We start from the raw sequence: 55,156 nt of genomic DNA on the forward strand, positions 1-55,156 counted from the left end.
TACCGCCGCCAGCGCGCGGACCGAGGCCAGGGCCAGCAGCAGCCCGCGGGCCTCGAAGCCCGCGCCGATCATGGCCACGCGCAGCGGGCGCCGGGGCGCCGCCGTGTCGATGGCGACCGCGGCCGTGGCGGCGGTGCGGATGCCGGTGATCCGGTTGCCATCGATCAGGGCGGCCAGACCCATCGTGGTCTGGTCGAACAGCGAGATGAGGTAGCTGGCCCGGCGGTGCGTCATCGACGCCGAGATCAGCTTGCAGCCCAGGTGGCCACCCGAGGGCGACACGGCGGTGAGCGCGCGCAGCCACAGGCCGTCGCCGCGGGCCATGGACCGCGGCGGCACCATGGCCGGGCTGACGCCGCCGGCGTAGGCCTGGTGCAGCGCGCGGATGGCCGAGGGCCAGTCGGTCAGGCCGGCGACATCGGCGTCGGAAAGAAAAAGGGTCGGCGGCACGGCGATGGCCGCATCGGGGTGGGAAGCTCCCAAGGCATGTCTCCTGTGAATGGAGACGCATGCTAGGGATGGGTGGCCCTTCGAGCGAGCCTGTGGACGCGAAAGCAGCTATCCGGATTCCGGACGGCTGAGCGCCCGGGCCTTACGGCGTCAGCAAGGCCGGCGCCGTTTCCAGGATGAGCCGGGACACCTCGCGCAGGGCCTGCGTGGAGGGCCGGTGCAGCGTGGTGCCCAGCACCACCGAACGGGGCAGCACCGGGTCGACGATGAGCAGGGTGGCCAGCCGCTGGCGCTGTGGCTCGCTCAGCTGGCCCGCCGTGATGGCCAGGCCGCCGCCGTGCGCCACGATCTCGTGCTGGAGGTGGATGGAGTCGGCCTCCGCCGCGACCGTCAGCGCCGCACCATGCTGCCGCGCCAGCGTCTCCAGCCGCGCGCGCAGGGGGTGGGGAGGCGACGGCAGCACCAGGGGCAGGGTCAGCACGTCCCTGAAGGCGATGGACTGGCGCCCCGCGAGCGCGTGGCCCAGGGGCACCACCAGCAGCAGCGGCAGCGTGGTCAGCACCGGCTCGTCCGCGCGCGCGGTGTGGTCCTCGCGCAGCAGCAGCGCGAGATCCAGCCGGCCTTCGTTGAGCCACTCTTCCAGCTGCGCGCTGGAGCCTTCGGTGATGTGCAGCTGCACCTCCGGAAAGCGTTGTCGGGATTCGGCAAACAGCGGGCCGGCGAGCAGGGCCACGGTCGAGGGCAGCAGACCGAGGCGGACCTCGCCCATGGGAACGCCCCGGCTGGTGCGTATGTCGTCGGCCAGCTGTTCGCCCTCGCGGATCAGCGCCTTGACACGGGGGTAGATGCGCTCGCCCAGCTCCGTCAGCACGACGCCACGCCCGGTCCTGCGGAACAGCCGGCTACCGGACTCCGCCTCCAGCTGAGCGATGTGCCGGCTGACCACCGACTGGGGCAGGTCCAGCGCGGCCGAGGCGCGCGACAGGCTGCCCAGTTCAGCGACCTTTGCGAACAGGTGCCACTTGGAATCGAGGATGGTCTGCAACCGCCCTCCTTCAGCCAGACGCGAGCGCCTGCCGCACCAGCGCCTCCAGGTCCGCATCCGCCCGGAAGCCCGCCGCCTCGGCGTGCGGCGTGACCAGCGGCGGGAAGCGCCCGAACAGGGTTTCGATGCGCGCGTCGGGCGCCCAGCGCACCAGGTCGGCGGCGGGCACACCATGCACACGACCGACCGCCTGCACCAAGTCGGCCATGGCAAAGCGCAGGGTGGGCAGCGTCAGCACCCGGTGGCCCTCCGTGGCCGCCACGTCGAAACGGGCCGCGTGCAGCAACTGTTCGACCACACAGGGCAATGAGGACGCCCAGGTGGTGGCGTCCGGCCCGGTGGGGCAGGTGAAGGCCCGGCCCGCCGCCAGTTCGCGGATGAGGTCGCTGAGGAAGGCGGAGAGCTGGCCGGTGCGCGCGGGCGGACGGGCCAGCACGCCCGGGATGCGCACGGCCCGGCCATCGACCCAGCCGCGCCGGCTGAAATCCTCCACCCACAGCTCGCCGATGCGCTTCTGGGTGCCGTAGGTCATCTGCGGACGGCAGGGTGTGTCGTCGTCCACCACCGTGGGCATGTGGCCGAACACCGCGATGGAGCTGGCGAACACGAACACCGGCGCGCGATGGCCGGCGGCCACCTGCCGCTGCCCGTGCTCCAGCAGGGTCTGCGTGGCCTCCAGATTGACGCAGCGCGCCAGCGGGTAGTTCTGTTCGGCGGTGCCGCCGGGGATGCTGGCGAGGTGGAACAGCGCGTCGATGGGCGGCCCCTCTTCCAACACGCCGCGCAGCCAGCCGGCGTCGCCCATGTCGCCGGCGCAGTGCCGCACGCCCTCCGGCGGCTGGCCGTCGAATGCCAGGTCCAGCAGCGTGAGCCGGGTGACGGTCCGCTCGCCCAGCCGGCTGTCGGGCTGCAGGCGCTGCGCCAGGGCCCGCCCCAGAAACCCCGCTGCGCCGGTGATCAGCATATGCATCGCGGAGCTCCCTTCACCCCGCCACCACGCGCTGGTCGATCACGCCGAAGGGGCCGGGCCGGCCGTCCTCGAACAGCGCCTGCATGCGCACGCGGTCGCCGAACTTCATGAACCCGGTGCGGATCTCGCCCTGGTCGATCTTCTCGATCACACGGCGCTCCGCGATGCACGCACTGCCGGCCGAACGTGCCTTGTTGCTGACCGTGCCGGAGCCGACGATGCACCCGGCGGTCAGTCGGCGCGTGCGGGCGGCGTGGGCGACGAGCTGGCCGAAGTGGAAGTTCATCTCGCCGCCGTGCGGTTCGCCAAAGCGCTCGCCGTTCCACTGCACCTGCAGCCGCATCTGCACCCGGCCGTCGCGCCAGGCGCCGCCCAGCTCGTCGGGCGTGACCGCCACGGGCGCGAAGGCGGTGGACGGTTTGGCCTGCAGGAAGCCGAAGCCGGTCTTCATCTCGTGCGGGCCCAGCGCGCGCAGGCTCCAGTCGTTGATCTGCACCACCAGGCGCACGCAGGCCAGCGCCGCCTCGGGCGAGGCGCCCATGGGCACCGGCCCGGTGACCACGCCGAACTCGCCCTCGAAGTCGATGCCGTCGGCCTCGCTGGGCAGGGGCACGTCGTCGGTCGGTCCGAGGAAGTCGTCGCTCGCGCCCTGGTACATCACCGGCACGCTGTCGAAGTGGGGGATGGGCGACAAGTTGAAGGCCTCCTCCATCAGGCGGCCGTGGTTCAGGAAGGCCGAGCCGTCCAGCCACTGCGGGCTGCGCGGCAGCGGCGCCGTGCAGGTGCTCGGGTCGAAGTCGAAAGCGCCGGGCGCGGAGCCGGCGTTGAGCGATTCGTACAGGTCGGCCAGCGGCAGCGCCACGGCGTCCCAGCGTTGCAGGGCGTCGAGCAGGCTGCTCGCCACGGGGCCGGCGGGCACCGCGCGGGTCAGGTCACGGGAGACGAGCAGCAGGCGGCCGTCGCGCAGGGTTGCGAATTTCATCGGTCGTCCTTCAACACCATCAGGCCAGGGCCGCGGCAATGGCCGGGTCGTAGACGCCGTCGATCAGCACGAACAGCATGCGGCAGGGCTTGCCCGACCGGTTCGCCCAGGCGTGGTTGGTGCCACGCTGCACGACCACGCTGCCGGGCATGAGCAGCACCTCGCCCTCGTCGAGCACCAGGGTGATCTCGCCTTCGATGACGACACCGTAGTCCACGCTCTCGGTGCGGTGCATCAGCGGGTGCGGCGAATCGGCCTTCACGGTCGAGGCCTTCTCGTCGCCGATCTGTGCGAAGGCGCCCTTCATCTTGCCGGCCCCCTGCGACAGGAACTCCGCCGTGTCGGGCGGGATGTCGACGAAGCGCATGCGCGTGCCCTGCTTGGGCGGCGGCAGCATCAGCGGACCCAGCGTCGGGTCGGCGCCGTTGTCGACCGGGGCCGGGGTGGCGGCGGTGCTCCAGACCTCGTGGAACAGTGTGCCGGGGATGGCGGCGATCTCGACCACGTTGGGCAGCGGGCCGCTGCTGGTGACGACGGCCTTGCCGTCGGCGCTGTGGCCGGTGACGACGCGGTAAATGGGGGGAAAGCTCACGGCATGTCCTTTTCAATCAGTCTTCAAAAATCGCCACGGCCCGCGTCCAGCCGGCACTGGCGCCGCGGATCTTGTGCGGGAAACAGCTGATGGTGAAACCCGTGGCCGGAACGGCTTCGAGGTTGTGCAGTTTTTCCAGGTGGCAGTAACCGATGTCGCGACCGGCCTTGTGGCCCTCCCAGATCAGGGCCTTGTTGCCGGTCTCGGCGACCTTCTTCGCTGTGTGCGAGAAGGGCGCGTCCCAGCTCCAGGCGTCGGTGCCGGTCAGGCGCACGCCGCGTTCGAGCAGGTACATGGTGGCCTCATAGCCCATGCCGCAGCCGGCGCCCAGGTAGTCGTTGTGGCCGTAGCGGCTGCCGGCGCGGGTGTTGACCACCACGATGTCCAGCGGCTCCAGCGTGTGCCCGATGCGCTGCAGCTCGGCCTCGACATCGGCCGCGGTGGCCACATAGCCGTCGGGGAAGCGGCGGAAGTCCAGCTTCACGCCGGGCTGGAAGCACCACTCCAGCGGCACCTGGTCGATGGTGATCGAGGGCCGGCTGCCGCCGTTCTTCGCGTCCTGCGTGGAGTGGAAGTGCCAGGGCGCGTCCAGGTGGGTGCCGTTGTGCGTGGTCAGGGTCACCCACTCCGCGGCCGCGGCCTCGCCGTCGGGGTAGTCCTCGGGCTGTGTGCCGGGCAGCATGGCCATGAACTCGGGCAGGGTGTCGGCGTGTTTCTGGTACGTGATCTTCGGTGCCAGCGGGGGCGGGTCGGAGAGCACGTCGTTTTCCAGGTAGATGGAGAGGTCGACAAAGCGGCGCAGGGGTTTCATGCCGGTTCCTGGGCCAAGGAAGAAGGTGCATGCCCCGGCAGGCGGGACATGCACAAGACGGCCAGGCTGCCGATGAGCAGCGCCGCCAGACCCAGACTGCCGTAGCCGGCGGTCTTGACAAGGGTGCCCCCCAGCACCGGGCCGATGGCCGCGCCCACCATCAGCATGGCGGGCGTGGCGGCCATGGCGCGGCCGCTGGGTTCGAGCCGGGCCATCAGGCCGAAGGCGAAGGTGTGGGTGAAGATCATCACCGCGACAAAGACCGAGGCCGCGCCGGCGAAGGCGTAGAAGCCGGGTGCGTTCATGATGGTCGCCGCCAGCAGGGCCTGGATCACCGGTCCCACCAGCAGCACGCGGCGTGCGCTCCAGCGCTTCTCGAAAAAGGCCGCCAGCGCGGCCGGCAGCAGGTTGACGAAGCCCAGCACCACCAGCACGCCGGTGATGGCGTTCAGGCTGAAGCCCCGGTCGTTGCCAGCGCGCTCCAGGAAGCTGAAGATCATGGACTGCACCAGGGCCATGGCGCTGATGCCCAGGATGCCGAACCACACGGCGCGCGGAATGGTGGCCACCGGCGCGCCCTGGCGGTCTGCCGGTGCGAGCTCGGGCTCGGGGAAGCCGATGGCGCAGACCAGGGCCGCCAGCAGCATCACCGCACCGAAGATGGCAAACAGCAGGTAGCCACCCGCCGCGGCGATGGCCTTGGGCGAGGTGCCCAGGAACAGCACGGCAAACACGCCCAGGCCCACGCCCACCATGGCGAACTTCAGGTGTGGGTTGGCGCTGCGTGCGATGGTGCCGTGGGTGGCGCTCAGCGCCGCACCGGCCGCCAGGCCACCGGCCGCGTGCAGCACGGCCATGGTGGTGTAGTCCAGCGGCTGCGAGAGCAGGCCGAAGCAGGTGGCAGCGATCGCGTAACCGCCGGCGGCCACCCAGCGCCCCTTGACGCGCTGGAAGCGCGAGGCCAGGAACACGCTGGAGAGCACGGCGCCGATCAGGAACAGCGTGGCAAGGCCGCCGGCCTGCTGGGGGTCGAGCTTGTAGTATTGGATCAGGGTGCCGACCCAGACGGGCAGCGCCATGAGGTCGATCATGCCGGCGCAGTGCGCGACGATCAGGGCCACATGGCCGAAGGTGCTGGTGGAGCGTGTGCTCATGGCGGACTCCTTCTCAGATGGGTTGGGCCAGCGCCATCAGCGAGTCGCGCATGATCCGACTGTGTTCTTCCTTGTCGCCGCCAGCGACCTCGATCTCGCCCAGGCGGGCCGAGTTCTGCACCACCATGCGGCAGCGCTCCCAGCGCCGCTGCTCGAACGCGGCCAGGGCCTGGTCCACTGCAGTTGCACGCGCCAGTTCCTCGGCCAGCACCAGCGCGTCCTCGATGCCGATGCAGGCGCCCGAGGCCAGGTGCGGCGTGGTGGCGTGCACCGTGTCGCCGATCAGCACCACGCGGCCACTGAACCAGGGGCGCGGCATCAGCAGGCCTTCGAGCGGTCGGTAGATGATTTGCGAATCCGGACCGATCTGCTCGCGGATGGCCAACAGCGCGGGCGCGGAGAAGTCGGCCAGCAGGCCGCGCAGGTGGTCCACGAACGTGGCGGGGTCGACGTGCTGTTTGGTGGGGCACGGCTCGGTGACGAAGAGGTACATCTCGGTTTTCGAGACCGGGTTCACGCCGGGCTTGATGCGCGGCCCCATCCACATGACGCAGGTCTCGATTTCGGGTGGCCGCGGCAGCACGGCCCGCCAGACGGCCTGGCCGCTGTACTGGGGCTTGGGCGCCTGCGGGAACACCGCCTCGCGCACCGTGGAGTACAGGCCGTCGGCGCCGATGACCAGGTCGTAACGCTGGCGGCTGCCGTCGGTGAAGCTCACTTCCACGCCGTCGGCGTCCTGCTCGATGGCGGTGAAGGTGCAGCCCAGGCGCACGTTGGTGCCGCTGGCCCGCGTGGCCTCGGCCAGGATGCGGGCCAGCACCGGCCGCATGATGGCGCCGCCGCCCGGAATGTCGGTGCCGGCGATGCGCGGCGTGGGCAGCTCGGCCACCTTGGGGCCGTGGGGCAGACACAGCTGCACGCCGTCGGCGGCGCTGCCGTGTTCCAGGAAAGCGTCCAGCACGCCCAGGGAGCGCAAGGCACGCAGCGTGGCGCCGCCCAGGCTGATGCCGGCGCCGTAGCTGCGCCAGCCGGGATCGATCTCGACCAGGTCGACCTCGGCGCCCTGCTTGCGCAGTTCGATGGCGGCCGACATGCCGGAGAAGCCTCCGCCGATGATGAGGATGCGTGGTGCAACGAGGTTCATGTTTTGTCTCCTGGGGTCTTTGTGGGGATTTGCAGGTCGGGTGGCGGTGCGAGCATCAGATCACCCTGCGGGGTCAGGGTGAATGGCACCGGGGTCAGCCGGTCGCCAAGACAGGGGCCCTGCACGCACAGGCCACTGTCGAGTTCGAACAACGCGCCATGGGCGGCGCAGACGATGCGGTCGCCCGCGGCGTTCAGGTAGGCGTCGCGGCGCCATGGCAGCGGCGTGCCGTGGTGTGGGCAACGGTCGGCCCAGAGCTGCACCTGCGCGCCACGGCGCACCGCGAACACGGTGGCGCGACCCCGGCCCGCCGGGTCGAAGCCGCGCGCGCCGCCGTCGGGCAGATCGGCCAGCGCGCACAGGCGCACGGCGGACTCAGGCATAAGCGCCGTTCTCCTGCGTGTCCGGGCCCGGCGCCCACTTCTGGCGGTAGCCCAGCAGGAAGGCCTGCGAGGCTTCGGCACCGACCGCCATCTCGCGCGGCTGCCAGCTCGCGTCGTGCAGGTCCATGTCGGCGTCCATCTCCATGTGGCAGCCGAAGGGGCTGTTGAAGTACCAGAACCAGTTCGATCCCATCTGGTGCCGGCCCGGGCCCCAGAACGGCTGGTAGCCCTTTTCGACAAAGCGCGCGCCGTTCTGCATCACCTCGCTGGGGCCGGCGAAGTGGAAGGTGAAGTGCTCGCAGCCCTTCATGAACGCCGGTGCGCCGATGAAGAAATGGGTGTGGTGGTCCTGCGTGCCCTGCGGCTGCAGGAAGGGGCCGACACCGGTGAAGCGGTCGGTGCAGCGAAAGCCCAGGCGCTGCACATAGAAGGCCTCGGCCTTGACCGGGTCGGCGACGAAATAGACCACGTGCGAGAGCGAACGCGGCCGGATCTGCGGCGAGTGTGCGTTCACGCCCAGCTGGTTGACCCGCCGCAGAAAGGGCGAGCCGGGCGCGTTGGCGATCTCGCCGGCCTTTTCGAACGGCCGGCGCACGCTGAGCTGGAAGGCGATCACAAAGCCCTCGTCATCGACCGATTCGATCGATCCGTCGGGCAGGGCACGCACCTCGCGGTCGCGCCCCAGCTCGGCGGCGATGGCATCGAGGTCGGCGCGCGCGGCCACACCCATGACCGTCCTGCGCAAGCGGCAGCCGGCGTTGGGCGGCGCGGGCAGCGTCGGGTCGTTCTCGTCGGCGATCACGATGGCCGTGCCGTCGATGGCCTCGAAGCGGCCGCCACCCGCGTCGATGAGGCCGTAGTCCAGCAGGTACTGCGTGCAGCCGGCGATGTCGTCGACCGCGAAATGCAGTGCGTCCAGTCCGATGATGTTCATGTTGGTTTCCCTTGTGTGGTGTCTTGATGGGTCAGGCGGCCGTGCGGCCACCCAGGTTTTCGGCCAGCCAGTCGGCGATGTAGTGACCGGCGTTGATGCTGTTGTCGAAGCTCGCGTGCTGCACGCCGCCTTCGCGGTCGGTGAAGATCTTGAGTTCGCGCTTGGGGCTGTTGACGAGCTGCTCGTAGGTGCGGTGCGCCCACTTGAGCGGGATCTGCGAATCCTTTTCGCCGTGCGTGACGAGGAACGGCACCTTGATCTTCTCGACCACGCCGTCCAGGTGCACGTTTTCCGCGATGCGCATGAAGTCGTCGATGTCCTTGGCGCCCCAGACCCAGCACACGTGGGCCCAGTAGTGCGGCACCGGGAAGTCGCCCTCCTTCTCCAGCCGACGCTTCTGCACGTCGCGCCAGTCGTGGTTGGCGCCCCAGGCCACGCCGCAGGCAAAGCGCGGCTCCATGGCCACGCTGCGCGGACAGTAGTAGCCGCCCAGCGACACGCCCTCGCAGCCGATGCGCTTGGGGTCCACCTCGGGGTGCTGTTCCAGCCAGTCGACCACGCGGCTGGCCCAGTGTTCGGTGTCGTAGCGCGCGGTCAGGCCCTGCAGGCGCAGCGCTTCGCCGGTGCCGGGCTGGTCGAGCACCAGCGAGGACACGCCGCGCCTGGCCAGCCAGGCTGGCAGGCCCACGAGCATCTTCATCTCCTTGATCGAATCCAGGCCGTTGAGCTGCACGCACAGCGGTGCGCGCTCGCCGGGCTTGAGGCCATCGGCGGGGTAGTACAGGCCCGCGAGGTGTTTGCCCTCGTAGGGGATCTCCACGCGCTGCACGCGGTCGCCCGTCATTCGCGAGCCCTGGAGGAACAGCGCCAGCGCGCGCTGGTAGATCGCCAGGCGGCCCGGCGCGTTGTGCGCCTGCAGACGCTCGGCGGTGATCAGGTAGCCCGAAGCGCGGCGGTACTTTTCGCCGGCCGACAGCAGGCGGCCCTGGGCCTCGTCTTCGGTCGCCAGTTCACAGAGCCGGTCGGCCATGCTCACCCAGGTCTCGCGGAAGGCGACGGTGCCGGCGGCATCGGGCGCTTTGGCGGCCTCCTGCAGCGGGGCACACATCTGCTCGATCTCGCCCATGCGCGCGCCCATCTCGATGGCGAGATTGACCGAGAGGTTCCAGACGTAGTTGGTGGGGAAATACTTGTACATGGGATCAGTGGGCTGGGAGGTGGTTGGAGAGGGGAGCGGACGCGACGGCGCGCAGCGGCGCAGGCCGCAGCAGGAAGTGCGCGAGCGCGGGCAGCAGCACGAGGGCACCGAGCATGTTCCAGAGAAACATGAAGGCCAGCAGCAGGCCCATGTCGGCCTGGAACTTGATGGGGCTGGCGACCCAGGTGATGACACCGACGGCCAGCGTGACGCCGGTGAGCATCACCACCTTGCCGGTGAACAGCAGGGCGCGGTAGTAGGCGTCCGACAGGCTCTTGCCTTCGCGCAGCTGCGCCAGCGTGATGGACAGGATGTAGAGCGCGTAGTCCACGCCGATGCCCACGCCCAGCGCGATCACCGGCAGCGTGGCGACCTTCACGCCCATGCCCAGCGCCACCATCAGCGCCTCGGCCAGGAACGAGGTCACCACCAGCGGCAGCACCGCCACCACCACCGCGCGCCAGGAGCGGAAGGTGATGAAGCACAGCAGCACCACGGCGCCGTAGACCATCAGCAGCATGGTGCGCCAGGCGTCCTTGACCACGATGTTGGTCGCGGCCTCGATGCCGGCGCTGCCGGCGGCGAGCAGGAACTGCGTGTCGGCCGTGTTGTTGGCCTGTGCGAAGGCCTCGACGTGGTCCACCACGCGGCTGAGCGTGTCGGCCTTGTGGTCGCGCAGAAAGACGTAGACCGTGAGCAGGCCGCAGGCGTCGTTGTAGAGGCCGCGCGGCGCACCGGCCGTCACGGTGTTGAGCATGTCCTGGTTGGGCAGGAACTCGTACCAGCGCGGGTTGCCTTCGTTCAGGCCCGAGAGCACGCGGCGGTTGAGCAGCGCGAGCGTGTTGGTGTTCTCCACGCCGTCGATCTGGCGCAGCTCCCATTCGAGCGCGTCGATCTTGTTGAGCGTCTCGTAGGCCGAACACTGGCCCTCGGGCGTCTTGACCATCACGGCCAGCACGTCGCTGCCGGCGCCGTAGGCGGCGTTCATGAAGGCCACGTCGCGGTTGTAGCGGCTGTCCGCGCGCAGCTCGGGCGCGCCGGGGTCGAGGTCGCCGATCTTGAGCTGCGTGCTGGCGGCGAAACCGCCCAGGCCCATCAGCAGCCCGGCCACCACCGCCACCGCGGCCCAGGGGCGCTGGGTGAAGCGGTCGAGCAGGACCCACATCGGGTGCCTGGCGGCGCCGGAGGCGTCGGCCTGCTCGGCGCGCAGGCTGCGCGCGGCGGCGCTCGCGCTCACGCCGGTGTAGCTCAGCAGGATGGGCAGCAGGATCAGGTTGGTGAAGATCAGCACCGCGACGCCGATGGACGCGGCAATCGCCAGCTCGCGGATGACCTGGATGTCGATCACCAGCAGCACCGCGAAGCCCACCGCGTCGGCCAGCAGGGCCGTGAGCCCGGCCAGGAACAGGCGGCGGAAGGTGTAGCGCGCGGCCACCAGCTTGGGCAACCCGCGGCCCACGTCCTGCATGATGCCGTTCATCTTCTGCGCGCCGTGGCTCATGCCGATGGCGAAGACCAGGAAGGGCACGAGGATGGAGTACGGGTCCAGCGCGTAGCCCAGCAGCGGCAGCAGGCCCAGCTGCCAGACCACCGCGATCAGCGAGGCCAGCACCACCAGCAGCGTGGAGCGCACGCAGCGCGTGTACCAGAACACCATGGCCGTGGCGATGGCGACCGCGAGGGCGAAAAACACCAGCACCGCCTTCACGCCGTCGATCAGGTCGCCCACGATCTTGGCGAAGCCGGTGATGTGCACGCTCACGCCTTCGGCCTCGTACTTGGTGCGCAGCGCGTCGAGCTGGCCCGAGAGCTTCGCGTAGTCGATGGCCCGGCCCTCGGCGTCCCTGGCGAGCAGCGGCACAAAGATCACCGAGGACTTCGCGTCGCGCGCCACGGTCTGGCCGATCTCGCCCGAGCGCGCCACGTTGGCGGCGAGCTGCTGCAGCTTGGCCGATGAGCCGTCGAAGCCGTCGGGGATCACCGGACCACCTTCGAGTCCGTCTTCGGTCACTCCGACCCAGCGCGTGCTCGGGGTCCAGAGCGACTTCATGCGCGCGCGGTCCACGCCGGGCAACAGGAACACCTCATCGGAGAGGCGCCGCAGGGTGTCGAGGTACTTCGCGTCGTAAATCGAACCGTCCGGCTGGGCCACTGCGATGCGCACCGCGTTGCCCAGGCCGCTCAGCTCGTTCTGCTGCGCGAGGAAGTTCTGGATGTAGGGGTGGCTGGTGGGGATGGTCTTCTCGAAGCTGGCGTTGAGCTGCAGGCGAGTGGCCTGCCAGCCCAGCAGCAGGGTCACCAGCGCACACAGCAGCAGCACGATGGCGCGGTGGTTGAACAGCGCGCGCTCGATCAGCGAGCCCGAACGGGGGTCGAATGTCTGAGCGTTCATTGCAGCGCTCCTGCATCGACGGGCACCACACCGGCCACACCCAGCGTGAGCAGCGACCCGCCCTGCAGTGGCAGCAGGGCCGCGGGCATGGGCACCGGGGGCGTCTTCAGCGGCAGCAGCGCATCGCCTTGCAGGCGCAGCACCGCGCCGGCCTGGCTGGCGAGCAGCAACCCGCCCTTGGCGTCGACCGCCATGGCGGTGATGGTCGCCGGCACCGGTGAGGCCAGCTGCGTCCACTGCGCACCGCCATCGGTGGAGCGCCACACATTGCCTCGCAGCCCGGCCAGCACGGCCAGGCCGTCGGCGCGGATTTCGCCGGCGAACCAGCTGCCTTTGTAAGGGGAGTTCATGGTCTGAAAGCTCTGGCCACCGTCGGTGGAGCGGGCCAGCAGGCCCTGCTCACCGGCCAGCAGCAAGGTGTCGCCCGCGCGCCGCGCCACGTACCAGTGAAGGGCCCTGGGGTTGGGCAGGCGATCCATCCAGGGCGTCCAGGTCTCGCCGCCGTCGGCGCTGTAGAAAGCCAGCCCGTAGGCGCCCACTGCGAGCAGGCGCTTGGCGTCCCACTGCAGCACGTCGAGGAAGGGTTTGTCGGGTCCGTCGGCGAGCAGGCGCTCGGCGTCCTGCTGCGCGGCGGGCGTGGTGGCGCTGGCCTTGGCCAGTTCGGCCAGGCGCAGGCCGTCCAGGCGCAGGCGCCAGCTGGCGCCCGCGTCGTCGGTGGTCAGCACCGTGCCGCCGTGGCCCACGGCCACGCCGTGTTGATCATCGGCAAAACGCACCATGGTCAGCGTCACGCTCACCGGGCTCGGGGCCTGGCGCCAGCTGGCGCCGCGGTCGTCGCTCAGGGCCACGATGCCGCGCTCGCCCACCGCCACGAGGCGCGCACCGGCCTGGGCCGCCGCGAGCAGCACGGCGCGCTGTGGCGCCTTCACGGCGAGGGCGGGACGCAGCAGTGCATCGCCCACCGGCGAGCGGGCCAGCGCGGAGCCGGCACCGGTCGCCGCGCACACCACGGCCAGGAGAAGTGACAGACGCATGGTGCTGCCCGCTCAGCGCACGCCGTCGCCGGCCATGGCGTCGGGGGTGAAGAAGCTGTCCGGACGGCGCGGCACGATCTTGTAGTGCTGGTTGCGCTCGTTGACCACGCCGCTGGCGTACCACGCGCCCGAGATCAGGTCGTTGAAGCCCCACTGCTGCTGCGGCGTGGTCGCCGGCAGCTCGGGCATCACCACCGGGTGCGACCAGAGGGTCTTCCACAGCTGTCCCTTGGCGTCCCAGCGGTCGCCCAGCACGGCCACCCAGGTGTCCTCGTCCACGTAATAGCGGCTCTTGGGCGCCTGGTGCCGCTGGCCGGCCTTGAGCGTGGCCTCCACCACGTACACGCGGTGCAGTTCCCAGCGCACGTGGTCGGGGTTGAGGTGGTTGGCCAGCAGCACGTCGCTGTCCTTGGTCGGTGTGTGCAGGCGGTTGCTGTTGTAGGGGATCAGCATCTCCTGCTTGCCGACGATCTTCCAGTCGAAGCCGTCGCTGCGGCCGGCGAACACGTCGATCTCGTCGAAGCTGGCCACCCCCGCGCTCGCCGGGGTGGGCGTGTCGCAGCAGGCGTTGGGCAGCTTGCGCACGCGGCGCTGGCCGGTCAGGTAAACCCATGAGCCGGTCTTGTCCTGGTCCAGATTCAGGCGGCCGGTGATGGCCTCGCCCGCCCGCACCGGCGGGCCGCTGTTGACCAGGCGGACCATCCAGTACTCGCCGCCGAACTTGTCGGCCTGACCGTCGGCGTAATACGGCATCTGGAAGTCGCCGCGCGCTTCGACGGAGAGCACGCGCTGGCCGCTGGCCGTGCCCAGGTAGCCGCGGAAGTCGGCCTGCCAGGCCTCGCCGCGCCAGTGCAGTTCGTGGTTGGCCATGACCTCTTCACCGGTTTTGGGAAGGGGGAAGGGAATGCCGCCGAACGCGCCGGTGACGACGCCGCCCTCGATCTTCGCGCCGGTGGCGTTCTTGAACGTGTTGTCGTAGACCCATTGCGGCGCCGCCGCGGTGCGGTGGGTCTTGTAGACGTCGACGCGGAAGCTCTGCGGGTATTTCTTGAGCAGGGCCTGCGTGCCCTCGGTCAGCTTGCTGGCGTACTGGGCCATGTTGGCGGCCGTGATGCTGTAGAGCGGCTTCTCGCTGGCGAAGGGGTCGCCGCGGCGGCCGCCGTTCTTGAAGCCGGGAATCGCGGTGGTGTAGCCCCCGGTCCAGGCTGGGATGCTGCCGTCCTTGTTGCCGGCGCGCTCGGCGCCCAGGGGGGTCAGGTCGGTCTTGAGGCGCGCGGCCTCCTGGGCGGTCACGCCGGCCTGGGCCGTGCCCAGGGCGAGCAGCAGCGCCGCCGCCGTCCACAGTTGCGGTTGTTTCATGTTGGTCTCCTCGGTCAGAAAGTGGTGCGCAGCGACACGGTCAGGTAGTTCCGGTCTTTCAGCGCCTGCTTGAACACGGCGTTGTTGGCGGCGTCCAGCGTGGGCGCCGCCTTGCCCAGGAAGTGCACGTAGTTGATGGCCAGGTTCCAGGACCCGAGGTAGACGGCGTTGAGCCCCAGGCTCAGGTCGCCGCCGCCGTCCACGCCGAAGCCCGGGCCGACCGCCGAGGACTTGCCCTTGGTGTAGCCCAGGCCGATCGTGGGCGAGAGGTCCAGACCGGGCAGCACCTGGCGGTAGCTGGGCGAGAACACCATGCGCGTGCCCACGGCCGACTTGTCGGCGTTGGGGTTGAGCATCTGTTCGTTGCGTGTCACCTTCAGCCGCGTGTTCCACGCCACCTCGCCCACGAACGAGGCTTCGCGCGACAGGAAGGAAGGGCCGAGCGAGGCGATCCACGAGAGCTGCGCGTGCGCCGTCTCACCCACCGCGTAGCCGGGGTTGCTGTTGTTGTTCAGACCGGTGTTGACGCGGATGGTCGAGAGCGAGGCCTGGCCCGAGCTGGCCAGCGGCGTGTTCTGGCGCACCGAGACTTCGCCCGCCAGCCCCCATTCGCCGACCGACTTGGCGAAGCTGGCGCCGAAGGCGCGCACGCCCTCGTGGTACATCCAGCGGTAGCTGCTGGGCACCAGCGCGGGCGGCACGCCGTTGAGCACGGTGTTGATGTTGCTGGGCGTGGTGGCGTGGTAGCGGATGGCGTAGAGGCCGAAGTCGGTGTCGAGCGACGGCACGCGAAAACGCAGCTGCACGCCGCCCTGGCCGCTGTCCTTGGCGTCCAGGTCGGGCTGGCGCTCGAAGCTGGCCGTAGGTCCGGCCAGGATGCGCTCGGCGCCGGGGCCCAGCGAGTCGCTGCTCGAAAGGTAGGCACCCGCCGGCATCAGGCGGGTCTTCTCCCACTCGTAGGCCAGGTAGGCACCCAGCGACACATCGGGCGAGAGCTGCACCTGGCCGGAGAGCTTGCCGGTGGGCATGGCGACCTCCTTGAAGGTGGCGTTGGGCACCGACAGCAGCTTGATCAGGTCCAGCGGCGCCTGGCCGCCCGCGATGCCGTTGGCACCGAAGAACAGGCTCTCGCCCCAGAGCAGGGTGTGGCGGCCCAGGCGGGCCGAAGCCGGGCGGTCACCCAGGTCGAACTTGTCGTAGACGAAGGCATCGAGCAGCTCGGCCTTGCGGCCCATGAGGTCGCGGGTCTCGGGAGCGAACGCAGTACCCGGCCGGTGGTTGGCGGTGAAGCCGGTGTTGTCGGTCTTGCCGTTGTAGACGCTGTCGTACCAGGCCGCGCCACTGACGCGGGCGCCGTAGCCCGGGCCGGCCAGGTCCAGCTCGGTCAGCAGGTCCAGCCGGTTGGAGACCAGGCCCTTCCTGAAGTTGTTGTCGCCGTCGTCCTGGTTGACGGTCAGCGGCATCTGCGCGGACAGCGTGGGCGAGGCGCTCTTGAGGCGCTGCATCAGGCTGTACTTGACGGTGTTGTCCCAGCGCAGGGTCCAGTCGGGGTTCCCCGTGTCGATCTCGATCGCCTGGGCCGCAGGGGCGGCCAGCAGCGCGAGCAGCAGGGGCGTGAGGGTGCGGCGTCCGTGCGTCCGGCGCGGGGCAGCGGGTCGGGCATTCGCTCGATCGGGCATGGCTTGTCTCCTTGTTGTCGTGGGCTTTCGTTGGCCTGGAGCACTTGATCCAGATCAAACGAGCCGCGACTTTAGGGAGCCATCGATGCCCTGTGAAATGGATTGTTCCAATCCTTTCCATCCACTTTTGAAATATCAGGGCAAACCCTTGTGCCCTGCGCGCCCCGCCCGGCGCCCGGCCGGGGCTGATGCACACTTGCCGCCGACACCCCACCATGCGATTCAAGAAACTCGACCTCAACCTGCTCGTCGCACTCGACGCCCTGCTGACCGAAAAGAACGTCACACGGGCCGGTGAGCGCGTGTTCCTGAGCCAGTCCACGATGAGCAATGCGCTCTCCCGGCTGCGCCAGTACTTCGACGACGAGCTGCTGGTGCAGGTCGGTGGCCGCATGGAGCTGACGCCGCGCGCCGAACTGCTGCACGAGGCGGTGCGCGACGTGCTGGTGCGCATCGACACCACCGTCGCCGCGCGGCCCGCTTTCGACCCGACCGAGTCGGAGCGCGAGTTCACGCTGTTCGTGTCCGACTACTCGATGGAGGTGCTGATCCCCGGCATGCTGGCGCTGGCCCACCAGCGCGGCAGCCGGGTGCGCTTCAACCTCAAACAGCAGGTGGGCCTGCCCCACCGCAGCCTGGAGCGCGGCGAGGCCGACCTGCTGATCATTCCGTCGAATTTCTGTTCACCGGACCACCCACTGGACCCGCTGTTCGACGACCGCTTCGTGTGCGTGGTCTGGCAAGACAGCCCGCTTTCGAAAGGCACGCTGACAATGGAGCGCTACCTGCAGGCGCGCCATGTCGCGATGGTCCCGGCCGACGGCGGCTTGCCGGTGTTCGACACCTGGCTGGCCAACGACCACGGCCTGAGCCGCGAGATCGGCCTCACCACCTACAGCTTCAGCGCGATGCTGCACCTCGTGGTCGGCACCGACCTGATCGCCACCTCGCATGCGCGGCTCGCCCACCTGCTGCGGGGCACGCTGCCCATTGCGCTGCTGCCGGTGCCGCTGTCGATGAAGAAGCTGCAGCAGTCCATGCAGTGGCACAAGTACCGCAGCCGAGACCCGGGCCTGATCTGGCTGCGCGACCTGCTGCGCGAGGCTGCAGCCGGCATGGGCCCCTGCCCCGGCGAGCCGGGCTCACCGCTCACGCTGCTCCGCTAGGGCGCTCCGGCAGGCGGATGGCGGCGAAGCGCTGCTCCATCTCGCGCCGCATCGCCTTGCGCAGCTCCGCCCCTTCATGCCGGCGGCGCTCGTCGGGTGTGAACGGCCGCAGCGGCGGCACGACCGTGGGCTTGCGGTCCTCGTCCACCGCGACCATGGTGAAGAAGCAGCTGTTGACGTGGCGCTTGTCCTGGGTGCGGATGTTCTCGGCGATCACCTTGATGCCGACCTCCATGGACGAGGTGCCGGTGTGGTTGACCGAGGCCAGGAAGGTCACCAGCTCACCGACGTGGATCGGCTGGCGGAACATCACCTGGTCGACGCTGAGCGTGACCACGTAGGTGCCGGCGTAGCGGCTGGCGCAGGCGTAGGCCACCTGGTCGAGCAGCTTGAGGATGGTGCCGCCATGCACGTTGCCGGAGAAGTTGGCGGTGTCGGGCGTCATGAGCACGGTCATGCTCAGCTGGTGGGCGGGGAGTTCCATGGAAGTCTCTCGGGTGGCGATGGGGAATCGGGCGAAGCCGTGATCGTGCCAGTTCTGGCTGCCAGTTGGCTGGCAGGTCGACGCTCAGGTGGAAACCAGCCCATGCCAGAGCATCCACGCCGCGCCCCCCATCAGCACCAGCCCGACCCCGCGCATGGCGCCGACCTGCGCCCGGCCGCTGCCGCGCAGGGCCGCCTGGGCCCGGTCCGCTCCGAGCACGACCAGGCCGTAGACGGCCGCCTGCGTGACCGCGACGATGGCGCCCATCGCCACCGCCTGCGGCAGCACCGGGCCCAGTTCGGGCCGCGCGAACTGCGGGAACACCGCGACCATGAACAGATAGGCCTTCGGATTGAGCAGGCAGGTCAGCAGGCCCTGCCGGAAGGAGGCGGCGACCGGTCGTGACCGGCTGACGCCCACCTCGCCCAGCGCCGAAGCGCCCCGCACCAGCGACGCGCCGATCCAGCCCAGGTACAGCGCGCCCCCGACCAGCATCAGCGTGAACAGGCCGGGCACGGACTGCAGCACCAGCCCCACGCCCAGCGCGGCCATGACCGTGTGTGCCACACCGCCCGCCACGACCCCGGCCAGTGCCGCCGCGCCACCCTGCCGGCCATCGGCCAGCGTGCTGCCGAGCACGAACGCCATGTCCATGCCCGGCAGGGCAATGATGCCCAGCACCAGAACGAAGAACAGCCAGAGGTGGGACAGGTCGGAAAGGATCAGGTTTTCCATGGAGCAGCGTGGTGAGGGATGACGGGCACATGCTGCGCCTCTTACCATGACATCCTGTGTCATGTTTAGAGAACACCATCGCCCTGCACCATGCAAGCCAGCCGACTGCTTTCGATCCTCATGCTGCTGCAGTCGCACGGCCGCATGACCGCGCCCGCGCTGGCGCGCACGCTGGAGGTGTCCACCCGCACCATCCTGCGCGACATCGACCAGCTCTCGGCCGCCGGGGTGCCGGTGTGGGGTGAACCGGGACGGGCGGGCGGGTTCCAGCTGCGCGAGGGCTGGAGCACCACGCTCAACGGCCTCACCGAACCGGAGTCGCAGGCGCTGCTGCTGGCGGGGCTGCCGACCGCCGCCACCGATCTGGGTCTGGGTGCGGCAGCCACTTCTGCACGCTTGAAGATGGTCGCGTCCTTGCCGGCCGAATGGCGGCAGCAGGCCGAGCGCGTGGGCGCGCGGCTGCACATTGATCCGGTGGACTGGTACCGCAGCAGCGAGACGCCCGAGCACCTGCGGGGCCTGGCCGACGCGGTCTGGCATTCGCGCCGTGTCGCGGTGCGCTACGAAAGCTGGCGTGGCACGGGTGAGCGCGAGCTGGAGCCGCTGGGGCTCGTGATGAAAGCAGGCACCTGGTACCTGGCTGCGCGCACCTCTGGGCAGGATGCGGTCCGCACCTACCGTATTTCCGCGGTGCAGTCCCTGCGGCCGCTGCCCACCCGCTTCCGTCGGCCTCGCCAGTTCGATCTGGCGGCGCACTGGCAAGCCTCGATCGACCGCTTCGAAACCGGGCTGCGGCAGCTGCAGGCGGTGGTCAGCGTCTCACCACGGGCGCTGGGCTGGCTGCGCAACGAGCGCCACCCCTTTGTGCCTAGCGCGGTGCCGGCCGGGACCGCAGCACGACCGGGCTGGACCACGGTGCACCTGCCCGTCGAATCGATCGAGCAGGGTACACGGCGTCTGCTGTCCTATGGCGGCGAGGTCGAGGTGCTGGCACCAGCGGCCCTGCGGCAGCGGCTCCTCGACGAGCTGGCGTCCGTGCAGGGGCGGTACGGCCAAGCTCTCTGACGCGCACCGTCCTTTGTGTGCCTACAGTTTTCGCGCCAGCCGCCGATAGATCCCTCTGGGCCATTGCGCCCGGCCCAACCGGACCCACACCATGACTTCGCCCATCGGATCGTCCGCCTCCGCCATCGGCCTGAGCGGCCTGCGCGCCGCGCAGCTGCGGCTGGACGTGGGCGCGCACAACATCGCCAACGCCCAGACGCCGGGCTTCCAGCGCCAGCAGGTGGTGCAGACGGCCAACCCCGCATCGGGGGGCGTGACGGCGCGCGTCGAGCGCGACACGCTGGCCGCCGCAGAAGGTGGCGACCTGGGCCATCTCGCCGAAGACCTGGTCGGCGGCAAGATGGCGCTCTACAGCTTCGCCGCCAGCCTGCAGGTGGTGAAGACCGAGCAGGACATGCTCGGCACCCTGTTCGATCAACGCGCCTGACGCGCCCCGGCACCTCAGGCCAGGTGCTCCCGCACGTAAGCCTCCAGCTTGGCCAGGTGCTGCTTGCCGCCTTCGATGGCGCCGTATTTCTCGACCACTTCGTCGCGCTCGGCCTGCGTGGGAAACACCTGCCGGATCGTCACGCGCGTGCCGGTGTCCGTTGCGTCCAGCGTGACCGTGGTCTCGAACCAGACGCGCTGGTCGTCGCCGTGGTCGAACACCATGCGCGCGGGCGGCGTGATCTCCTTGAACCAGACGCGGTTGGGAAAACGGGTGCCGTCGGGCCCGACCATGGTGTAGCTCCACAGCCCGCCGACGCGGAAGTCCATCTCCACGTCCTCGTTGCGGAAACCGTCCGGCCCCCACCAGCGGTTGACGTGGTCGGGGTGGGTCATGGCGGTCCAGATGCGCTCGCGGGCGAAGGGCAGTTCGCGCGAGAGCAGCACGGTGCGCTGGTCGATCTCATTCATGTTCGGGTCCTTTCTTGGGTTCCATGGTGTGCAGGTAGTCCTCCAGCCGGTCCAGGCGGGCCTCCCAGACCTGGCGCTGTTCCTCGATCCAGTCCGACGCGGCCTTCAGCGGGGCGGCCTTGAGCCGGCAGGGCCGCCACTGCGCGTGGCGCCCGCGGTGGATGAGCTGCGCGCGCTCCAGCACCTTCAGGTGCTTGGTGACCGCCGGCAGCGACATGGCCAGCGGCTCGGCCAGCTGCCCCACCGTCGCCTCGCCCTGCCCCAGCCGCGCCAGCATGGCGCGCCGGGCCGGATGGGCCAGCGCGGTGAAGACGGCGTCGAGTTCGGCTTCGTATTTAACCATGTGGTTAAGTTAAGCCCTCGCGCAGGCGCTGTCAACCACCGCCTGTCCAGGAACGCCGGTCGCCACCCCCGGCGGGCCCCTGTCTCCGTGGTCAGGACGACCGGAGTTCGGCGCAGAGCCGCGCGCGCACCGCGGTCATGCCGCGGTAGGCCACCACGGCCTCGCTCATCGAGGCCAGCGCCTCGGCCAGTTCGGCCGCGCGGCCGGGCGCGACGGCCAGCACTTCCGCCAGCGGCGCGACCATCACGCGGATGAAGAACACGCCGCGCCGCAGCGCCGGCAGCGGCAGCGTGGTCTGGCGCTCGACGCGGAAGAACACCTGGTCGAGCAGGCGGCCCGTGGCGCCCGCTGCGTCGGCCGCCGCGAGCGCGTCCTCCCAGCGCGCCCGGCGCGTCTCGGGGTGCTGGGCCAGGTCGCCATTGGGCGTGAGCAGCCAGACGTGGCGCAGCATCGGCGCCTGCCGGAAGGCCATGTCGACGATGCCGCGCGCGCCCGCCTGCAGCAGCGCGTTGTCGGCCACCGGCGCATGGATGGCGCTGAAGTCCAGGCCCAGCTTCTCGGCCGGGTTCCAGTTCGAGGGGAAACACACCGAGAGGAAACGCGCCCGGAAGCCGTCGCCGGGCTCGTCGTGCAGGACCACGAAGTCCTCCTGCATGCCCTCGGCCAGGGCCCGGGCGTCCGGTGCGATGGCGACCCCGGTCTGGGCAGCGTAGGCCCCGGCGATGGCCTGCAGCACCGCCGGGTCGGCCTCTCCGAAGGAGGCGCGGTGCGGCCGCGCCTGGAGCACGGCCCGCTTGCCGTCTGCGTAGGCGGCGGCCAGTGCGTCGCGCACGAACAGCGCGGGCGGCGCGACTCCTGCCTCCGCTGGGGACAGCCGCGACAGGCCCGGCCGCATGCGGAATGGCGCTCCGACGGACCATGGCATGTCGGCGGCCGGGGTGAGCACGGTCGGGCTCATCGCACCGCCTCAGGGCACCACCGCCGCCAGCAGCTTCTGCACCAACGGGTGCTGCACCTTGCGCGCCGTGCCGATGGCATAGAAGTGCTCCTGCACGCCCTCGCAAGGTGCGAGCCACTGCAGGCCGTAGCCGCTGGAGAGCTTTTCGCGCATGCGCTCGGACGCTGGGAACACGCCCATGCCCGAGGAGCCGAAGGTGGCCAGCAGCGCGCTGTCCTCGAACTCGCCGACCACGTGCGGCAGCACGCCCTGCTGCTCGAACCACTGGTCGATGCGCATGCGCACCGAGGCATGGGCGCTGGGCAGCAGCACCGGCACCTCCGCCAGACAGCGCGGGAAGTCCTTGCGGGCCTGGGCCAGCCATTCCTTGGGCGCGTACCAGCCCAGCGGCGACGAGCCCATGGCGTGGCTGTAGAGCTTGAGGTTGGGGTTGGCCGGCGCGGGCCGGTCGGACAGCACCACATCCAGCCGGTGCAGCGCGAGGTCGGCCAGCAGGTCGTCGAAATCGTCCTCGTGGCAGACCAGGCGCAGCCGCGGCTCCTCCAGCGCGGGTGCCAGCAGTTCGCGCACCGCGAGCTTGGCCAGACCGTCCGAGATGCCCACCACCAGCCGCACCGAGGTCTGGCTGGTGGCGTCCCGCACCGCAGTGTGCAGGTGTTCGCCGAGGTGGAAGATCTGCTCGGCCACCTGCAGGGCGGCGTGGCCGGCGTCGGTGAGCGCCAGCCCGCGGCCGGCTGGCTTGAACAGCGCATGGCCCAGCGACTGTTCCAGCAGCCGCACCTGCGCGCTGATGGTCTGCACCGCCATGCCCAGCCGCGCCGCCGCGTGCGACATGCCGCCTTCCTTCGCCGTGACCCAGAAGTAGTAGAGGTGCTTGTAATTGAGTTCCTGGTTCATTCTTCGCCTTTTTGGGAAAAATTCTTCGCCATTGTCTGCTTTTCACATTGATCGTGAAACCCTATCTTCCAGCCTCCCTTTGTTCCCTTCCAGGAGAACCCTCATGGCGCAAGTCCGTCGCTTCCCTTCCCTGTCCACCGGCAGCCCGCTGTCGCTGGACCGTCCGCAGGCCGCGAAGGTCCTGCGCAACACCTACGCCCTGCTGTCGCTGACGATCCTGTTCGCGGCCGGCATCGCCGCGCTCGCGGTGGCCAACAGCTGGCCCGCCCCCGGGCTGGTGATCACGCTGGTGGGCTACTTCGGCCTGCTGTTCGCGGTGCACAAGTTGCAGAACAGCGGCTGGGCGCTGCCGGCCGTGTTCGCGCTGACCGGCTTCATGGGCTACACGCTGGGCCCGCTGCTGGCCCGCACACTGGAGCTGCCCGGCGGCGCCGGCACCATCGTGGCCGCACTGGCCGCCACGGGCGCGACCTTCGTCGCCCTCTCGGCCTATGTGCTGACCACGCGCCGCGACTTCAGCTTCATGGGCGGCTTCCTGTTCGCCGGCATGGTGATCGCCATCGTGCTGGCGCTGGTGGCCTACTTCTTCACCATGCCCGCGCTGGCGCTGGCCGTCTCGGCCATGGTGGCCCTGTTGTCGGTGGGCCTGATCCTGTTCGAGACCAGCCGCATCGTCAACGGCGGCGAGACCAACTATGTGCTGGCCACGGTCGGCCTGTTCGTCTCGGCCTTCAACCTGTTCACCAGCCTGCTGAGCCTGTTCGGCATCGGCGGCAACGACTGAGGCGGCCCCGCATGAAGACGCTCATCTGGAGCCTCACCGCGCTGCTGGCGGCCTTGTGGACCGGCTTCATCGCCCTCGTGCACCAGCTCACCGGCTGGCTGCTGTCGGCGGTGGACGCCGGGGCCCTGCAGGGCGCGGCGGGCACCGTCGGCGGACTGGCGCTGCCGCCCGTGCCCGCCTGGCTCGCGCCCTGGGTCGACACCACCTCGATCGCCGCGCTGCAATCGTTCGTGGTGTCGCTGGTGGAGTGGCTGGGCGCGGTGATGCCCTCCGGCGATGCCCTGATGGCCTGGGTCGGTCCGCTGCTGTGGATCGGCTGGGGCCTGGTGCTGGTGCCGATGCTGGCCATCGCCGGCCTGCTGCACTGGCTGGTCGGGCGCACCACGGCGCAGCAAGGCGCCGTGCGGCCTGTGAGCGCATGAACGCCAACCGGAGGGATATCCGGTGAACGACAGCATCGCGCAGCGGCTGCGCGGCGCGGCCACTGACGGCCCGCAGGCCCTTCGCCTGTCGCTGCGCGAACTGCTGCAGCTGCACGGCGAAGGATCGGGTGCGGTGCTGCTGATGCTGATGGCGCTGCTGAGCACGGCGCCCATCGCTGGGGCGGGCACGGTGCTCAGCCTGGGCATCTTCGCGCTGGCCGGCGCCTGGCTGCGCGGGCGGGACACCCTGCCCCTGCCCGAGCGGCTGGCGCGCCTGACCCTCAATGAAACCTGGACGCGCCGCTGCCTGCACGGGCTGGCCTGGACCTACGAACGCGCCGAGCGCTGGATGTGCCCGCGCTGGCAGGCACTGTGCCACGCGCGCGCCCGGTGCTGGTGGGCGCTGTGGATTGCGCTCATGGCGGCGCTGATCTTCCTGCCATTGCCGCTGGGCAATGTGCTGCCCGGCACCAGCCTGATGCTGCTCAGTCTGGGCTGGCTGTTCCGCGATGGCATCGCGCTGCTGCTGTCGGCGGCCACCGGTGCGGCGGGCGTGGGCTACGCTCTTTCCGTGGGCCACCTGGCGCTGGCGGCCTGGCAGCACCTGGGAAGCCAGATCGGTTTCTAGAGCCTCGAGAAAAACACGGCGCTCATCACCAGGCCGGTGACGATCACGCCGCGCCGCACCCAGGTCACGGGCAGCGCCTTGGACCAGCGCGCGCCGAAGTAGCCGCCCGCGGTGGCTGCCACCATCATCAGCAGGCCCTCTTTCCAGGCGATGGCCCCCGCGACCACGAAGGCGGCCACGGACAGCCACGAGAGCACCAGCGAGTTGAGGTTCTTGAGCGCGTTGACGGTGTTCAGCCGTGTCTCGCCGGCCACCGTGTACAGCGCCATCAGCAGGATGCCCAGCCCGCCGTTGAAGTAGCCACCGTAGATGGCCACCGCCAGCAGGCCCGGCTCGCGCCAGCGCGCCAGCCCATGGCCACCCGCGGAGGCCGCCTGGGCCCGGCGGGCGATGGCCGGACCGGCCGCGAACAACACGGTGGCGAAGAGCAGCAGCCAGGGCACGATGCCGGTGAACAACCGGGCCGGCGTGACCAGCAGCAGCAAGGCACCCGCGACGCCGCCGACGGCCGCAATCAGCGTTTCGCGGCGCAGGCGCTGCACCGGCAGCTCGCGCAATTCGGCCTTGAAGCCCAGGGTGCTGCCCAGGTAGCCCGGGCTCACCGCCAGCGCGCTGGTGGCGTTGGCGACGATGGGCGGCACGCCGGTGAAGACCAGCGCGGGAAAGGTGAGGAAACTGCCGCCGCCGGCGATGGCGTTGAGCGCCCCCGCGCCGAACGCGGCGGCCGCCAGCAACGGCGCGGAACTCAGGAACTCCAGACCGTGCTCACTTGGCGGCGGGGATGGCCACGTAGCGGTAGCCCTTGCCGCGCATGCAGTGGGCCACCATCTGCTCGCGCTCGCCCTCGGGCACCTTGGCCAGGCCAACCTGGTATTGGCAATCAGAGAGCTGGGTGTAGGTCTCGTCCTTGCTGGCGTTGGGTTTGACCCACTCGGCCTTGGGGGTGGACGAGCAGGCGGCGAGGGAAAGCAGCAAGGCGGTGGCGAGGACGGTTTTCATCGGTGAAACGGGTCGGTTTTCAGAGGACGGCCAGCATACCAAAGCACCTTCAACCCAGGCTGCAACCAGATGCATCGCCCCCGGCGCCACCAGCCTATCGCGAGCGGCCCAGCTTGTCCTGCAGACGCGCCAGCACCTCGCTGACCGTCTGCGGATCGGCGGCGGCCGCGCCGCCCGCGGTCAGCGCCTGTTCGGCCAGCGAGAGGTTCAGCCGAACATAGGTGCTGTCCAGCGCATGCCGGGTGGCCAGCAGCTGCTGCGCTATCTTGGCGCAGTCGGCGCCCTCCTCCAGCAGCTTCTGCAGGCCGCGCACCTGGCCTTCGGCGCGGCGCAGGCGGTGCAACAGCTCGGCCTTGCGCTCGGTGGCAAGGGTACGCGGTGTGGTCACGGGCGGCTCCGTTCGGCCTCAGGCGGCCACCGGGGTGATGCTGGCCACCGGTTCAGGCGCCAGCAGCGAGCCGTCGCGCAGGCCGCGCACGGTGGCAAAGCCCAGCCAGAGCACCACCATCGAAGTCGCGGCCAGCAGCAGCACCGCCCCGGTCTGCAGCAGCCCGCCCGCCGGTTCCTGCAAACCCAGCAGGCGCAGGGTCAGCGTGGTGAAGGCCGCGAGCGGGAACGACAGGCCCCAGAACGGAATGCCGAAAGGCTGCGCCACCGCGCGCTTGAGCACCGGCAGCACCCACAGCAGGAAGAACAGCGCAACGCCCCACAGCGCCTGCACGGCCCACAGCGGCGCCTCGCCTCGCTCGACCAGTTGGGACAGCACCAGGCCGATCACGGCCGGCGGCGCGACGGTGATCATCCAGGCCGGCAGCAGGCGGTCGGGCAGTGGGCTGTGAGTGATGCGACGCGCCAGGACCAGGGCCAGCACCAACGGCCAGAAGAAAGCCCCGATGCCGAACTGCGCCGCGGCCCACCCCCCATGGCCCAGCGGCACGCCGGCCAGCGGCGCGAGCACATTGCCCACCACCGGGATCAACAGCACCGGCGTGACCGACGGCCACAAGCCGGTGTTGCCCGGGGTGGCGCCGACCGCGGGCACGAGCCAGCGGCCCAGCACCCACAGCGTGGCCCAGAGCTGCAACAGGCTGCCGGCCCACCAGAGCGCGCGCCACAGAACGGACGGCGCGCCCGAAGCACCGCCCAGTGCCACCCCGACCGTCGCCAGCAGCAGCAGCGACACCGGGAATGCGGCCACGAAAGCGTGGCGCACGGGGTGCTTCAGGTCCTCGGCCAGCGCCGCCGGATGGCGCTGCCAGCGCAGCAGCGAGGCCCCCAGCAGCACGAGAAACACCCCCAGCGCCAGCAGGCCCGCCACCAGCGCCAGCCCCTCGGCCATGTCGCCCAGCAGCGGCGCTGCGCGGTGCCAGGCCAGCGACAGGCCGCACAGGCCCATGACCAGCGAGAACCAGCCGGGCATGAGGAACTTCAACGGGGTGGGACTGGACATGGCACTCCTCGGGACGGGGTGGATCAGGACAGCGTCATTTTCCGGTGCTGCAGGCCGAGCCGCCTTCCGGCACACCCATCTTCCTGAACAGGATCGCGGGCGGGCAGAAACCGGTGACGCCCGACTGCGCCAGGTTGAAGCCGGCGAAGGCGGTCAGCGCGAGGAACCATTCGCTGACGAAGATGGGACTGCCGTGGTAACCCAGGGCGAGCGAGACCAGCACGACGGTGCCGGCCATGATGCGGATGAGGCGTTCGACGGTCATTTCAGACTCCTTGATGAAAGTGGAACTACACAGCGTCACGCCGCTTGGTACTTGTTGCGGTACACGGCGTAGTAGAGAACCGGGATGACGACCAGCGTCAGCATCGTGGACACGGCGATGCCGAAGATCAGCGAGATCGCCAGGCCGTTGAAGATGGGGTCGTCGAGGATGAAGAAGGCGCCCATCATGGCGGCCAGACCGGTCAGCGCGATGGGCTGCGCGCGCACCGCGGCGGACTGCACCACGGCCTGCGCGAACGGCACGCCGCGCGCGGTTTCCAGCTCGATGAAGTCCACCAGCAGGATGGAGTTGCGCACGATGATGCCGGCCAGCGCGATCATGCCGATCATGGACGTGGCGGTGAACTGCGACTGCAGCAGCGCGTGGCCCGGCATGACGCCGATCATGGTCAGCGGGATGGGCGCCATGATGATCAGCGGCGTGAGGTAGCTCTTGAACTGCGCGACCACCAGCAGGTAGATCAGGATCAGGCCGACGCCGTAGGCGGCACCCATGTCGCGGAAGGTTTCGTAAGTGATCTGCCACTCGCCGTCCCACTTCACCGCGTACTGGCGGTACGGGTCTTTCGGTTGCGAGATCCAGTACTCGCCGAGTTCTCCGGTGTTGGGCAGGGCCGCGTCTTTCAGCGCCGGGCGGATGCCGAACAGGCCGTACAGCGGCGAGTCGAGTTCACCGGCCATGTCGCCGAAGACGTAGGTCACGGGCAGCAGATCCTTGGTGAAGCGCGGCTGGTCGATCACACCGCGCTCGACGGTCACGAGTTCGGACAGCGGCACCATGGCGCCCTTTCCATCCGGTGTTGCGGCCTTCATGGGCAGCGCCAGCAGGGCGTCCAGGCCGACCTGCGCTTCGCGCGGCAGCTGGATGCGCACCGGCACCGCGAACTTGGCATGGCCGTCGTGCAGCCAGGCGGCGTCGGACCCCGAGAGTGCGGCGTAAACGGTCTGCGCGATCGCCTGCACCGGGATGCCCAGCGACTCGGCGCGCTGGCGCTGGATGCGCAGGAAGGCGCGCGGCGCGTGCTCCTTGAGCGAAGTGTCCACGCCCACGATGTCGGGCGTGCTCTTGAAGGCCCTGGCCACACGTTGCGCCAGTTCGGCGCGGCCTTTGTCGTCCGGCCCGTAGACCTCGGCCACGATGGGCGACATCACCGGCGGGCCGGGCGGCACCTCCACCACCTTGACGCGCGCGCCGTGGGCGGCGGCGATCTGCTCCAGCGCCGGGCGGTGGCGCTGCGCGATGGCGTGGCTCTTCTCGCTGCGGTCGTGCGCGCCGACCAGGTTGACCTGCAGGTCGCCGCCTTCGGCCTCGGCACGCAGGTAGTACTGGCGCACCAGGCCGTTGAAGGTGATGGGGCTGGCCGTGCCGGCGTAGCCCTGCACGTGGGCCACCTCGGGTTGTTGCGCGAGGAAGGCGGTCATGTCCTGCAGCGCGGCGGTGGTGCCTTCCAGCGGGGTGCCGGCGGGCATGTCCACCACCACCTGGTACTCGCTCTTGTTGTCGAAGGGCAGCATCTTGAGCACCACCCACTGCACCAGCGCCAGCCCCACCGAGAGCAGCAGGGCCGCGACGATGCCACCGGCCAGCAGCCAGCGCTTGCGCGCGCTCTGCAGGAAGGGCGTGAGGAGGCGCGTGAAGGTGTTCTGCAGCGCGCGGGTCAGCTTGCCGGGGCCGTGGGCGGCATGCATTTCCGTCTTCGTCAGCTTCAAGGCCAGCCAGGGCGTGACGGTGAAGGCGATGGCCAGCGAGATCGCCATGCCCATGCTGGCGTTGATGGGGATGGGGCTCATGTACGGGCCCATCAGCCCGGTCACGAAGGCCATGGGCAGCAGCGCCGCGATGACGGTGAAGGTGGCCAGGATGGTGGGACCGCCCACCTCGTCCACGGCGCGCGGGATGATGACGGCCCACGGGATGTTTTGGCTACGGCCGGCCGCTGTCGCGGCCTTCACATCGCCTTCGGCGATACGAGCCTGCGCCGAAACATACATCGCCCCATGGCGATGTATGTTCTCCACCACCACGATGGCGTCGTCCACCAGGATGCCGATGGAGAAGATGAGCGCGAACAGCGAGACGCGGTTGAGCGTGAAGCCCCAGGCCCAGGACGCGAACAGCGTGGCCGTGAGCGTGAGGATCACCGCCGCGCCGACGATGACCGCCTCGCGCCGGCCCAGCGCCAGGCCCACCAGAACGATCACGCTGGCGGTGGCGAAGATGAGTTTCTGGATCAGCTTGTTGGCCTTGTCGGCCGCGGTCTGGCCGTAGTCGCGGGTGATGCTGACCTGCACGTCGTCGGGGATGACCGTGTTCTTCAGGTTCTCCAGCCGCTCGGCGGCGCCGCGCGCCACGTCCACCGCGTTTTCGCCGGGCTTCTTGGTCACGGTGATGGTCACGGCCGGGTGGTTCTGGCCCTGCTGGCCGGCGTGTGCCGCGTCGGCTGCACCGGGGGTGAACCACACATAGCGCTGCGGCAGCTGCGCCCCGGCTTCCACCCGCGCCACTTCGCGCAGGTAGACCGGGCGGGCCGCCCCGCCTTGGCTGGACACGCCGACCACGATGTCGCCGACGTCCCTTTCGCTCTGCAGAAACTCGCCGGTCTCCACCGACAGCATGCCGGGCTCGCCCGTGGCCGGGTTGGGGTTGACCACCGAACCCGAGGGCAGCGCCTGGTTGGCCGCGGCGATGGCACCGTGCAGCTGCTGCACGCTGACGCCGCGTTCGCGCAGCTGGTTCGGGTTGAGCCACACGTGCACCGCGCGGCCCGGACCGCCGATGGTGACCACCTCGCGCGTGCCGGGCACGCGCTTGAGCTCGGTTTCCACCGCGTGCGCCACGCGCTCCAGGTCGTGCGCGCTCTGCGCGTCGGCCGTCCACAGCGTGGCAGCGAGCACCGGCACGTCGTCGATGCCCTTGGGTTTGACGATGGGTGTCATCACGCCCAGGCCCTGGGGCAGCCAGTCCTGGTTGGCGTTGAGCACGTCGTACAGGCGCACCAGCGCCTCGGTGCGCGGCACACCCACCTTGAACTGCACCGTCAGCACGGCCACGCCGGGGCGCGCGACGGAATAGGTGTGTTCGATGCCCTGGATCTGCGAGAGCACGTGCTCGGCCGGGGCCGCGACCATCTTCTCCACGTCGGCACTGGACGCGCCGGGGAAAGGAATCATCACGTTGGCCATGGTCACGTTGATCTGCGGCTCTTCTTCGCGCGGGGTGACCAGCACGGCGAACAAGCCCAGCAGCAGCGCGACCAGCGCCAGCAGCGGCGTGATGGCGTTGGCCTGGAAGGCCCGCGCCACGGAACCGGAGAAGCCCAGCTTCTCCAGCGTCGTTGCATCCTGTGTGTGGCCCATGGCGGTCGCCTCTTACTTCGCCACGGGCGTTGCGCCGGACAGGCCCGCGCGCACGGGGTCGAGCGCCACCTGGTTGCCGGCCTTCAGGCCCGCCAGCACCTCGACCCCGTCGCCCTGGGTGGCGCCGGTGCGCACCGCGCGCAAAGCGAAGCCATGCCCGGATTCGCCCTTGGCGGTGACGACGTAGACGCCGGTCAGCTCGCCGCGGCGCAGCAAGGCCGTGGCCGGCACCACCAGACGCTGAGGCACGGCCTGGGCGGCACTGCCAGTGAAACGCACCTTGACCTGGCGACCCGGCACCTGGTCCGCGCCATCGGCGTCGCTGAGGTTCAGGCGCCACTCCACGGTCTGCGACACCGGGTCGGCGGCCGGCACGGTGGTCTTGGCCGCAGGCACGACCCAACGGTCGGTCCCGGGCAGTTGCACCTCGATCTTCTGGGCCGCCAGCGCCAGCGGCTGCAAGGACGCTGGCACGTGCACCACGGCGCGCATGGGCTGCGGCGCGTAGACGGTGAGGATGGGCGCGCCGGGCATGGCCAGCGCACCGGCTTCGGCGTGGGTGGCCAGCACCCAGCCATCCCAGGGCGCGGTCAGGCGGGTGAAGCCCTGGGCCACGCTGGCCTGGGTCTGGCCGGCGCGGGCGGCGGCGGCACCGGCTTCGGCGGCACGGAACTGGGCCAGCGCCGAATCGAGCGCGGCCTGGGCGATGAAGCCCTGCGTGCGCAGTTCCCTGGTCCGTTCGTAGGCGGCCTTGGCGTTGGCCAGGCTGGCCTGGGCCTGCGCGACACCGGCCTGCGCCTGGGCCACGCCGGCCTGGGTGGCGCGGTCGTCGATGACGGCCAGCACCTGGCCGGCCTTGACGCGGTCACCCGCCTTGACCGACAGCGTGGCGATGCGGCCGCTGGCCTGGGCCGAGAGCACGCTCTGGCGCACCGCCTGCAGGCTGCCGTCGAATTCGGCGCTGCCCGCCACGGCCTGCGCGCCGACGACGATCACCGGCACCTGTGGGCCCGCGGTGGCGGGGGCAGGGTCGGCGGCCCGGGCGGCGCCCAGGGCCAGCAGGCCGGAAGCCAGCAGCAGGCGTGCGGCGCGGGCCGGCATCAGGGACGGAACAGACGGGGCATGTGCACGGGCGGGCATGGCAATCTCCTATACCTGCCGCAGTATACATTTATACCCCCAGGGGTACAAGACCCCTTTGCCTGCCGGCGACCGTAGCTCAGCGGCGCTGTCGCGCCAGCACCCAGGCCGCTCCGAAGAAGCTCAGCGCCGCCGCCACCAACACCGCGTAGGCCGCACGCAGGCCGAAGTGTTCGGCCAGTTCGCCCATCAGCAGGGCCGCGATCTGGGCCCCGACGGTGAAGGAAATCATCAGCAGGGCCGACAGGCGCGGCGCCTCCTGCGGAAAACCGCGCAGCGCGATGCCCAGCAGGATCGGGAAGCCCACCGAGACGCCCAGGCCGGTGAAGTAGTTGCACAGCGCCAGCCAGACGAAGGGCGCATCGGCCGGGCTCAGCCAGACACCCGTGATCGCCAGCGCCGCCAGCGCGCCCAGGCCCTGGATCTTCTGTTCCATGCTCCAGCGGCTGTGCACGAAGGCCTGCCACACCCGGCCGGTGACCATGCCGGCCATCAGGAAGCCCAGGGCCATGCGGGCCACCTGGTCGCTCTCGCCCAGCGCCTCGGTGGCGAAACTCACGAACCAGAAGTACTGGCCCCACTCGCACAGGCCGCTGCAGACCCCGGCGAACAGCACCCAGCGCACCACCGGCTGGCGCAGCAGGCCACCGTAGTCCAGCGGCTGGTGAACCTGGCCGGTGGCCTCGGCATGCGCGTGGTCGCTGCGGAAGGCCACGGTGCGCAGGTAACGGCGCTGCAGCGTCATCAGCAGCATCACCAGCGCCATGAAACCGAACACCACATAGGGACCGCGCCAGCTCGGGTTGGCCGCGAGCACGGCGGCCGCCATCAGCGGCGAGAACATGGTGCCCAGGCTGTAACCGACGTCGACCAGGCTGATGATGCGGGCGCGCTGCTCGGGTTCGTCGCTCAGTTCGGCCAGCAGGCCGTGTCCGACGGTGAACAGCGCGGTCTCGAAGGTGGCGATGGTCACCATGAAGAAGGCCAGCCAGCCGAAACTGGGCGCCAGCAGCACGCCCGCCAGCGCCACCACCACGGCCGCGGTGTAGGCGCGCAGCAGGCGGCGCGGCGGAAAACGCTTGGCGATGGCGCCGCCCAGCAGCGAGCCGACGGCGCCGCCAGCGCTCCAGATCGCCATCAGCCAGCCCATCTGCTGGAAGGACACACCCATCTGGGCGCGCAGGTTGGGGGTCACCGCCCCGAGCAGCGCCCCGAAGATGCCCCAGGTGAGGGCGCAGTACAGGATGATCCAGGCGACATAGGGCAGACCGCGCAGCAGGTTCAGCGGGGCGGTCAGGGCGGCGGTGGCGGAGTTCACATCAGGCTTTCGATCAGGTTATGCAATCGATTGTCCTGCCAGCGCGTCCCAAGTCCGTGAGGTGCCCTGCAAATAAACCTGCTTGGTAACCGGTCACTGTCGTGTGCACGGCCAGGATGTGGTGGAACCGGCTTCGCCGGGCCACTCGCATCGCCCCCTGGGGGGTGACGCCGCAGGCGGCGCGGGGGGATCACATGAACGGCACGCGCGGGGCCACGGCGCAGAGCAGCTCGTAGCTGATGGTGCCGGCCGATCGCGCCACCTCGTCGACCGGCAGTTCGGCGCCGGTGGTCGGCGAGACGCCCCAGAGCACGACCTCGCTGCCCATGCCGGCCGGCACGCCCGCGGCGTCCAGCGGCGCCAGGTCGACGGTGACCATGTCCATGCTGACCCGCCCGATCGTGCGCGTGCGCACGCCATTCACCAGCACCGGTGTGCCGGTGGGGGCATGGCGCGGGTAGCCGTCGGCGTAGCCGCAGGCGGCGACGCCGATGCGCATGGGAGCGTCGGCGGTGAAGGCCGAGCCGTAGCCCACAGTGTCGCCGGGCTGCAGGCTCTGCACCCCGATGATCCGGGTGGTCAGGGTCATGGTGGGCCGCAGGCCCCAGGTGGCCGCCGTGTGCTCCGGGTGGTCGGGCGCGCCGCCGTAGAGCGCGATGCCTTCGCGCACCCAGTCGGCCGCCAGTGTGCTGGCGCCCACGCCGCGCAGCGGGCTGGCCGCATGGCGCAGGATGGCCGCGCTGTTGCACAGGCTGCGCTCGCCCGGCAGGTCCTCCGTGGCCGCCTCGAACGCGGCGAGCTGGTGGGCGATGCCGCGCGGGCCGTCGGCGTCGCTGAAGTGCGTCATCAGCGAAATCTCCTCCACCTGGGGCAGCGCGTTCAGCCGGGCCCAGGCGGCGCGGAAGGCGTCGGGCCGGAAACCCAGGCGGTTCATGCCGCTGTTGAGCTTGAGGAAGACGCGGTGCGGCGCATGCGTCTTGTGCGCGGCGAGCCAATCGATCTGTTCGGTGCAGTGCACCGCGTGCCAGATGTTCAGGCGCGAGCAGAGTTCGAGGTCGCGCGGCTCGAAAACGCCTTCGAGCAGCAGCACGGGCCCGCGCCAGTCGAGCGCGCGCACACGCTCGGCCTCGGCCAGGTCGATCATCGCGAAGCCGTCGGTACTGCGCAGCGCCGGCACCACGCGCTCGATGCCGTGGCCGTAGGCGTTGGCCTTGACCACCGCCCAGACGCGGGCGTCGGGCGCGCGCAGGCGGGCCTGGCTCAGGTTGTGTTCAAGCGCTTCGGGGTGGACGGTGGCGAGGATCGGGCGGGGCATGGCGGAACCGGGCGGAGGTGCGGTGGGCGTGGTCGGCGGAAAGCGCCGACTGTCGCACAAACACGGACGGGTGCCACCGCCCCGCAGGCCGATTCATGTCGCTGCAGCGCCGCTTCTACAACTTCTCCAGGTTCACGTAGACCATGGTCTGGTTGAGCAGCTGGTAGGCGATCTCGCCGAAGGTCATGGGGCCGGTGATCGGCCCGGTGCGCTGGCCTTCGAGCCCGCCGTACAGGTAGTTGAGGATGCAGTTGCAGCTCCAGCGCGCGCCCAGCGCGTCGCCCGGCAGCGACTGGGCGAACGCCCGGGCGTAGTCGGGCACCGGTTCGGCGATGCGGTACTCCACGTCGTCGAACACCGGGGCGTAGAAATCCACCCGCCCGGCTGCCGCGTCCACCGCCTTGAAGGAGACGTTGATCATCGCGCCCGAATAGTCGGCCACCAGTGGCAGTCGGGTATCGACGCCTTTCTGCGCCAGGTACTGGGCCAAGTTCACCAGCTGCCCGTTGACGAAGCACTCCTGCGCCGAGAAGCCGGTGGACGGAAAGCGGATCGCATCGCCGCCGCCCGGCCGGAACAGGTTGAGGATGTCGATGCGCGGGTAGATGGACTCGGGCAGCGGGATGTGCACCGCCAGCGCCTTCTCGTGGCTGAACACCAGGGTCTGGCCGTTGGCCACCACCGGCACGGCCTGGCCCAGGTCGTCCAGGTGCACGCCCGCGATCCAGCCCACCAGGGGCTTCATGTACATGTCCTCGAAGGCCGGCGCCTCGCGCGCGAAGCGCGAATGCACTTCGGAAAAGGCCGGCAAGATCAGCACCGTCAGGCCGTGCGCCGGCGCGTCCAGCGCCACCTTGTGCAGGTTGGCCGCGTCGTACCAGCGCAGCTGCGGCGTGCCGGCGTGGGTGGGCAGTTCGGTCACGAAGAGCTTTTCGCGCGAGGTCTGGCCACCGTCCTGCGACATGAAGTAGGGGATGCTGCCGGCCAGCCAGTTGCCCGGCGGCAGGCGGCGCAGCAGGGCCTCGTCGGCCGCGATCGAGAGGTAGGCGCCGCTGCGGATCGCCACCAGGGTGTCCTGCAGGTCCATCAGCGTGCCGCTGACGGGCCGCGCCGGCGGGGTTCGGGGTGCGTTCATGTCGGGTCAACCCAGCCGCAGCTGGTCCAGTTCGTGGGTGAGCACGCGCTCGTTTTTGACGAAATAGCGGTGCAACTCCTTGAGCTTGAGCAGGCGCACTTCCTCGTCGTGGATCAGGTCGAGTTGCGAGCGCAGCTTGGTCAGCATCAGCTTGAGGCTGAGCACCTTGATATCCAGGCTCAGGTCGCCGTCGAGCAGGCGGAGCCAGACCGGGTCGGTCACGTCGGGCACCGCGGTGCTGGCGGGGGCCGGTTCGGCGAGCGGGGCGGCAGGTTCCGCCGGGCGCGCCGGAGACTCGGAGTCACCGCCGCCGGCGCGCCCGGTGTCCAATGCGTAGCGGTAACGCCAGACATCCTGCAGGCTCAGGTCCAGCAGCGTGCAGACCGACTGCAGCGGCACGCCCTCACCGAACAGGGCGAACACCCGCGCCGCCAGTGCCCGGGTGAACGGCATGCCGGGCTCGCCCATCCAGCCGATGCCCCGGGACTCGAAGCCGGGCGGCAGGGTCACATGCAGGTGGAAGCGGAGCGGGCCCAGCGCCAGGTGCTGCCAGACCGCCACCTCCCCCACCGGCGCCGCCTTGGGCCGGCCGAACCAGCCGCGTTCGGGTTCCTGGCCGATCCAGACATCACAGCGGCGCTTGCGCACGTCCAGCCGGTAGTCGCGAACTTCCCAGGGGCGCTCTATCAACAGCAGCTGTCGCAGCAGCGCCTTGTCGATGCTGATCATTTGGATGTCTCCTCTTGTGGGGTCCGGGGCCGGCCGCAAGACCCGTTCCAACCCTTTCTTGCGCCAAACTGACACAACCGCCACCGCTTCCCGAGGCGCCACTGCCACCGGGCGCAACAAGGCCCCGCACCGGGGTGGGACGGCCCGGGTGGCGTGCTATAACCGCCGCATCGTTGGAGACAGCCCGAGGCCCCCGCAGCCGCCACCCCCCGGACACCGAACGCCGGACACAACAAGACCCTCGATGAAGCGCGGCTTCTACACCATCATGACGGCGCAGTTCTTCAGCTCCCTGGCTGACAACGCGCTGTTCGTGGCCGCCATCGAGCTGCTGCGCAGCCGCCACGCCCCCGAGTGGCAGAGCGCCGCCCTCGTCCCCCTGTTCGCCCTGTTCTACGTGGCCCTCGCCCCGTTCGTGGGGGCCTTCGCGGACGCACGGCCCAAGGGCCAGGTGATGTTCATCAGCAATGCGATCAAGGTCGCAGGCTGCCTGCTGATGCTGGTGGGTGTGCACCCACTGCTGGCGTACACCCTGGTGGGCCTGGGTGCCGCCGCCTACTCACCCGCCAAATACGGCATCCTCACCGAGCTGCTGCCGCCCTCGCAACTGGTCAAGGCCAACGGCTGGATCGAGGGCCTGACCATCGCCTCCATCATCCTGGGTGTGCTGCTGGGGGGCCAGCTGGTGGGGCCGTACCTGTCGGGCCTGCTGCTGGCCGTCGACCTGCCGGGCCTGAGCACCGGCATCGACCGCCCGGCCGAGGCCGCGATCGCCATGCTCGTGGCCGTGTACGCGCTGGCCGCGATGTTCAACCTGCGCATCCCCCTGACCGGTGTGACGCCGCGGCCCATGCCCAGCAACCCGCTGGAGCTGCTGCCCGATTTCTGGCGCTGCAACGGCCGGCTCTGGAAGGACCACCTGGGCCAGATCTCGCTGGCCACCACCACGCTGTTCTGGGGCGTGAGCGGCAACCTGCGCTACATCGTGCTGGCCTGGGCCGGCGCCGCGCTGGGCTACACCACCACCCAGGCCTCCAGCCTGGTGGGCGTGGTGGCGCTGGGCACGGCGGTGGGCGCGGTGGTGGCCTCGCTGCGCATGCGGCTGGACCAGGCCACGCGCGTGATGCCGCTGGGCATCGGCATGGGCCTGCTCGTGATCCTGATGAATTTCATCGACAACGTCTGGGTCGCCGCGCCCTTCCTGGTGCTGCTGGGCGGCCTGGGTGGTTTCCTGGTGGTACCGATGAATGCGCTGCTGCAGCACCGCGGCCACAACCTCATGGGCGCGGGCCGCTCGATCGCGGTGCAGAACTTCAACGAGCAGGCCTGCATCCTGGGCCTGGGCGCGCTCTACAGCTTCTCGACCGCCGCCGGCCTGTCGGCCTTTGCAGCCATCACGGCGTTCGGCCTGCTGGTGGCCGGCTTCATGTGGCTGATCATGAAGTGGCACCAGCACAACCAGCGCCACCATGGCGTGGAGCTGGAGCGCCTGCTGGAGATCGCCCGCCGGGACGACCTGCACGGCTAGAAGCCGATGTTGGTCCGCTCGAAGCCGTCCAGGCTGACCAGGCGGTGCTGCGCGAGCACCCGGTAGAACTCGGCCTCGCCCACCGAACGGGAGAGGTAGGCGTCGCAGCCGGCCAGGCCGGCCTTGATGCGGTCCATGCTGCCGGCCGTGGGAGCGAACATCAGGACGACCGGTGCGTGGCCATTGGGCAGCTTGCGCTGCTTGGCGCTGCGGCAGACCGAGTAAGCGTCGGTCTCGCCCTTGATGCGGTCGATGGCCACCAGGCGGTAGGGATGCGCCTTCAGAAGGGCCAGCGCCTGGGGCGCCTCGCGCGACCAGTCGATGTTCAGGCCGTAGCGCTTGAAGCGCTTGTGCAGGATGCGGCCCTCCACCAGGCTCTCGGCCACCAGCAGCACGTCACCGCGCTGCACCTCCGGCACCTGCTCCGACGTCCGGCTGTTCCGGGAGCGCGTGGATCGGGACGATGGCGCGCGGGAGGATGGGGCGGGTGCGGGCACCGGGTCCAGCGCCCCGAAATCGGTGACCCGCATCACCCCCACCGGCTGCGACGGAGCCGACGGCGTACGCGCCACGACCTTGCGCAGCACCGGCGGTGCGGGCGGTTGCGGGCGCTCCCTCACCATGGGCCGGGTGGGCGGGAATTCGGTGTCGGCCGACAGGCGGCGCGTGCGCACCACCGGCGGCGGAGACACCGCGGCACCGGTCAGCGGCTCGGTCGCGGCAAATCCGCGGTCGGCCCCGCGGCGCGGTGCGACTGGAGTCGTGGCGGCCGGCCGCGGCCGCGCACCCACCAGCACGTCCAGCGCCGCCAGCACCCCCACCAGCTTCACCGGCTTGCGCTGCAGCGGCCAGCCGGTGCCAGCGTCGCTGTGGCCGATCAGCAGCACCTTGCCCTGCAGCTCGGCATGTCGCACCAGGTGCACGGCCTGGGCGTTGTCCGCGTTGACCACCAGCACCTCGGCGTCCAGCACCTCGTCCTGCACCACATAGGCGGGCGGACGGCGGGCCGCCAGCCGGAAGAACGACTCGAACGTGGCCGATTCGCTCTCGGGAAAACCGACCAGGGCCAACGAAAATGAGCCTGCCATTCACCTCTCCACCGAATACAAAGGGACTACCCAACTCCCACGAGTATGCCCGTTCGGCCATCCCGGACTCTGCCCTGGTCCGCTTGCGAAGCGCCACAACGTGACACAGTTCCAGCCTGTGAGGTCCGCATGAAACGGCCCCCGCCACACCATCCACCCAATGAGGAGCGCTTCCGGTGTCCAGCATCTACGAATTCGAGGCCCAGTCGATCGACGGCCGGCCGGTACCGCTTTCGAAGTACCGCGGCCAGCCCATGCTCATCGTCAACACCGCCAGCGCCTGCGGCTTCACCCCGCAGTTCGCCGGGCTGGAACAGCTGCACCAGACCTATGGCGACCGGGGCCTGGTGGTGCTGGGTTTCCCGTGCAACCAGTTTGGCGGCCAGGACCCGGGCAGCAACGGCGAGATCGCCACGTTCTGCCAGCGCAACTACGGGGTGAGCTTCCAGATGATGGGCAAGATCGACGTCAACGGCGGTGAGGCCCACCCGCTGTACCGCTGGCTTACTGCCGAGGCCCCCGGCCTTCTGGGCAGCAAGGCCATCAAGTGGAACTTCACCAAGTTCCTGGTGGGCCGGGACGGACGCGTGATCAAACGCTACGCACCGCAGGACGCGCCGGAGAAGCTGGCCGGCGACATTGAAGCCGCGCTGGCCTGAGACCGAGGCCACGCTGCGACCCGCGGCGCCCAATCTTTCACGCCATACGCAACACGGGGGGTTTTCACGCGACCGAATTTCTGTGAACCTGATGCCTGCGTCGTGATCCAACGCTGCATCCCACAGGAGGTCGCCATGGACGTCATCAGCAGCTTCAGTGCCCGCTTCGAACGCACCCGCGAAGAAGAAATGTCGCTGGAAGAGTATCTCGCCGAGTGCAAGCGCAACCCTTTGGCCTACGCCACTCCGGCCGAGCGCATGCTCAAGGCCATCGGCGAACCGCAGATGGTCGATACGCGCAACGACCCGCGGCTCTCTCGCCTGTTTGCCAACAAGGTCATCAAGGTCTATCCGGCCTTCGCCGAGTTCTACGGCATGGAGGACTCGATCGAGCAGGTCGTGTCCTATTTCCGCCACGCCGCGCAGGGCCTTGAAGAGAAGAAGCAGATCCTCTACCTGCTCGGGCCGGTGGGCGGGGGCAAAAGCTCCATCGCCGAACGGCTCAAGCAGCTGATGGAGCTGGTCCCGTTCTACGCCATCAAGGGCTCACCGGTGAACGAGTCGCCGCTGGGCCTGTTCGATCCGGTGGAAGACGCGCCGCTGCTCGAAGAGCAGTTCGGCATCCCGCGGCGTTATCTCAACCGCATCATGAGTCCCTGGGCGGTCAAGCGGCTGGAGGAATACGGCGGCGACATCCGGCGCTTCCGCGTGGTCAAGCGCCACCCCTCGGTGCTGCGGCAGATCGGTGTCAGCAAGACCGAGCCGGGCGACGAGAACAACCAGGACATCAGCTCGCTCGTGGGCAAGGTCGACATCCGCAAGCTCGAGACCTATGCGCAGGACGACCCCGACGCCTACAGCTACTCCGGCGGCCTGTGCCTGTCCAACCAGGGCCTGATGGAGTTCGTGGAGATGTTCAAGGCGCCGATCAAGGTGCTGCACCCGCTGCTGACCGCCACGCAGGAAGGCAACTTCAAGGGCACCGAAGGCTTCGGTGCCATCCCGTTCGACGGCATCGTGCTGGCGCACAGCAACGAGAGCGAGTGGAAGGCCTTCCGCAACAACAAGAACAACGAGGCCTTCCTCGACCGCATCTACATCGTCAAGGTGCCTTACTGCCTGCGCGTGTCGGAAGAGATCAAGATCTACGAGAAGCTGATCCGCCACTCCTCGCTCTCGCAGGCCACCTGTGCGCCGGGCACGCTCAAGATGATGGCGCAGTTCTCGGTGCTCACGCGCCTGAAGGAGCCCGAGAACTCCTCCCTGTTCTCCAAGATGCAGGTGTACGACGGCGAGAACCTCAAGGACACCGACCCGCGCGCCAAGAGCTACCAGGAGTACCGCGACTTCGCCGGCGTCGACGAGGGCATGAACGGCATCTCCACGCGCTTCGCCTTCAAGATCATCTCCAAGGTCTTCAACTTCGACTCCACCGAGGTGGCCGCCAACCCGGTGCACCTGATGTACGTGCTGGAGCAACAGATCGAGCGCGAGCAGTTCCCGCAGGAGCTGGAGCAGAAGTACGTCGGCTTCATCAAGGAACAGCTGGCGCCGCGCTACGCCGAGTTCATCGGCAAGGAGATCCAGACCGCCTACCTGGAGAGCTACAGCGAGTACGGTCAGAACATCTTCGACCGCTACGTCACCTACGCCGACTACTGGATCCAGGACCACGAGTACCGCGACACCGACACCGGCGAGGTGTTCGACCGCCAGTCGCTCAACGCCGAGCTGGAGAAGATCGAGAAGCCCGCAGGCATCAGCAACCCCAAGGACTTCCGCAACGAGATCGTCAACTTCGTGCTGCGCGCGCGCGCCAACAACGCCGGCCACAACCCGCTGTGGACCAGCTACGAGAAGCTGCGCACGGTGATCGAGAAGAAGATGTTCTCCAACACCGAGGAGCTGCTACCGGTGATCAGCTTCAACGCCAAGGCCAGCGCCGACGAGGCCAAGAAGCACGAAGACTTCGTCACGCGCATGGTGGCCAAGGGCTACACGTCCAAGCAGGTGCGCCTGCTGTGCGAGTGGTACCTGCGCGTGCGCAAGTCCAGCTGACCGCGGGGGCCGGCGTCCACCAGGAACACCCATGCTGCAGTCCATCATCGATCGGCGGCTGGCGGGCAAGAACAAATCCATCGGCAACCGGGAGCGCTTTCTGCGCCGCTACCGCGAGCAGATCGGCGAGGCGGTGCGGCGCGCCATCAGCGGGCGCGGCATTCGCGACGTCGAACGCGGCGAAGAGGTCCACATCCCGCAGAAGGACCTGTCCGAACCCGAGTTCCGCCACGGCCCCGGCGGCCGCCGCGAGGTGGTGCACACCGGCAACCGCGAGTACCTGACGGGCGACCGCATCCAGCGGCCCCAGGGCGGCACCGGACAGGGCAGCGGCAGCGGCCAGGCCAGCGACAGCGGCGAGGGCGAGGACGACTTCACCTTTGCGCTGAGCCGCGAAGAGTTCATGCAGGTCTTCTTCGACGACCTGGCGTTGCCCAACCTGGTCCGCACCCAGCTGGCACAGGTGCCCGAGTTCAAGACCCGGCGCGCGGGCTTCACCAGCAGCGGCACGCCCAACAACCTGCACATCGTGCGTTCGATGCGCGGCGCCTACGGCCGGCGCATCGCCATGGGCGGCGCCGTGCGGCGCGAATGCGAGGAGCTGGAAGAGCGCATCGCCGAGCTGCGCCGCCACGGCGACGACCCGGTGGCGCGCAGCCAGCTGGTCGAACTGGAGGCGCGGCTGCAGCAGCTGCGCTGGCGCATCGAGCGCCTGCCCTACATCGACCCGATCGACCTGCGGTTCCGCAGCCATGTGCGGGTGCCGGTGCCCAGCGCGCGCGCCGTGATGTTCTGCCTGATGGACGTCTCGGGCTCGATGGACGAGCAGCGCAAGGACCTGGCCAAGCGCTTCTTCGTGCTGCTCTACCTGTTCCTGACCCGGCACTACGAGCAGATCGACCTGGTGTTCATCCGCCACCACACCCAGGCCCAGGAAGTGACCGAGGACGAGTTCTTCCACGCCCGCGAGACCGGGGGCACCGTGGTCTCCAGCGCGCTGGAGCTGATGGACCGCATCGTGCGCGAGCGGTACAACCCGCACGAGTGGAACATCTACGGCGCCCAGGCCAGCGACGGCGACAACTGGATGAACGACTCGCCCAAGTGCGCCGAGCTGCTGAGCAGCCGGCTGCTGCCGGCCTGCCGCTACTACGCCTACATCCAGGTCACCGAAGAAGAACAGAACCTGTGGCAGGCCTACGAGGCGCTGAGCCAGGCGCACCCCAACTTCGCGCTGCGCAAGGCCTCGGCCGCGTCGGAGATCTACCCGGTGTTCCGGGACCTGTTTCGCAAGGAAGGGGCCCCGACATGAGCGGTCTTGAACACCCCCTGCCGATGTTGCCCCGGCCGTCCGAGCCCCTGCCCGGCCCCAGCGACTGGACCTTCGAGCTGATCGAGCGCTATCACGAGGTGATCGAGCGCACCGCGCGCCGCTTCGGGCTGGACACCTACGCCAACCAGCTGGAGGTGATCACCGCCGAACAGATGATGGACGCCTACGCCAGCGTCGGCATGCCGGTGAACTACCGCCACTGGCGCTTCGGCAAGGAGTTCATCCTCACCGAGAAGAACTACAAGCGCGGTCACATGGGGCTGGCCTACGAAATCGTCATCAACAGCGACCCCTGCATCGCCTACCTGATGGAGGAGAACACGATGGCGATGCAGGCGCTGGTGATCGCCCACGCCGCCTACGGCCACAACAGCTTCTTCAAGGGCAACTACCTGTTCCGCATGTGGACCGATGCGAGCGCCATCGTCGACTACCTGGTCTACGCGCGCAACTACATCACCGAGTGCGAGGAGCGGCACGGCATCGAGGCCGTGGAGGACCTGCTGGACTCCTGCCATGCCCTGCAGAACCACGGCGTGGACCGCTACCGCCGGCCCAGCCGCAAGTCGCTGGCCCAGGAACTGGCCGCGCGCAAGGACCGCGAGGCCTATGCCCAGCAGCAGGTCAACGACCTTTGGCGCACGCTGCCGAGGCGCGCCGAGGCCGAGGGTGACGCCCAGGCGAACAAGCGCTTTCCGGCCGAACCGGAAGAGAACATCCTGTATTTCATCGAGAAGAACGCGCCGCTGCTGGAGCCCTGGCAGCGCGAGGTGGTGCGCATTGTGCGCAAGATCGCCCAGTACTTCTATCCGCAGCGCCAGACGCAGGTGATGAACGAGGGCTGGGCCACCTTCTGGCACCACCGCCTGCTCAGTGAGATGTACGACAACGGCTTCCTCACCGACGGCGTGATGATGGAATGGATCAAGTCGCACACCAACGTGATCTTCCAGCCCGGAGTGGGCGACCGCCGCTACAGCGGCCTGAACCCCTACGCCCTGGGTTTTGCGATGTACACCGACATCAAACGCATCTGCGAGGCCCCCACCGACGAGGACCGGCAGTGGTTCCCGGAACTGGCCGGCACGCCCTGGCTGCCCGCGCTGGACCACGCGATGCGCAACTTCAAGGACGAGAGCTTCATCGGCCAGTACCTCAGCCCCCGGCTGATGCGCGAGTTCCGCCTGTTCGCCCTGGTCGACGACGACCAGCAGGACACGCTGGAGGTCAGCGCCATCCACGACGAAACGGGCTACCGCCGTGTGCGCGAGTCCCTCGCCCGCCAGTACGACCTGGGTTCGCGCGAGCCCAACATCCAGGTCTGGGACGTCAACCTGCGCGGCGACCGCTCGCTCACGCTGCGCCACACCCAGCACAACGACCGGCCGCTGCACGAGAGCGCGGGCGAGGTGCTCAAGCACGTGGCGCGGCTGTGGGGCTTCGGCGTGCAGCTCGAGAGCATCAACAGCAAGGGCGAGGTCACCCGGCGCCGCGAGGTGCCGGTGCGGGCCTGACTCAGTGCGCGGTGCTGTGCCCGGTCTCGCGGCGCAGCAGGTCGGCCAGGGTCTTGCCCGGCTCGACCGGAAACACCCCCTCCTCCACCTGCACCGCCTCCATGCGATCGAGCCGGAAGTTGCGGAAGTCCTGGCGCTGCTCGCACCAGGCCGCCAGCGTCCACACCCGGCCCCAGTAGAAGCAGCCCAGCGGCCGCACGCGCCGCTCGGTGCGCCGCTCGCCCTGGTCCACATAGCGCAGCCTCACCCAGCGGCGCGCCTGCGCCGCCTCGCGCAGCGCCTGGAGGCGCTGGCCCAGCGCGGGCTCCAGCCCCACCGGGGCGATCAGCAAGGGCTGGCGCTCCACCTCGGCGCGCACACCGGCCGGCAGCACCGAGAGCACGCGCGACATGGCGTCCGACGCGGCCAGCGCCATCGCCGGGTCCAGCCACTGCTGCGCCAGCCGCGTGGCCAGCGCCAGGGCGCGCGCCTCGTCCACGGTGAACATCAGCGGCGGCAGTTCGAAGCCCTTGCCGAGCCGGTAGCCCACGCCCGCCTCGCCCTCGATGGGCACGCCCTGCGCCTGCAAATCGGCCACGTCGCGGTAGACCGTGCGCACCGAGACCTCCAGGCGCTCGGCCAGCCAGGCGGCGGTGGACAGGCGCCGCCCACGGATCAGCTGAACCAGGGCAAAGAGTCGGTCGGCGCGGCGCATGGACGGGATGGTAGCCAGCGCCGGGACGGCCTTCAGGCCATGGCGTGCAGGCCGACGCGGTTGCCTTCGCTGTCGATGATGTGGGCGAAGCAACCCATGCCTTCGGGCAGGGTCACCTTCGGCTGGGCCACGCGGCCGCCCGCGGCTTCGGCGCGCGCGATCCAGGGGTCGAGCGCGTCGCCGGCGTTGAGGTAGACCAGGGTGCCCTGGTCGGCGGGCCGCATGGCCGGGCTGCTGAACAACGCGCCACGCACGTCGGCTTCGCTGTCGCCGGGAAACACCGCCAGCTCCTGACCGGGGCCGCCGAAGGCCTCGCGCTTGAGGGACCGACGGGTCAGCGCCTCGTAGAAGCGCACGGCGCGGTCCATGTCGGCGACCGGGATCTCGAACCAGTTGAGGGTGTGTGCCATGAAAGACTCCAGGTGGTGGTTGAACAGAACCCGAAGTCTGCGGACCCCCTGCTGCCAACGCCTTGTCAGCAGGCTGGCAGCGGTGGCATCAACACATCAGAGCAGCTCTTGCGGGATGTTGCCGCCGTTGGCCGCGATGTGACCCAGCACCTGCTTGTGCAGCCACATGTTCATCTTGGCCGAGTCGGCCATCAACTCGTCGGGGCAGTACAGCTCCTTGGCCAGTTCCTTGCGCGCGGCCAGGCTGCTGTCCAGGCCCAGCAGCTTGAGCAGGTCGACGATGGAGGTCTTCCAGTTGAGCTTCTCGGGGTGCTTGGCGGCCTTCTCGGTCAGCAGGGTCATCACGTCGACCATGGCGATGGGATTGACCACGGGTGCGGCCGGGGCCGCGGGGGCCGCCGCCGGTGCGGCGCTCGGGGCGGGCGCAGGCGCTGCGGCCGCCGGCGGGATGATGACCGGCGCGGCGGCCGCTTCCTTCATGCCGAGTTTTTCGAGGATGTTGCTGAAGAAACCCATGCTGCTGCTCCTGTGGCGTCGAATGAAGGGAGGTGTCGGGCCGGACGCGGTCGGCCTCGGAGGGACAGCATAACGGCGGGTGTGCCACGAAAGCATGACAAATCGTCTCCGCCGGCCTTGCCCGGCCCGCACCGTGAGGCAGTGCCCGCCCCTGTGCCGCGGGCGCCACGGGCCCGCAGGGAACCACGATGGCCGGGGTCTCAGGGCGCGAGCGCGTCGTCCAGCAGCTCGATCCAGTGCCGCACCGGCGTTTGGGTGCCGCTTTGCAGGTGGGTGATGCAGCCGATGTTGGCGCTGGCGATCACCGCCGGCTGCAGCTCGCCCAGGTGACCCAGCTTGCGGTCGCGCAGCTGGTAGGCCAGCCCGGGGTTGAGCACCGAATAGGTGCCGGCCGAGCCGCAGCACAGGTGGGCTTCGTTCTTGGCCACCTGCACCGTGAAGCCCAGCGCGGCCAGGTGGGTTTCGACACCGCCCTTGAGCTTCTGCCCGTGCTGCAGGGTGCAGGGAGGGTGAAAGCCGATCACCTTCTTCGCGTCGGGTCGCTGCGCCAGCTTGGGTTGCAGCACCGGCACCAGCGCCGGCAGCAGCTCGCTCAAGTCCTTCGTCAGCGCGCTGATGCGCGCGGCCTTGGCGGCGTAGGCCGGGTCGTGCTGCAGGATGTGGCCGTATTCCTTGACCGTCACCCCGCAGCCCGAGGCGTTCATCACGATGGCTTCGGCGCCCGCTTCGACGTGCGGCCACCAAGCGTCGATGTTGGCGCGCATCTGCGCCGTGCCGCCGTCCTGGTCGTTCAGGTGGAACTTCACCGCGCCGCAGCAGCCGGCCTCGGGCGCGACCACGGTCTGGATGCCGGCGGCGTCGAGCACGCGCGCGGTGGCGGTGTTGATGTTGGGCATCATGGCCGGCTGCACGCAGCCCGCCAGCATCAGCACCTTGCGCGCATGGGTGGCGGTGGGCCAGCGGCCGGCGTCCTGCTTCGCGGGCACCTTGTTCTTCAGCGTCTCGGGCAGCAGACCGCGCACCAGTTGGCCGAGCTTCATGGCAGGGCCGAAGGCGGGCGAGGTCAGGCCTTCCTTGAGCAGCCAGCGCACCGCCTTTTCGCCGGCCGGGCGCGGCACCTTGGCGTCCACCACCTTGCGGCCGATGTCCACCAGGTGGCCGTAGTCCACGCCGCTGGGGCAGGTGCTCTCGCAGTTGCGGCAGGTCAGGCAGCGGTCCAGGTGCAGCTGCGTGGCGCGCGTGGGCTGCACGCCCTCGAACACCTGCTTCATCAGGTAGATGCGGCCGCGCGGGCCGTCCAGCTCGTCGCCCAGCAGCTGGTAGGTCGGGCAGGTGGCGGTGCAGAAACCGCAGTGCACGCACTTGCGCAGGATGGCTTCGGCGGCCAGGCCGTCGGGCGTGCCTTTGAATTCGGGGGCGAGGTTGGTTTGCATCGTGGGTTCAGCCCATCTTGTTCGGGTTGAAGAGGCCCAGCGGGTCAAACGCCTCGCGCAGGCGCTTCGTGATGGTCTGCAGCGCCGCGCTCTCGGTGTCGAAGCGGCGCACGCCGGGCGCGCCGTCGGGGCCCGCGCGGAACAGTGTCGCGTGGCCCTGCAGCCTGGCCGCGGCCGCACGGATCGGCGTGGCCGCCGGGGCCGGGGCCCAGAGCCAGCGCTGCGCGCCCTGCCATTCGATCAGCTGCGCAAACGGCAGCTCCAGCACCGGCGCGGTCTGGGGCAGCGACAGGCGCCACAGGCAATGGTCCGGTGATGGCGGATGGAAAAAAGGCAGGGTCTGGTCGCGGCAGGTGGCCCAGTCGGGTCCGGCCTGCGTGTTGTCCATGCGCTGGCCGCCGGCCTCGCGTGCCAGGCGCTCGCAGGCCGATTCCACCGCCGCCACCGCCCCGCGCAGGCGCACAAAGAGCAGTTCGGGCGCATCGGGTGCGGTGTCGTCCTTCACCCAGCAGGATGCGTTCAAGGGCAGCGGCTGGCCACCCCAGCGGTGCAGCTGCTCCAGCGCGTCGCGCTGACCCATGCGGAACACCAGGGTGGCCTCGGCCGGCGCCACCGGCAGCACCTTGAGCGAGAGGTGGGTGATGACGCCCAGCGTGCCCATGGAGCCGGCGAGCGCGCGGCTGATGTCGTAGCCGGCCACGTTCTTCATGACCTGGCCGCCGAAGGTCAGCCATTCGGCCTGGCCGTTGATGAACTGGGCGCCCAGCACGTAGTCGCGCACGCCGCCAGCGGTGGCACGCGCCGGGCCGGCCAGACCGGCCGCGACGGCGCCGCCGATGGTCGATGCGGCGCCGAAATGGGGCGGATCGAACGGCAGATGCTGGCCGTGCGCCGCCAGCGCGGCCTCGACCTCGGCCAGCGGCGTGCCGGCGCGCACGGTGATCACCAGCTCGCTGGGTTCGTGCGCGACGATGCCGCTGAACGCACTCGTGTCCAGCGGCTGGCCGCTCACCGGCTCGCCGTGGAAGGCCTTGGTGTCACCCCCGTGGATGCGCAACGGCGTGCGGGCCGCGACCGCGGCGCGCACCTGGTCGATCAGCGCATGCGGGGTGTCGTTCGTGGGGCTGTTCTGCATGGCCGCCATGGTAGCGGCGGGCCCTGGAAGGGCCTTTGAATTTTTTGCACGGCCCGCTGCAATCGGAGCGGCCCCGGCGCCTGCGTCAGCGCGTGTGGCCCAGACAGGCGCCCGCGTTGGGCCGGCCGCGGCACTCGCGCTTCAGGCGCTTCTCGCGCGCGGCCGGCGTTTCGCTGGACGGCGCGTCGATGAAGGTGACGCGGGCCGGCAGACGACGTTCGGTCTTGCCGGGCGGGTTGGCCGCCGCGGCCTGGGACGCGACGCCCAGGGTGAGCGCCAGCAGGGCGAACAGCGGCATGGGGTGAGCGGACATGGGTTCCTCCTGAAGGGTGTGACAGCGCGCATGCTCGCGCCCGCTCCAGGCCCTGTCTGTGATGCATTCACCAGACGAAAAAAGACCCGCGGCCTTGCGGCGCGCGGGTCGAACATCCAAAGGAGGCAATCAGTGGCCGGATCAGCGGTTGTAGGCGGTTTCGCCGTGCGAGCTGATGTCCAGACCTTCGCGTTCCTGCTCTTCGGTCACGCGCAGGCCGATGGTCAGGTCGACGATCTTGTAGGCGATCACGGAGACCACGCCGGACCACACGATGGTGATCAGCACGGCCTTGGCCTGCACCCAGACTTGGCTGGCGATGGAGTAGGCGTCGCCGGTGATCATGGCGACGGTCGTCCAGTCGGCCACGGCCGAGGGGCCACCCAGGTTGGGGCTGTTGAACACGCCGGTCAGCAGGGCACCCAGGATGCCGCAGACACCGTGCACGCCGAACACGTCCAGCGAGTCGTCGGCGCCCAGCAGCTTCTTCAGGCCGGTCACGCCCCACAGACCAGCGAAGCCAGCCAGCAGACCGATCACCAGGCCACCGACCACACCGACGTTGCCGGCGGCGGGGGTGATGGCCACCAGGCCAGCGACGGCACCGGAAGCGGCACCCAGCATCGAAGCCTTGCCTTTGGCCAGGGCTTCACCGATGCACCAGGCCAGCACGGCGGCTGCGGTGGCGAAGAAGGTGTTGATGAAGGCCAGGGCGGCGAAGCCGTTGGCTTCCAGCGCGGAGCCGGCGTTGAAACCGAACCAGCCCACCCACAGCAGCGAGGCGCCGACCATGGTCAGGGTCAGGCTGTGCGGGGCCATGGCTTCCTTGCCGTAACCGATGCGCTTGCCCACCATGTAGGCACCGACCAGACCGGCGACGGCGGCGTTGATGTGCACCACGGTGCCGCCGGCGAAGTCCAGCGCGCCCATCTGCCAGATGAAGCCTGCCTTGCCGTTCATCTCAGCTGCCACTTCGGCGGTGGTGTAGGCGTCCGGACCCATCCAGAACCAGACCATGTGGGCGATCGGGGCGTAGGAGAAAGTGAACCAGATGGCGGTGAACAGCAGCACGGCGCTGAACTTGATGCGCTCGGCGAAGGCGCCGACGATCAGGGCGCAGGTGATGCCGGCGAAGGTGGCCTGGAAGGCGGCGAACACGATCTCGTACATCGGCGTGGCCTTGCTGAAGGTCGCGCCCAGGCCGAAGGTGCCGGCGGCGTTGTCCCAGACGCCCTTCATGAACAGGCGGTCGAAGCCACCGATGAAGGCGTTGCCCTCGGTGAAGGCCAGGCTGTAGCCGTAGATGGCCCACAGCACGACGATCATCGAGAAGGTCACCATCACCTGCATCAGCACCGACAGCATGTTCTTGCTGCGCACCAGGCCGCCGTAGAACAGCGCCAGGCCGGGCACGGTCATCAGGATGACCAGCAGGGTGGACACCATCATCCAGGCGGTGTCGCCCTTGTTGACGGTGGGGGCGGGAGCGGCCTCGGCCGGTGCGGCTTCGGCAGCGGCGGCCGGGGCGGCTTCTGCGGCAGCGGGTGCGGCGGCCGGGGCAGCGGCTGCATCAGCCGCGGGTGCGGCGGTGGCGGCCGGTGCGTCGGCCGGTTTGGCGGCGTCCTGGGCCATGGCGGAGAAACCTCCGAACATCAGGCCTGCGCCCAGCAGCAGGGAAGCGATCAGCTTTTTCATAGGGTTGCTCTTTCTGATTCGGGTGCGGTGATCAGAGGGCTTCCTTGCCGGTCTCGCCGGTGCGGATGCGAACCACCTGTTCGAGGGGTGTGACGAAGATCTTGCCGTCACCGATCTTGCCGGTGCGGGCAGCGCCTTCGATGGCTTCGATCACGCGGTCGACCAGGCTGTCGTCGACGGCGGCTTCGATCTTGACCTTGGGCAGGAAGTCGACGACGTACTCGGCGCCGCGGTAGAGCTCGGTGTGGCCCTTCTGGCGGCCGAAGCCCTTGACTTCGGTCACGGTGATGCCCTGCACGCCCATGCCGGAGAGCGCTTCGCGCACTTCGTCCAGCTTGAACGGCTTGATGATGGCGGAAACCATTTTCATGCTGTTACCTCTTCTAGGGTGGGACGGTGTCGGGGCGGGGCCGGGTGACACCACGGGTTGATGCAATCGCTTACAGCCCGAAGCAGGGACCGTGCCAGCCGCCCGACCCAGCAGGGCCCGCAGCGGTCACCCAGAGGGAAAACGTCCTCCCGACGGGGGCTGCGGCCCAACCGGGCTCATGACATGATCCCCGCGCCGCGGCCGCAACGCCGCACCAAACACGTGCATTCCAGCGTCCAGCGGCCAATGCACCGAAACAGGGATGGAGGACCGGAATGGGTTTGTCATTGGTGCACAGCCGCGCGCTGATCGGACTGGAGGCGCGGCCGGTGCAGGTCGAAGTGCACCTGGCCAACGGGCTCCCCAGCTTCACGCTGGTCGGGCTGGTCGACACGGAAGTGAAAGAAGCGCGCGAACGCGTGCGCTCGGCGATTGCCAACGCCGGGCTTGAATTCCCCAGCAACAAGCGCATCACGGTCAATCTGGCGCCGGCCGATCTGCCCAAGGACTCGGGCCGCTTCGACCTGCCGATTGCGCTGGGCATCCTGGCGGCGGCCGGGCAGATCGACGGATCGAAGCTGGCCGGCTGGGAATTTGCAGGCGAGCTCTCGCTGGGCGGCGAGCTGCGTCCGGTGCGCGGCGCGCTGGCCATGAGCCTCGCGCTGCACCGCGATGGTTCGGCGGGTGCGGTCACACGGCTGGTGCTGCCGCCCGGCAGCGCCGAAGAGGCGGCGCTGGTGCCGCAGGCGCAGGTGTGCCGCGCCCGCCACCTGCTGGACGTGGTGGCGCAGTTCCTGCCCGAAGGAGCCGCCGGCACTGGTGATGCGCCCCCCGACGACACAGGCTGGGCGCGCCTGTCGCCCACGCCCATCACCGCCCGCGAAAGTTACCCCGACCTGGCCGACGTCAAGGGCCAGGCCGGCGCAAGGCGGGCGCTGGAGATCGCGGCGGCCGGCTCACATTCGCTCTTGATGGTCGGCCCGCCCGGCTCGGGCAAGAGCATGCTGGCGCAGCGCTTTGCCGGCCTGCTGCCGCCCATGGACACCTCCGAGGCGCTGGAATCGGCCGCCGTGGCCTCGCTGGCGGGGCGCTTCCGGCTGGAGGCCTGGGGCCTGCGCCCCACCTGTGCGCCGCACCACAGCGCCAGCGCCGTGGCCCTGGTGGGCGGCGGCTCACCGCCCCGGCCCGGCGAGATCTCGCTGGCCCACCACGGCGTGCTGTTCCTGGACGAACTGCCCGAGTTCCCGCGCGCCGCCCTCGAAGCCCTGCGCGAGCCGCTGGAGAGCGGCCACATCCGCATCTCGCGCGCGGCGGTGCAGAGCGAGTTTCCGGCGCGCTTCCAGCTCGTGGCGGCGATGAACCCCTGCCCCTGTGGCTTCCTCGGCCACCCCAGCCAGCCCTGTCGCGACACGCCCGACCAGGTCGCGCGCTACCAGGGGCGCCTTTCCGGCCCGCTGCTGGATCGCATTGATCTTCATATAGAGGTGCCCGCCCTGCCCCCGCACGACCTGCTGCACAGCCCGGCCGGCGAGCCCAGCGCCACCGTGCGCGAGCGCGTGGCCGCCGCGCGGCAGCGGGCGCAGGAGCGCCAGGGACAGAGCAACCAGGCGCTCTCAGGACAGGCGCTGGACCGGCACGTGTTGGCCGAGCCCACCGCGCTCAAGTTCCTGCACACGGCCGCCGCCCGCCTGGGCTGGAGCGCGCGCAGCACCCACCGCGCGCTGCGCGTGGCGCGCACCATCGCCGACCTGGCCGGCAGCGAGTCCGTGGGGGTGGCGCACATCGCCGAGGCGGTGCAGTACCGGCGGGCACTGCGCGCCGCGGGCTGAGGGATCAGCGGTACTCGGCCTCGCGGCGCCGCGCCTCGTCCATCTGGCGGAAGCGCACGCAGATGGGGTCGTTGGCAAACACCGCCTTGCCGCATTCGCGGATGCGGCAGAAGTCGCGCGCGAACACGTTGTCGCTGCCCGCGCACAACTGGTCGACACTCGTGGCCGGCCGGGCCGCAGAGGCCGGCGCCGCCGTGGCGGCGGCCACCGGTGCGGGCGCGGCTGGCGCGGTCGCCATCCCAGCGGGCGGCTCGGGTGCGGCCGCATGGGCGCTGGCGGCCGGAGCGGCCGACGTGACCTCGGTGCGGCGCCGCGCGTCTTCCAGACGCTTCTGCTCTTGCGCGAGCTTCTGGCGCTGCTGGGCCTGGGCGGCCGCGCGCTCGCGGTCCTGCTGCTCCAGCAGCTCCACCGAATGGCGCAGCCGGTCGACGGCGGCGGCGGCCTCGGGGGTGTTCGGCGATGTGGCGTCCGCGCCCACCGGCTGCCCCGCGGTCTGCAGGGCGGTGGCCGGTGCCGCGGCACCCGCTGTTGGCGTGGCAGACGGTGAGGCCCCGGGCGCCACCGTCAGCGGCGCAGCCTGGACCGGTGCCGGCGTGGACTGGCGCGCACCGAGCCACCAGCCGGCGGCCAGCACCACCGCCCCTGCCGTGAGGATCACCGCCCAGCGCGACCACGCGGGCCGTTCGCTGCGCTCGCCGGAGCGTTTGCGGCGGCGGGCGCGGCGCAGCGCCCGGTTCGCCCGTTCGCGGGCCAGTTCGTCGGAGGCCGTGTCGCCCCCAGTCCGCTCCAGCGGACGGGCGCAGCCCCGGCAGAACCGGGCCTGGTCCCGGTTTTCCTTGCCGCAGGAAGGACACACGTTGGCCATGACGATCAGGGGTGGAGCAGGAGGGCTTGGCGTTGTAGCACAAGCCCCGGCCCCTCAGACTGCCGCGCCGACGGGCTGCCGGGCGGCTGTGGCGAACGGCCCGGGCCGCGTCAGAGGTTGGGGCCGAGCCAGCGCTTGAGTTCGGTGGCCGCGACACCGCTGCGCGCCGCGAGATCGGCCACCTGGTCTTCGCCGATCTTGCCGACGTTGAAGTACTGGCTGTCGGGGTGCGCGAGGTAGAAGCCGCTGACGCTGGCGGCCGGCGACATGGCCAGGCTTTCGGTGAGCGCCATGCCAATCTCGCCGGCCTGAAGCAGTTCGAACATCTGGCGCTTGACACTGTGGTCCGGACAGGCCGGATAGCCCGGCGCCGGGCGGATGCCCTGGTACTTTTCCTTGATCAGCTCTTCGTTGCTCAAGGCTTCGCCCGCCGCATAGCCCCACAGGTCGGTGCGCACGCGCGCGTGCATGCACTCGGCCAGCGCCTCGGCCAGGCGGTCGGCCAGCGCCTTGAACAGGATGGCGCTGTAGTCGTCGTGCGCGGCCAGGAACTGCTGCTCCTTCTTCTCCACGCCCACGCCGGCCGTCACCGCGAACAGGCCGACGTAATCGGCCGTGCCGGCGGGCGCCACGAAGTCGGCGAGACAGCGGCTGGGTCGCGTCACGCCGTCGATGGTTTCCTTCTCGGTCTGCTGGCGCAGGCCGTGCCAGGTCAGCACCGGCTGCCGGCGGCCCTCGTCGGCGTAGAGCGCGATGTCGTCGTGGTTCACGCGGTTGGCCGGGTAGAGGCCGATCACCGCATTGGCCGTCAGCCAGCGGCCTTCGATGATCTTTTTCAGCATGGCCTGCGCGTCGGCGAACACCTTGCGCGCCTGCTCGCCCACCACCTCGTCATCGAGGATGGCGGGGTACGGGCCGGCCAGGTCCCAGGTCTGGAAGAACGGGCCCCAGTCGATGTATTTCTCCAGTTCGGCCAGGTCGAAGTTCTTGAACATCCGCCGGCCGATGAACCTGGGCGCCACCGGCGGGTGCTTCGTGAAATCGACCGGCGTGGCGTTGGCGCGCGCCTGCGCCAGCGTCCACAGCGGCACCTGCTTCTTGTTCGCGTGCTGCTGGCGCACGCGCTCGTAGTCGGCGTTGAGCTCGGCAATCGTCTGCTGGCGAGCGTCGCCGATCAGGCTCTGCGCCACGCTCACACTGCGCGAGGCGTCGGGCACGTAGACCACCGGGCCGTCGTAGTGCGGCGCGATCTTCACCGCGGTGTGCACGCGGCTGGTGGTGGCGCCGCCGATCAACAGCGGAATGCCCTGCTCGCGGAAGTGCGCGTCCTTCTGCATCTCGCCGGCCACGTACTGCATCTCTTCCAGGCTGGGCGTGATCAGGCCCGACAGGCCCACGATGTCGGCGCCGACCTCCTTGGCCTTGGCCAGCACCTCGTGGCAGGGCACCATCACCCCCATGTTCACCACCTCGAAGTTGTTG

Annotated in this window: 55 protein-coding genes (2 of these 55 running past the window's edge); 12 read left to right on the plus strand and 43 right to left on the minus strand. The window is 69.7% G+C overall.

What is annotated here, in order from left to right; genetic code table 11:
- The 15 genes from RCO38_RS16820 to RCO38_RS16890 all read right to left on the minus strand — a co-directional run.
- Positions 1-483: the 5' portion of an ornithine cyclodeaminase family protein gene (locus tag RCO38_RS16820; RefSeq protein ID WP_308329502.1), read on the minus strand. Its footprint begins 537 nt before the window's first position; 483 of the gene's 1,020 nt are visible here — the first part of the coding sequence; its start codon is at positions 481-483; its stop codon lies beyond the left edge, outside the window.
- A 109-nt stretch (positions 484-592) separates the two neighbouring features.
- A complete protein-coding gene (locus RCO38_RS16825) occupies positions 593-1,495 on the minus strand; it encodes a LysR family transcriptional regulator (protein ID WP_308329503.1) in 903 nt (300 codons plus the stop codon).
- 10 nt (positions 1,496-1,505) lie between these two features.
- The gene (locus RCO38_RS16830) at positions 1,506-2,465 is read right to left on the minus strand and encodes an NAD-dependent epimerase/dehydratase family protein (protein WP_308329504.1); all 960 of its coding nucleotides are present in this window, start codon (positions 2,463-2,465) and stop codon (positions 1,506-1,508) included.
- 13 nt (positions 2,466-2,478) lie between these two features.
- Positions 2,479-3,447, minus strand: a complete 969-nt coding sequence (locus tag RCO38_RS16835) for a fumarylacetoacetate hydrolase family protein (RefSeq protein ID WP_308329505.1) — start codon at positions 3,445-3,447, stop codon at positions 2,479-2,481.
- A gap of 19 nt (positions 3,448-3,466) precedes the next feature.
- Positions 3,467-4,039, minus strand: coding sequence for a cupin domain-containing protein (locus RCO38_RS16840; RefSeq protein ID WP_308329506.1), 573 nt, complete (start codon positions 4,037-4,039; stop codon positions 3,467-3,469).
- A 16-nt stretch (positions 4,040-4,055) separates the two neighbouring features.
- Complete coding sequence (locus RCO38_RS16845; RefSeq protein ID WP_308329507.1) at positions 4,056-4,850, minus strand: cyclase family protein; 795 nt, start codon at positions 4,848-4,850, stop codon at positions 4,056-4,058.
- Positions 4,847-6,004, minus strand: a complete 1,158-nt coding sequence (locus RCO38_RS16850) for an MFS transporter (RefSeq protein WP_308329508.1) — start codon at positions 6,002-6,004, stop codon at positions 4,847-4,849. Before RCO38_RS16850 ends, RCO38_RS16845 begins: the two co-directional genes overlap by 4 nt.
- 13 nt (positions 6,005-6,017) lie before the next feature.
- The gene (locus tag RCO38_RS16855; protein ID WP_308329509.1) at positions 6,018-7,148 is read right to left on the minus strand and encodes an FAD-dependent oxidoreductase; all 1,131 of its coding nucleotides are present in this window, start codon (positions 7,146-7,148) and stop codon (positions 6,018-6,020) included.
- Complete coding sequence (locus RCO38_RS16860; protein WP_308329510.1) at positions 7,145-7,531, minus strand: Rieske (2Fe-2S) protein; 387 nt, start codon at positions 7,529-7,531, stop codon at positions 7,145-7,147. Before RCO38_RS16860 ends, RCO38_RS16855 begins: the two co-directional genes overlap by 4 nt.
- Entirely contained in the window at positions 7,524-8,465 is a 942-nt protein-coding gene (locus RCO38_RS16865; protein ID WP_308329511.1) for a VOC family protein, read from the minus strand. The genes RCO38_RS16860 and RCO38_RS16865 overlap by 8 nt, the downstream gene beginning before the upstream one ends.
- Positions 8,466-8,496: 31 nt before the next feature.
- On the minus strand, positions 8,497-9,663 hold the full coding sequence (locus RCO38_RS16870) for an alpha/beta hydrolase family protein (RefSeq protein WP_308329512.1): 1,167 nt from the start codon (positions 9,661-9,663) through the stop codon (positions 8,497-8,499).
- A 4-nt stretch (positions 9,664-9,667) separates the two neighbouring features.
- The gene (locus RCO38_RS16875) at positions 9,668-12,055 is read right to left on the minus strand and encodes an efflux RND transporter permease subunit (protein WP_308329513.1); all 2,388 of its coding nucleotides are present in this window, start codon (positions 12,053-12,055) and stop codon (positions 9,668-9,670) included.
- Positions 12,052-13,089, minus strand: coding sequence for a WD40/YVTN/BNR-like repeat-containing protein (locus RCO38_RS16880; RefSeq protein ID WP_308329514.1), 1,038 nt, complete (start codon positions 13,087-13,089; stop codon positions 12,052-12,054). Before RCO38_RS16880 ends, RCO38_RS16875 begins: the two co-directional genes overlap by 4 nt.
- A 12-nt stretch (positions 13,090-13,101) precedes the next feature.
- Positions 13,102-14,448: a DUF1329 domain-containing protein gene (locus RCO38_RS16885; RefSeq protein WP_308329515.1), complete on the minus strand. Its 1,347-nt coding sequence runs from the start codon at positions 14,446-14,448 to the stop codon at positions 13,102-13,104.
- A 14-nt stretch (positions 14,449-14,462) separates the two neighbouring features.
- Positions 14,463-16,127 (minus strand): DUF1302 domain-containing protein, encoded by a 1,665-nt coding sequence (locus tag RCO38_RS16890; RefSeq protein ID WP_308329516.1) that lies wholly within the window; start codon positions 16,125-16,127, stop codon positions 14,463-14,465.
- 215 nt (positions 16,128-16,342) lie between these two features.
- Between RCO38_RS16890 and RCO38_RS16895 the strand changes: the two genes are divergently transcribed.
- Positions 16,343-17,293 carry a LysR family transcriptional regulator gene (locus RCO38_RS16895; protein WP_308329517.1) on the plus strand — a complete coding sequence of 317 codons (951 nt, stop codon included), beginning with the start codon at positions 16,343-16,345 and terminating at the stop codon, positions 17,291-17,293.
- Here RCO38_RS16895 and RCO38_RS16900 read toward each other — a convergent pair.
- Both RCO38_RS16900 and RCO38_RS16905 read right to left on the minus strand, forming a co-directional pair.
- Positions 17,277-17,777, minus strand: coding sequence for an acyl-CoA thioesterase (locus RCO38_RS16900; RefSeq protein WP_308329518.1), 501 nt, complete (start codon positions 17,775-17,777; stop codon positions 17,277-17,279). The two genes, RCO38_RS16895 and RCO38_RS16900, sit on opposite strands and share 17 nt — an antisense overlap.
- An 84-nt stretch (positions 17,778-17,861) precedes the next feature.
- Positions 17,862-18,512, minus strand: a complete 651-nt coding sequence (locus RCO38_RS16905) for a LysE family translocator (RefSeq protein ID WP_308329519.1) — start codon at positions 18,510-18,512, stop codon at positions 17,862-17,864.
- Positions 18,513-18,602: 90 nt separating this feature from the next.
- Here RCO38_RS16905 and RCO38_RS16910 point away from each other — a divergent pair, with 90 nt between their 5' ends.
- Together RCO38_RS16910 and RCO38_RS16915 are read left to right on the plus strand one after the other, a co-directional pair.
- The gene (locus RCO38_RS16910) at positions 18,603-19,577 is read left to right on the plus strand and encodes a helix-turn-helix transcriptional regulator (RefSeq protein WP_308329520.1); all 975 of its coding nucleotides are present in this window, start codon (positions 18,603-18,605) and stop codon (positions 19,575-19,577) included.
- Positions 19,578-19,668: 91 nt separating this feature from the next.
- Positions 19,669-20,004, plus strand: coding sequence for a flagellar basal body protein (locus RCO38_RS16915; RefSeq protein WP_308329521.1), 336 nt, complete (start codon positions 19,669-19,671; stop codon positions 20,002-20,004).
- A 14-nt stretch (positions 20,005-20,018) separates the two neighbouring features.
- Here RCO38_RS16915 and RCO38_RS16920 read toward each other — a convergent pair whose 3' ends face one another.
- The 4 genes from RCO38_RS16920 to RCO38_RS16935 all read right to left on the minus strand — a co-directional run bounded on the left by RCO38_RS16920 (position 20,019) and on the right by RCO38_RS16935 (position 22,672).
- Positions 20,019-20,474: an SRPBCC domain-containing protein gene (locus tag RCO38_RS16920; protein WP_308329522.1), complete on the minus strand. Its 456-nt coding sequence runs from the start codon at positions 20,472-20,474 to the stop codon at positions 20,019-20,021.
- Positions 20,467-20,817 carry an ArsR/SmtB family transcription factor gene (locus RCO38_RS16925; protein ID WP_308329523.1) on the minus strand — a complete coding sequence of 117 codons (351 nt, stop codon included), beginning with the start codon at positions 20,815-20,817 and terminating at the stop codon, positions 20,467-20,469. The genes RCO38_RS16920 and RCO38_RS16925 overlap by 8 nt, the downstream gene beginning before the upstream one ends.
- A 91-nt stretch (positions 20,818-20,908) precedes the next feature.
- Positions 20,909-21,775, minus strand: coding sequence for a heme-dependent oxidative N-demethylase subunit alpha family protein (locus RCO38_RS16930; protein ID WP_308329524.1), 867 nt, complete (start codon positions 21,773-21,775; stop codon positions 20,909-20,911).
- Positions 21,776-21,784: 9 nt separating this feature from the next.
- Positions 21,785-22,672, minus strand: coding sequence for a LysR family transcriptional regulator (locus RCO38_RS16935; protein WP_308329525.1), 888 nt, complete (start codon positions 22,670-22,672; stop codon positions 21,785-21,787).
- Positions 22,673-22,775: 103 nt separating this feature from the next.
- Between RCO38_RS16935 and RCO38_RS16940 the strand changes: the two genes are divergently transcribed.
- Genes RCO38_RS16940 through RCO38_RS16950 form a run of 3 tightly spaced genes read left to right on the plus strand, consistent with a single transcriptional unit; the run spans position 22,776 to position 24,506 of the window.
- Entirely contained in the window at positions 22,776-23,456 is a 681-nt protein-coding gene (locus RCO38_RS16940; RefSeq protein ID WP_308329526.1) for a Bax inhibitor-1/YccA family protein, read from the plus strand.
- Positions 23,457-23,467: 11 nt separating this feature from the next.
- Positions 23,468-23,878, plus strand: coding sequence for a hypothetical protein (locus tag RCO38_RS16945; RefSeq protein WP_308329527.1), 411 nt, complete (start codon positions 23,468-23,470; stop codon positions 23,876-23,878).
- A 22-nt stretch (positions 23,879-23,900) separates the two neighbouring features.
- A complete protein-coding gene (locus tag RCO38_RS16950) occupies positions 23,901-24,506 on the plus strand; it encodes an exopolysaccharide biosynthesis protein (protein WP_308329528.1) in 606 nt (201 codons plus the stop codon).
- On the opposite strand, the gene RCO38_RS16955 is transcribed toward RCO38_RS16950, so the two are convergent.
- The 11 genes from RCO38_RS16955 to RCO38_RS17005 form a co-directional block, all read right to left on the minus strand.
- Positions 24,503-25,240 (minus strand): sulfite exporter TauE/SafE family protein, encoded by a 738-nt coding sequence (locus tag RCO38_RS16955; protein WP_308329529.1) that lies wholly within the window; start codon positions 25,238-25,240, stop codon positions 24,503-24,505. The genes RCO38_RS16950 and RCO38_RS16955 overlap by 4 nt on opposite strands.
- Before the next feature lie 31 nt (positions 25,241-25,271).
- Positions 25,272-25,505, minus strand: coding sequence for a hypothetical protein (locus RCO38_RS16960; protein WP_308329530.1), 234 nt, complete (start codon positions 25,503-25,505; stop codon positions 25,272-25,274).
- 94 nt (positions 25,506-25,599) lie between these two features.
- Positions 25,600-25,893 (minus strand): metal-sensitive transcriptional regulator, encoded by a 294-nt coding sequence (locus RCO38_RS16965; protein ID WP_308329531.1) that lies wholly within the window; start codon positions 25,891-25,893, stop codon positions 25,600-25,602.
- A gap of 18 nt (positions 25,894-25,911) precedes the next feature.
- Entirely contained in the window at positions 25,912-26,955 is a 1,044-nt protein-coding gene (locus RCO38_RS16970; RefSeq protein ID WP_308329532.1) for an SLAC1 anion channel family protein, read from the minus strand.
- Positions 26,956-26,989: 34 nt separating this feature from the next.
- Positions 26,990-27,220, minus strand: coding sequence for a YgaP family membrane protein (locus RCO38_RS16975; RefSeq protein ID WP_308329533.1), 231 nt, complete (start codon positions 27,218-27,220; stop codon positions 26,990-26,992).
- Positions 27,221-27,255: 35 nt separating this feature from the next.
- Positions 27,256-30,597, minus strand: a complete 3,342-nt coding sequence (locus tag RCO38_RS16980) for an efflux RND transporter permease subunit (RefSeq protein ID WP_308329534.1) — start codon at positions 30,595-30,597, stop codon at positions 27,256-27,258.
- Between the two features lie 12 nt (positions 30,598-30,609).
- Positions 30,610-31,737, minus strand: a complete 1,128-nt coding sequence (locus RCO38_RS16985) for an efflux RND transporter periplasmic adaptor subunit (RefSeq protein WP_308329535.1) — start codon at positions 31,735-31,737, stop codon at positions 30,610-30,612.
- 79 nt (positions 31,738-31,816) lie between these two features.
- Positions 31,817-33,055 (minus strand): MFS transporter, encoded by a 1,239-nt coding sequence (locus tag RCO38_RS16990; RefSeq protein ID WP_308329536.1) that lies wholly within the window; start codon positions 33,053-33,055, stop codon positions 31,817-31,819.
- A gap of 190 nt (positions 33,056-33,245) precedes the next feature.
- Positions 33,246-34,370 (minus strand): alanine racemase, encoded by a 1,125-nt coding sequence (gene alr, locus RCO38_RS16995; protein WP_308329537.1) that lies wholly within the window; start codon positions 34,368-34,370, stop codon positions 33,246-33,248.
- Between the two features lie 115 nt (positions 34,371-34,485).
- A complete protein-coding gene (locus RCO38_RS17000) occupies positions 34,486-35,505 on the minus strand; it encodes a DUF6976 family protein (protein ID WP_308329538.1) in 1,020 nt (339 codons plus the stop codon).
- 6 nt (positions 35,506-35,511) lie between these two features.
- Positions 35,512-36,234, minus strand: coding sequence for a hypothetical protein (locus RCO38_RS17005; RefSeq protein ID WP_308329539.1), 723 nt, complete (start codon positions 36,232-36,234; stop codon positions 35,512-35,514).
- A gap of 244 nt (positions 36,235-36,478) precedes the next feature.
- On the opposite strand from RCO38_RS17005, the gene lplT reads away from it, so the two are divergent.
- A complete protein-coding gene (gene lplT, locus RCO38_RS17010) occupies positions 36,479-37,762 on the plus strand; it encodes a lysophospholipid transporter LplT (RefSeq protein WP_308329540.1) in 1,284 nt (427 codons plus the stop codon).
- Here lplT and RCO38_RS17015 read toward each other — a convergent pair.
- A complete protein-coding gene (locus RCO38_RS17015) occupies positions 37,759-38,850 on the minus strand; it encodes a hypothetical protein (protein ID WP_308329541.1) in 1,092 nt (363 codons plus the stop codon). The genes lplT and RCO38_RS17015 overlap by 4 nt on opposite strands.
- A 176-nt stretch (positions 38,851-39,026) precedes the next feature.
- Here RCO38_RS17015 and RCO38_RS17020 point away from each other — a divergent pair, with 176 nt between their 5' ends.
- The 4 genes from RCO38_RS17020 (at position 39,027) to RCO38_RS17035 (ending at position 44,414) form a co-directional block, all read left to right on the plus strand.
- Positions 39,027-39,509: a glutathione peroxidase gene (locus RCO38_RS17020; RefSeq protein ID WP_308329542.1), complete on the plus strand. Its 483-nt coding sequence runs from the start codon at positions 39,027-39,029 to the stop codon at positions 39,507-39,509.
- A gap of 135 nt (positions 39,510-39,644) precedes the next feature.
- Complete coding sequence (locus RCO38_RS17025) at positions 39,645-41,567, plus strand: PrkA family serine protein kinase (RefSeq protein ID WP_308329543.1); 1,923 nt, start codon at positions 39,645-39,647, stop codon at positions 41,565-41,567.
- Between the two features lie 31 nt (positions 41,568-41,598).
- Positions 41,599-42,879: a YeaH/YhbH family protein gene (locus tag RCO38_RS17030; RefSeq protein ID WP_308329544.1), complete on the plus strand. Its 1,281-nt coding sequence runs from the start codon at positions 41,599-41,601 to the stop codon at positions 42,877-42,879.
- Positions 42,876-44,414, plus strand: coding sequence for a SpoVR family protein (locus RCO38_RS17035; RefSeq protein ID WP_308329545.1), 1,539 nt, complete (start codon positions 42,876-42,878; stop codon positions 44,412-44,414). Before RCO38_RS17030 ends, RCO38_RS17035 begins: the two co-directional genes overlap by 4 nt.
- A 1-nt stretch (position 44,415) precedes the next feature.
- Here RCO38_RS17035 and RCO38_RS17040 read toward each other — a convergent pair whose 3' ends face one another.
- From RCO38_RS17040 to RCO38_RS17075, 8 genes are all read right to left on the minus strand, one after another.
- Positions 44,416-45,108, minus strand: a complete 693-nt coding sequence (locus tag RCO38_RS17040) for a helix-turn-helix transcriptional regulator (RefSeq protein WP_308329546.1) — start codon at positions 45,106-45,108, stop codon at positions 44,416-44,418.
- 32 nt (positions 45,109-45,140) lie between these two features.
- Positions 45,141-45,518: a VOC family protein gene (locus RCO38_RS17045; protein WP_308329547.1), complete on the minus strand. Its 378-nt coding sequence runs from the start codon at positions 45,516-45,518 to the stop codon at positions 45,141-45,143.
- A gap of 96 nt (positions 45,519-45,614) precedes the next feature.
- A complete protein-coding gene (locus RCO38_RS17050) occupies positions 45,615-46,034 on the minus strand; it encodes a DUF3597 domain-containing protein (RefSeq protein ID WP_308329548.1) in 420 nt (139 codons plus the stop codon).
- A 200-nt stretch (positions 46,035-46,234) separates the two neighbouring features.
- Positions 46,235-47,467 carry a glycolate oxidase subunit GlcF gene (gene glcF, locus RCO38_RS17055; protein WP_308329549.1) on the minus strand — a complete coding sequence of 411 codons (1,233 nt, stop codon included), beginning with the start codon at positions 47,465-47,467 and terminating at the stop codon, positions 46,235-46,237.
- Between the two features lie 7 nt (positions 47,468-47,474).
- Entirely contained in the window at positions 47,475-48,602 is a 1,128-nt protein-coding gene (gene glcE, locus RCO38_RS17060; RefSeq protein ID WP_308329550.1) for a glycolate oxidase subunit GlcE, read from the minus strand.
- An 85-nt stretch (positions 48,603-48,687) separates the two neighbouring features.
- Positions 48,688-48,915: a hypothetical protein gene (locus RCO38_RS17065; protein WP_308329847.1), complete on the minus strand. Its 228-nt coding sequence runs from the start codon at positions 48,913-48,915 to the stop codon at positions 48,688-48,690.
- A gap of 141 nt (positions 48,916-49,056) precedes the next feature.
- Entirely contained in the window at positions 49,057-50,610 is a 1,554-nt protein-coding gene (amt, locus tag RCO38_RS17070; RefSeq protein WP_308329551.1) for an ammonium transporter, read from the minus strand.
- 31 nt (positions 50,611-50,641) lie between these two features.
- Positions 50,642-50,980 (minus strand): P-II family nitrogen regulator, encoded by a 339-nt coding sequence (locus RCO38_RS17075; RefSeq protein WP_308329552.1) that lies wholly within the window; start codon positions 50,978-50,980, stop codon positions 50,642-50,644.
- A gap of 275 nt (positions 50,981-51,255) precedes the next feature.
- Between RCO38_RS17075 and RCO38_RS17080 the strand changes: the two genes are divergently transcribed.
- Positions 51,256-52,809: a YifB family Mg chelatase-like AAA ATPase gene (locus RCO38_RS17080; RefSeq protein ID WP_308329553.1), complete on the plus strand. Its 1,554-nt coding sequence runs from the start codon at positions 51,256-51,258 to the stop codon at positions 52,807-52,809.
- A gap of 4 nt (positions 52,810-52,813) precedes the next feature.
- On the opposite strand, the gene RCO38_RS17085 is transcribed toward RCO38_RS17080, so the two are convergent.
- Together RCO38_RS17085 and metH are read right to left on the minus strand one after the other, a co-directional pair.
- The gene (locus RCO38_RS17085; RefSeq protein ID WP_308329554.1) at positions 52,814-53,674 is read right to left on the minus strand and encodes a zinc ribbon domain-containing protein; all 861 of its coding nucleotides are present in this window, start codon (positions 53,672-53,674) and stop codon (positions 52,814-52,816) included.
- A 110-nt stretch (positions 53,675-53,784) separates the two neighbouring features.
- Positions 53,785-55,156, minus strand: the 3' portion of a protein-coding gene (gene metH, locus RCO38_RS17090) for a methionine synthase (protein ID WP_308329555.1). Its footprint extends 1,367 nt past the window's final position; the window shows 1,372 of its 2,739 coding nt (coding positions 1,368-2,739); its start codon lies off the right edge, out of view; its stop codon occupies positions 53,785-53,787.

Origin of the sequence: Hydrogenophaga pseudoflava (assembly GCF_031020795.1) — a bacterium.
Lineage (GTDB): Bacteria > Pseudomonadota > Gammaproteobacteria > Burkholderiales > Burkholderiaceae_C > Hydrogenophaga > Hydrogenophaga pseudoflava_A.

What these genes read in the sequence shown, in the direction of transcription:
- RCO38_RS17005 (WP_308329539.1), bottom strand. Translation starts at nt 36,234, where the DNA reads ATGATCAGCATCGACAAGGCGCTGCTGCGACAGCTGCTGTTGATAGAG.
- alr (WP_308329537.1), bottom strand. Translation starts at nt 34,370, where the DNA reads ATGCCCCGCCCGATCCTCGCCACCGTCCACCCCGAAGCGCTTGAACAC.
- RCO38_RS17050 (WP_308329548.1), bottom strand. Translation starts at nt 46,034, where the DNA reads ATGGGTTTCTTCAGCAACATCCTCGAAAAACTCGGCATGAAGGAAGCG.
- RCO38_RS16860 (WP_308329510.1), bottom strand. Translation starts at nt 7,531, where the DNA reads ATGCCTGAGTCCGCCGTGCGCCTGTGCGCGCTGGCCGATCTGCCCGAC.
- RCO38_RS16895 (WP_308329517.1), top strand. Translation starts at nt 16,343, where the DNA reads ATGCGATTCAAGAAACTCGACCTCAACCTGCTCGTCGCACTCGACGCC.
- RCO38_RS16845 (WP_308329507.1), bottom strand. Translation starts at nt 4,850, where the DNA reads ATGAAACCCCTGCGCCGCTTTGTCGACCTCTCCATCTACCTGGAAAAC.
- RCO38_RS17035 (WP_308329545.1), top strand. Translation starts at nt 42,876, where the DNA reads ATGAGCGGTCTTGAACACCCCCTGCCGATGTTGCCCCGGCCGTCCGAG.
- RCO38_RS16975 (WP_308329533.1), bottom strand. Translation starts at nt 27,220, where the DNA reads ATGACCGTCGAACGCCTCATCCGCATCATGGCCGGCACCGTCGTGCTG.
- RCO38_RS16920 (WP_308329522.1), bottom strand. Translation starts at nt 20,474, where the DNA reads ATGAATGAGATCGACCAGCGCACCGTGCTGCTCTCGCGCGAACTGCCC.
- RCO38_RS17065 (WP_308329847.1), bottom strand. Translation starts at nt 48,915, where the DNA reads ATGTCCGCTCACCCCATGCCGCTGTTCGCCCTGCTGGCGCTCACCCTG.
- RCO38_RS16890 (WP_308329516.1), bottom strand. Translation starts at nt 16,127, where the DNA reads ATGCCCGATCGAGCGAATGCCCGACCCGCTGCCCCGCGCCGGACGCAC.
- RCO38_RS16885 (WP_308329515.1), bottom strand. Translation starts at nt 14,448, where the DNA reads ATGAAACAACCGCAACTGTGGACGGCGGCGGCGCTGCTGCTCGCCCTG.
- RCO38_RS17040 (WP_308329546.1), bottom strand. Translation starts at nt 45,108, where the DNA reads ATGCGCCGCGCCGACCGACTCTTTGCCCTGGTTCAGCTGATCCGTGGG.
- RCO38_RS16970 (WP_308329532.1), bottom strand. Translation starts at nt 26,955, where the DNA reads ATGTCCAGTCCCACCCCGTTGAAGTTCCTCATGCCCGGCTGGTTCTCG.
- RCO38_RS17075 (WP_308329552.1), bottom strand. Translation starts at nt 50,980, where the DNA reads ATGAAAATGGTTTCCGCCATCATCAAGCCGTTCAAGCTGGACGAAGTG.
- glcE (WP_308329550.1), bottom strand. Translation starts at nt 48,602, where the DNA reads ATGCAGAACAGCCCCACGAACGACACCCCGCATGCGCTGATCGACCAG.
- RCO38_RS16935 (WP_308329525.1), bottom strand. Translation starts at nt 22,672, where the DNA reads ATGAACCAGGAACTCAATTACAAGCACCTCTACTACTTCTGGGTCACG.
- RCO38_RS16960 (WP_308329530.1), bottom strand. Translation starts at nt 25,505, where the DNA reads ATGAAAACCGTCCTCGCCACCGCCTTGCTGCTTTCCCTCGCCGCCTGC.
- RCO38_RS16870 (WP_308329512.1), bottom strand. Translation starts at nt 9,663, where the DNA reads ATGTACAAGTATTTCCCCACCAACTACGTCTGGAACCTCTCGGTCAAT.
- lplT (WP_308329540.1), top strand. Translation starts at nt 36,479, where the DNA reads ATGAAGCGCGGCTTCTACACCATCATGACGGCGCAGTTCTTCAGCTCC.
- RCO38_RS16835 (WP_308329505.1), bottom strand. Translation starts at nt 3,447, where the DNA reads ATGAAATTCGCAACCCTGCGCGACGGCCGCCTGCTGCTCGTCTCCCGT.
- RCO38_RS16880 (WP_308329514.1), bottom strand. Translation starts at nt 13,089, where the DNA reads ATGCGTCTGTCACTTCTCCTGGCCGTGGTGTGCGCGGCGACCGGTGCC.
- amt (WP_308329551.1), bottom strand. Translation starts at nt 50,610, where the DNA reads ATGAAAAAGCTGATCGCTTCCCTGCTGCTGGGCGCAGGCCTGATGTTC.
- glcF (WP_308329549.1), bottom strand. Translation starts at nt 47,467, where the DNA reads ATGCAAACCAACCTCGCCCCCGAATTCAAAGGCACGCCCGACGGCCTG.
- RCO38_RS16855 (WP_308329509.1), bottom strand. Translation starts at nt 7,148, where the DNA reads ATGAACCTCGTTGCACCACGCATCCTCATCATCGGCGGAGGCTTCTCC.
- RCO38_RS16915 (WP_308329521.1), top strand. Translation starts at nt 19,669, where the DNA reads ATGACTTCGCCCATCGGATCGTCCGCCTCCGCCATCGGCCTGAGCGGC.
- RCO38_RS16900 (WP_308329518.1), bottom strand. Translation starts at nt 17,777, where the DNA reads ATGGAACTCCCCGCCCACCAGCTGAGCATGACCGTGCTCATGACGCCC.
- RCO38_RS17030 (WP_308329544.1), top strand. Translation starts at nt 41,599, where the DNA reads ATGCTGCAGTCCATCATCGATCGGCGGCTGGCGGGCAAGAACAAATCC.
- RCO38_RS16940 (WP_308329526.1), top strand. Translation starts at nt 22,776, where the DNA reads ATGGCGCAAGTCCGTCGCTTCCCTTCCCTGTCCACCGGCAGCCCGCTG.
- RCO38_RS17085 (WP_308329554.1), bottom strand. Translation starts at nt 53,674, where the DNA reads ATGGCCAACGTGTGTCCTTCCTGCGGCAAGGAAAACCGGGACCAGGCC.
- RCO38_RS17000 (WP_308329538.1), bottom strand. Translation starts at nt 35,505, where the DNA reads ATGAACGCACCCCGAACCCCGCCGGCGCGGCCCGTCAGCGGCACGCTG.
- RCO38_RS17080 (WP_308329553.1), top strand. Translation starts at nt 51,256, where the DNA reads ATGGGTTTGTCATTGGTGCACAGCCGCGCGCTGATCGGACTGGAGGCG.
- RCO38_RS16945 (WP_308329527.1), top strand. Translation starts at nt 23,468, where the DNA reads ATGAAGACGCTCATCTGGAGCCTCACCGCGCTGCTGGCGGCCTTGTGG.
- RCO38_RS16985 (WP_308329535.1), bottom strand. Translation starts at nt 31,737, where the DNA reads ATGCCCGCCCGTGCACATGCCCCGTCTGTTCCGTCCCTGATGCCGGCC.
- RCO38_RS17015 (WP_308329541.1), bottom strand. Translation starts at nt 38,850, where the DNA reads ATGGCAGGCTCATTTTCGTTGGCCCTGGTCGGTTTTCCCGAGAGCGAA.
- RCO38_RS17025 (WP_308329543.1), top strand. Translation starts at nt 39,645, where the DNA reads ATGGACGTCATCAGCAGCTTCAGTGCCCGCTTCGAACGCACCCGCGAA.
- RCO38_RS16830 (WP_308329504.1), bottom strand. Translation starts at nt 2,465, where the DNA reads ATGCATATGCTGATCACCGGCGCAGCGGGGTTTCTGGGGCGGGCCCTG.
- RCO38_RS17045 (WP_308329547.1), bottom strand. Translation starts at nt 45,518, where the DNA reads ATGGCACACACCCTCAACTGGTTCGAGATCCCGGTCGCCGACATGGAC.
- RCO38_RS16875 (WP_308329513.1), bottom strand. Translation starts at nt 12,055, where the DNA reads ATGAACGCTCAGACATTCGACCCCCGTTCGGGCTCGCTGATCGAGCGC.
- RCO38_RS16905 (WP_308329519.1), bottom strand. Translation starts at nt 18,512, where the DNA reads ATGGAAAACCTGATCCTTTCCGACCTGTCCCACCTCTGGCTGTTCTTC.
- RCO38_RS16850 (WP_308329508.1), bottom strand. Translation starts at nt 6,004, where the DNA reads ATGAGCACACGCTCCACCAGCACCTTCGGCCATGTGGCCCTGATCGTC.
- RCO38_RS16925 (WP_308329523.1), bottom strand. Translation starts at nt 20,817, where the DNA reads ATGGTTAAATACGAAGCCGAACTCGACGCCGTCTTCACCGCGCTGGCC.
- RCO38_RS16865 (WP_308329511.1), bottom strand. Translation starts at nt 8,465, where the DNA reads ATGAACATCATCGGACTGGACGCACTGCATTTCGCGGTCGACGACATC.
- RCO38_RS16910 (WP_308329520.1), top strand. Translation starts at nt 18,603, where the DNA reads ATGCAAGCCAGCCGACTGCTTTCGATCCTCATGCTGCTGCAGTCGCAC.
- RCO38_RS16980 (WP_308329534.1), bottom strand. Translation starts at nt 30,597, where the DNA reads ATGGGCCACACACAGGATGCAACGACGCTGGAGAAGCTGGGCTTCTCC.
- RCO38_RS16930 (WP_308329524.1), bottom strand. Translation starts at nt 21,775, where the DNA reads ATGAGCCCGACCGTGCTCACCCCGGCCGCCGACATGCCATGGTCCGTC.